This window comes from Streptomyces scopuliridis, assembly GCF_042790125.1.
Classification (GTDB): domain Bacteria; phylum Actinomycetota; class Actinomycetes; order Streptomycetales; family Streptomycetaceae; genus Streptomyces; species Streptomyces scopuliridis_A.
Window position 1 is genome coordinate 1 of record NZ_JBHTZS010000025.1, and the last position, 55,998, is coordinate 55,998.

General features: G+C 70.6%; 50 protein-coding genes, 1 tRNA gene and 1 pseudogene (1 of these 52 only partly in view). 27 read left to right on the top strand and 25 right to left on the bottom strand.

Annotation, left to right across the window (positions count from 1 at the left end; genetic code table 11):
- Positions 1 to 59 precede the first annotated feature (59 nt).
- Positions 60 to 1,094 (bottom strand): glycosyltransferase family 2 protein, encoded by a 1,035-nt coding sequence (locus ACFRKB_RS29200; RefSeq protein ID WP_383109547.1) that lies wholly within the window; start codon positions 1,092 to 1,094, stop codon positions 60 to 62.
- A gap of 161 nt (positions 1,095 to 1,255) precedes the next feature.
- Here ACFRKB_RS29200 and ACFRKB_RS29205 point away from each other — a divergent pair, with 161 nt between their 5' ends.
- The gene (locus ACFRKB_RS29205) at positions 1,256 to 2,833 is read left to right on the top strand and encodes an LCP family protein (RefSeq protein WP_463291765.1); all 1,578 of its coding nucleotides are present in this window, start codon (positions 1,256 to 1,258) and stop codon (positions 2,831 to 2,833) included.
- 28 nt (positions 2,834 to 2,861) lie between these two features.
- Here the strand turns inward: ACFRKB_RS29205 and ACFRKB_RS29210 are convergent, their stop codons facing one another.
- Positions 2,862 to 3,416, bottom strand: a complete 555-nt coding sequence (locus tag ACFRKB_RS29210) for an acyl-CoA thioesterase (protein ID WP_383109548.1) — start codon at positions 3,414 to 3,416, stop codon at positions 2,862 to 2,864.
- 140 nt (positions 3,417 to 3,556) lie between these two features.
- Between ACFRKB_RS29210 and ACFRKB_RS29215 the strand changes: the two genes are divergently transcribed.
- Entirely contained in the window at positions 3,557 to 4,813 is a 1,257-nt protein-coding gene (locus ACFRKB_RS29215) for an LCP family protein (RefSeq protein WP_383109549.1), read from the top strand.
- A 170-nt stretch (positions 4,814 to 4,983) separates the two neighbouring features.
- On the top strand, positions 4,984 to 6,570 hold the full coding sequence (locus ACFRKB_RS29220) for a hypothetical protein (RefSeq protein ID WP_383109551.1): 1,587 nt from the start codon (positions 4,984 to 4,986) through the stop codon (positions 6,568 to 6,570).
- 90 nt (positions 6,571 to 6,660) lie between these two features.
- On the opposite strand, the gene ACFRKB_RS29225 is transcribed toward ACFRKB_RS29220, so the two are convergent.
- Positions 6,661 to 7,254, bottom strand: a complete 594-nt coding sequence (locus ACFRKB_RS29225; RefSeq protein WP_383109552.1) for a DinB family protein — start codon at positions 7,252 to 7,254, stop codon at positions 6,661 to 6,663.
- Positions 7,255 to 7,397: 143 nt separating this feature from the next.
- Between ACFRKB_RS29225 and ACFRKB_RS29230 the strand changes: the two genes are divergently transcribed.
- Positions 7,398 to 8,087 (top strand): class I SAM-dependent methyltransferase, encoded by a 690-nt coding sequence (locus tag ACFRKB_RS29230; protein ID WP_383109553.1) that lies wholly within the window; start codon positions 7,398 to 7,400, stop codon positions 8,085 to 8,087.
- Between the two features lie 65 nt (positions 8,088 to 8,152).
- Here ACFRKB_RS29230 and ACFRKB_RS29235 read toward each other — a convergent pair whose 3' ends face one another.
- A complete protein-coding gene (locus ACFRKB_RS29235; RefSeq protein ID WP_383109554.1) occupies positions 8,153 to 9,325 on the bottom strand; it encodes an acyl-CoA dehydrogenase in 1,173 nt (390 codons plus the stop codon).
- 183 nt (positions 9,326 to 9,508) lie between these two features.
- On the opposite strand from ACFRKB_RS29235, the gene ACFRKB_RS29240 reads away from it, so the two are divergent.
- Complete coding sequence (locus ACFRKB_RS29240) at positions 9,509 to 10,852, top strand: UDP-glucose dehydrogenase family protein (protein ID WP_383109556.1); 1,344 nt, start codon at positions 9,509 to 9,511, stop codon at positions 10,850 to 10,852.
- 99 nt (positions 10,853 to 10,951) lie between these two features.
- Here the strand turns inward: ACFRKB_RS29240 and ACFRKB_RS29245 are convergent, their stop codons facing one another.
- Genes ACFRKB_RS29245 through ACFRKB_RS29255 form a run of 3 tightly spaced genes read right to left on the bottom strand, consistent with a single transcriptional unit; the run spans position 10,952 to position 13,844 of the window.
- Positions 10,952 to 12,145: a dipeptidase gene (locus ACFRKB_RS29245; protein WP_383109557.1), complete on the bottom strand. Its 1,194-nt coding sequence runs from the start codon at positions 12,143 to 12,145 to the stop codon at positions 10,952 to 10,954.
- Between the two features lie 23 nt (positions 12,146 to 12,168).
- Positions 12,169 to 12,696: a 5-(carboxyamino)imidazole ribonucleotide mutase gene (gene purE / locus ACFRKB_RS29250; protein WP_383109558.1), complete on the bottom strand. Its 528-nt coding sequence runs from the start codon at positions 12,694 to 12,696 to the stop codon at positions 12,169 to 12,171.
- On the bottom strand, positions 12,693 to 13,844 hold the full coding sequence (locus ACFRKB_RS29255) for a 5-(carboxyamino)imidazole ribonucleotide synthase (RefSeq protein ID WP_383109559.1): 1,152 nt from the start codon (positions 13,842 to 13,844) through the stop codon (positions 12,693 to 12,695). The genes purE and ACFRKB_RS29255 overlap by 4 nt, the downstream gene beginning before the upstream one ends.
- Before the next feature lie 191 nt (positions 13,845 to 14,035).
- Here ACFRKB_RS29255 and ACFRKB_RS29260 point away from each other — a divergent pair, with 191 nt between their 5' ends.
- Entirely contained in the window at positions 14,036 to 14,545 is a 510-nt protein-coding gene (locus ACFRKB_RS29260; RefSeq protein ID WP_365973892.1) for a GtrA family protein, read from the top strand.
- Between the two features lie 37 nt (positions 14,546 to 14,582).
- Here the strand turns inward: ACFRKB_RS29260 and ACFRKB_RS29265 are convergent, their stop codons facing one another.
- Entirely contained in the window at positions 14,583 to 15,857 is a 1,275-nt protein-coding gene (locus tag ACFRKB_RS29265; protein ID WP_383109561.1) for an ATP-binding protein, read from the bottom strand.
- Positions 15,858 to 15,863: 6 nt separating this feature from the next.
- A complete protein-coding gene (locus ACFRKB_RS29270) occupies positions 15,864 to 16,541 on the bottom strand; it encodes a response regulator transcription factor (protein ID WP_030351003.1) in 678 nt (225 codons plus the stop codon).
- 335 nt (positions 16,542 to 16,876) lie between these two features.
- Here ACFRKB_RS29270 and ACFRKB_RS29275 point away from each other — a divergent pair, with 335 nt between their 5' ends.
- On the top strand, positions 16,877 to 18,400 hold the full coding sequence (locus ACFRKB_RS29275; RefSeq protein WP_383109562.1) for a peptide MFS transporter: 1,524 nt from the start codon (positions 16,877 to 16,879) through the stop codon (positions 18,398 to 18,400).
- 86 nt (positions 18,401 to 18,486) lie between these two features.
- Here the strand turns inward: ACFRKB_RS29275 and ACFRKB_RS29280 are convergent, their stop codons facing one another.
- Together ACFRKB_RS29280 and ACFRKB_RS29285 are read right to left on the bottom strand one after the other, a co-directional pair.
- Positions 18,487 to 18,975: an ATP-binding protein gene (locus tag ACFRKB_RS29280; protein WP_383109563.1), complete on the bottom strand. Its 489-nt coding sequence runs from the start codon at positions 18,973 to 18,975 to the stop codon at positions 18,487 to 18,489.
- 202 nt (positions 18,976 to 19,177) lie between these two features.
- Positions 19,178 to 19,546: an STAS domain-containing protein gene (locus ACFRKB_RS29285; protein ID WP_383109565.1), complete on the bottom strand. Its 369-nt coding sequence runs from the start codon at positions 19,544 to 19,546 to the stop codon at positions 19,178 to 19,180.
- Positions 19,547 to 19,833: 287 nt separating this feature from the next.
- On the opposite strand from ACFRKB_RS29285, the gene ACFRKB_RS29290 reads away from it, so the two are divergent.
- The 3 genes and pseudogenes from ACFRKB_RS29290 (at position 19,834) to ACFRKB_RS29300 (ending at position 22,395) form a co-directional block, all read left to right on the top strand.
- A complete protein-coding gene (locus tag ACFRKB_RS29290; protein ID WP_383109566.1) occupies positions 19,834 to 20,751 on the top strand; it encodes an RNA polymerase sigma factor SigF in 918 nt (305 codons plus the stop codon).
- A gap of 90 nt (positions 20,752 to 20,841) precedes the next feature.
- Positions 20,842 to 21,003: pseudogene (locus tag ACFRKB_RS29295) on the top strand (DegT/DnrJ/EryC1/StrS family aminotransferase); the annotation flags it as partial.
- Positions 21,004 to 21,117: 114 nt separating this feature from the next.
- Complete coding sequence (locus ACFRKB_RS29300) at positions 21,118 to 22,395, top strand: cytochrome P450 family protein (RefSeq protein WP_383109567.1); 1,278 nt, start codon at positions 21,118 to 21,120, stop codon at positions 22,393 to 22,395.
- Positions 22,396 to 22,514: 119 nt separating this feature from the next.
- Here ACFRKB_RS29300 and ACFRKB_RS29305 read toward each other — a convergent pair whose 3' ends face one another.
- A complete protein-coding gene (locus tag ACFRKB_RS29305; RefSeq protein ID WP_030351010.1) occupies positions 22,515 to 22,847 on the bottom strand; it encodes a DUF6415 family natural product biosynthesis protein in 333 nt (110 codons plus the stop codon).
- A 187-nt stretch (positions 22,848 to 23,034) separates the two neighbouring features.
- Here ACFRKB_RS29305 and ACFRKB_RS29310 point away from each other — a divergent pair, with 187 nt between their 5' ends.
- On the top strand, positions 23,035 to 24,429 hold the full coding sequence (locus tag ACFRKB_RS29310) for a hypothetical protein (RefSeq protein ID WP_383109568.1): 1,395 nt from the start codon (positions 23,035 to 23,037) through the stop codon (positions 24,427 to 24,429).
- Between the two features lie 87 nt (positions 24,430 to 24,516).
- On the opposite strand, the gene hutI is transcribed toward ACFRKB_RS29310, so the two are convergent.
- From hutI to hutU, 4 genes are all read right to left on the bottom strand, one after another.
- Entirely contained in the window at positions 24,517 to 25,707 is a 1,191-nt protein-coding gene (hutI, locus tag ACFRKB_RS29315) for an imidazolonepropionase (RefSeq protein WP_383109569.1), read from the bottom strand.
- 35 nt (positions 25,708 to 25,742) lie between these two features.
- Entirely contained in the window at positions 25,743 to 27,137 is a 1,395-nt protein-coding gene (locus ACFRKB_RS29320) for a formimidoylglutamate deiminase (RefSeq protein WP_383109571.1), read from the bottom strand.
- Positions 27,134 to 28,342 carry an allantoate amidohydrolase gene (locus tag ACFRKB_RS29325; RefSeq protein ID WP_383109646.1) on the bottom strand — a complete coding sequence of 403 codons (1,209 nt, stop codon included), beginning with the start codon at positions 28,340 to 28,342 and terminating at the stop codon, positions 27,134 to 27,136. Before ACFRKB_RS29325 ends, ACFRKB_RS29320 begins: the two co-directional genes overlap by 4 nt.
- 98 nt (positions 28,343 to 28,440) lie before the next feature.
- Positions 28,441 to 30,099, bottom strand: coding sequence for a urocanate hydratase (gene hutU / locus ACFRKB_RS29330; RefSeq protein WP_383109572.1), 1,659 nt, complete (start codon positions 30,097 to 30,099; stop codon positions 28,441 to 28,443).
- A 137-nt stretch (positions 30,100 to 30,236) separates the two neighbouring features.
- Between hutU and ACFRKB_RS29335 the strand changes: the two genes are divergently transcribed.
- The 5 genes from ACFRKB_RS29335 to ACFRKB_RS29355 all read left to right on the top strand — a co-directional run bounded on the left by ACFRKB_RS29335 (position 30,237) and on the right by ACFRKB_RS29355 (position 34,098).
- Positions 30,237 to 31,733, top strand: coding sequence for a type III PLP-dependent enzyme domain-containing protein (locus ACFRKB_RS29335; protein WP_383109573.1), 1,497 nt, complete (start codon positions 30,237 to 30,239; stop codon positions 31,731 to 31,733).
- Between the two features lie 220 nt (positions 31,734 to 31,953).
- Positions 31,954 to 32,346, top strand: a complete 393-nt coding sequence (locus ACFRKB_RS29340) for a hypothetical protein (RefSeq protein WP_383109574.1) — start codon at positions 31,954 to 31,956, stop codon at positions 32,344 to 32,346.
- Positions 32,343 to 33,122, top strand: a complete 780-nt coding sequence (locus ACFRKB_RS29345) for a transcriptional regulator (RefSeq protein ID WP_383109575.1) — start codon at positions 32,343 to 32,345, stop codon at positions 33,120 to 33,122. The genes ACFRKB_RS29340 and ACFRKB_RS29345 overlap by 4 nt, the downstream gene beginning before the upstream one ends.
- A gap of 112 nt (positions 33,123 to 33,234) precedes the next feature.
- Positions 33,235 to 33,627, top strand: a complete 393-nt coding sequence (locus ACFRKB_RS29350) for a roadblock/LC7 domain-containing protein (RefSeq protein ID WP_376581915.1) — start codon at positions 33,235 to 33,237, stop codon at positions 33,625 to 33,627.
- A gap of 96 nt (positions 33,628 to 33,723) precedes the next feature.
- A complete protein-coding gene (locus ACFRKB_RS29355) occupies positions 33,724 to 34,098 on the top strand; it encodes a hypothetical protein (RefSeq protein WP_383109577.1) in 375 nt (124 codons plus the stop codon).
- A gap of 64 nt (positions 34,099 to 34,162) precedes the next feature.
- Here the strand turns inward: ACFRKB_RS29355 and ACFRKB_RS29360 are convergent, their stop codons facing one another.
- From ACFRKB_RS29360 to ACFRKB_RS29370, 3 genes are all read right to left on the bottom strand, one after another.
- Positions 34,163 to 34,729: a hypothetical protein gene (locus ACFRKB_RS29360; RefSeq protein WP_383109578.1), complete on the bottom strand. Its 567-nt coding sequence runs from the start codon at positions 34,727 to 34,729 to the stop codon at positions 34,163 to 34,165.
- Positions 34,730 to 34,928: 199 nt separating this feature from the next.
- Complete coding sequence (locus ACFRKB_RS29365) at positions 34,929 to 35,765, bottom strand: MurR/RpiR family transcriptional regulator (protein WP_383109579.1); 837 nt, start codon at positions 35,763 to 35,765, stop codon at positions 34,929 to 34,931.
- Positions 35,762 to 37,435: an aromatic amino acid ammonia-lyase gene (locus ACFRKB_RS29370; protein ID WP_383109648.1), complete on the bottom strand. Its 1,674-nt coding sequence runs from the start codon at positions 37,433 to 37,435 to the stop codon at positions 35,762 to 35,764. The genes ACFRKB_RS29365 and ACFRKB_RS29370 overlap by 4 nt, the downstream gene beginning before the upstream one ends.
- Before the next feature lie 154 nt (positions 37,436 to 37,589).
- Here ACFRKB_RS29370 and ACFRKB_RS29375 point away from each other — a divergent pair, with 154 nt between their 5' ends.
- The 5 genes from ACFRKB_RS29375 to ACFRKB_RS29395 all read left to right on the top strand — a co-directional run bounded on the left by ACFRKB_RS29375 (position 37,590) and on the right by ACFRKB_RS29395 (position 41,594).
- Positions 37,590 to 38,780: an ABC transporter ATP-binding protein gene (locus ACFRKB_RS29375; protein ID WP_383109580.1), complete on the top strand. Its 1,191-nt coding sequence runs from the start codon at positions 37,590 to 37,592 to the stop codon at positions 38,778 to 38,780.
- Positions 38,777 to 39,436: an ABC transporter permease gene (locus tag ACFRKB_RS29380; RefSeq protein WP_383109582.1), complete on the top strand. Its 660-nt coding sequence runs from the start codon at positions 38,777 to 38,779 to the stop codon at positions 39,434 to 39,436. The genes ACFRKB_RS29375 and ACFRKB_RS29380 overlap by 4 nt, the downstream gene beginning before the upstream one ends.
- 6 nt (positions 39,437 to 39,442) lie before the next feature.
- Positions 39,443 to 40,108: an ABC transporter permease gene (locus ACFRKB_RS29385; protein WP_383109583.1), complete on the top strand. Its 666-nt coding sequence runs from the start codon at positions 39,443 to 39,445 to the stop codon at positions 40,106 to 40,108.
- 67 nt (positions 40,109 to 40,175) lie between these two features.
- On the top strand, positions 40,176 to 41,129 hold the full coding sequence (locus tag ACFRKB_RS29390) for an ABC transporter substrate-binding protein (RefSeq protein WP_383109649.1): 954 nt from the start codon (positions 40,176 to 40,178) through the stop codon (positions 41,127 to 41,129).
- A gap of 42 nt (positions 41,130 to 41,171) precedes the next feature.
- Positions 41,172 to 41,594, top strand: a complete 423-nt coding sequence (locus ACFRKB_RS29395; protein ID WP_383109584.1) for a hypothetical protein — start codon at positions 41,172 to 41,174, stop codon at positions 41,592 to 41,594.
- 295 nt (positions 41,595 to 41,889) lie between these two features.
- Here ACFRKB_RS29395 and ACFRKB_RS29400 read toward each other — a convergent pair whose 3' ends face one another.
- Positions 41,890 to 43,284: a cystathionine beta-synthase gene (locus ACFRKB_RS29400; RefSeq protein WP_383109586.1), complete on the bottom strand. Its 1,395-nt coding sequence runs from the start codon at positions 43,282 to 43,284 to the stop codon at positions 41,890 to 41,892.
- A gap of 156 nt (positions 43,285 to 43,440) precedes the next feature.
- Here ACFRKB_RS29400 and ACFRKB_RS29405 point away from each other — a divergent pair, with 156 nt between their 5' ends.
- The 3 genes from ACFRKB_RS29405 (at position 43,441) to ACFRKB_RS29415 (ending at position 47,080) form a co-directional block, all read left to right on the top strand.
- Positions 43,441 to 44,523: an SGNH/GDSL hydrolase family protein gene (locus ACFRKB_RS29405; protein WP_383109650.1), complete on the top strand. Its 1,083-nt coding sequence runs from the start codon at positions 43,441 to 43,443 to the stop codon at positions 44,521 to 44,523.
- A 157-nt stretch (positions 44,524 to 44,680) separates the two neighbouring features.
- Positions 44,681 to 45,901 (top strand): acetyl-CoA C-acetyltransferase, encoded by a 1,221-nt coding sequence (locus tag ACFRKB_RS29410; protein ID WP_383109587.1) that lies wholly within the window; start codon positions 44,681 to 44,683, stop codon positions 45,899 to 45,901.
- Between the two features lie 321 nt (positions 45,902 to 46,222).
- Positions 46,223 to 47,080 carry a hypothetical protein gene (locus tag ACFRKB_RS29415; RefSeq protein ID WP_383109651.1) on the top strand — a complete coding sequence of 286 codons (858 nt, stop codon included), beginning with the start codon at positions 46,223 to 46,225 and terminating at the stop codon, positions 47,078 to 47,080.
- Positions 47,081 to 47,107: 27 nt separating this feature from the next.
- Here the strand turns inward: ACFRKB_RS29415 and ACFRKB_RS29420 are convergent, their stop codons facing one another.
- Positions 47,108 to 47,428 carry a hypothetical protein gene (locus ACFRKB_RS29420; protein ID WP_365973862.1) on the bottom strand — a complete coding sequence of 107 codons (321 nt, stop codon included), beginning with the start codon at positions 47,426 to 47,428 and terminating at the stop codon, positions 47,108 to 47,110.
- 111 nt (positions 47,429 to 47,539) lie between these two features.
- On the opposite strand from ACFRKB_RS29420, the gene ACFRKB_RS29425 reads away from it, so the two are divergent.
- Positions 47,540 to 47,770 (top strand): DUF4287 domain-containing protein, encoded by a 231-nt coding sequence (locus tag ACFRKB_RS29425; protein WP_365753322.1) that lies wholly within the window; start codon positions 47,540 to 47,542, stop codon positions 47,768 to 47,770.
- Between the two features lie 95 nt (positions 47,771 to 47,865).
- On the opposite strand, the gene ACFRKB_RS29430 is transcribed toward ACFRKB_RS29425, so the two are convergent.
- A complete protein-coding gene (locus tag ACFRKB_RS29430; protein WP_383109589.1) occupies positions 47,866 to 48,744 on the bottom strand; it encodes a Bax inhibitor-1/YccA family protein in 879 nt (292 codons plus the stop codon).
- A gap of 204 nt (positions 48,745 to 48,948) precedes the next feature.
- Positions 48,949 to 49,031 (bottom strand) — tRNA-Leu (locus tag ACFRKB_RS29435).
- A 409-nt stretch (positions 49,032 to 49,440) separates the two neighbouring features.
- On the opposite strand from ACFRKB_RS29435, the gene ACFRKB_RS29440 reads away from it, so the two are divergent.
- Both ACFRKB_RS29440 and ACFRKB_RS29445 read left to right on the top strand, forming a co-directional pair.
- The gene (locus tag ACFRKB_RS29440; protein WP_365973860.1) at positions 49,441 to 50,211 is read left to right on the top strand and encodes an ABC transporter ATP-binding protein; all 771 of its coding nucleotides are present in this window, start codon (positions 49,441 to 49,443) and stop codon (positions 50,209 to 50,211) included.
- Positions 50,212 to 50,478: 267 nt separating this feature from the next.
- Positions 50,479 to 53,022 (top strand): ABC transporter permease, encoded by a 2,544-nt coding sequence (locus ACFRKB_RS29445; RefSeq protein WP_383109590.1) that lies wholly within the window; start codon positions 50,479 to 50,481, stop codon positions 53,020 to 53,022.
- A 99-nt stretch (positions 53,023 to 53,121) separates the two neighbouring features.
- Here the strand turns inward: ACFRKB_RS29445 and ACFRKB_RS29450 are convergent, their stop codons facing one another.
- Both ACFRKB_RS29450 and ACFRKB_RS29455 read right to left on the bottom strand, forming a co-directional pair.
- Positions 53,122 to 54,501: a phospholipase D-like domain-containing protein gene (locus ACFRKB_RS29450; protein ID WP_383109591.1), complete on the bottom strand. Its 1,380-nt coding sequence runs from the start codon at positions 54,499 to 54,501 to the stop codon at positions 53,122 to 53,124.
- A 190-nt stretch (positions 54,502 to 54,691) separates the two neighbouring features.
- Positions 54,692 to 55,998, bottom strand: the 3' portion of a protein-coding gene (locus ACFRKB_RS29455) for a class I SAM-dependent methyltransferase (RefSeq protein WP_383109593.1). It continues 28 nt past the right edge of the window; only the last 1,307 of its 1,335 coding nucleotides appear in the window; its start codon lies off the right edge, out of view — the gene reads right to left on this strand; the stop codon is at positions 54,692 to 54,694.

The window sequence follows — 55,998 nt, forward strand, 5'->3', positions numbered from 1 at the left end:
GTCCGGTGGTTCACCGGACGGCGCTCGCGGTTCCGTCGGGGAGTGCGCGGGCCCGGGAGTTACGCCTCGACCGGCTGCGCCGCCGGACGGCGGCTCGCGATGACCTTCTTCGCCAGCGACCGCGGGCTGGTCAGGAAGCCATAGCCCCACGACATGTGCATGGTGGCCAGCGCCACCGGGATCTGGAGGCGCGCCTTCAGCGACAGTCCCTTGCCCGCCGGGACGGAGCCCGCGCCGATCGCGGCGAGATAGCCGGCCGGTACGACCAGGCCCCAGGGCGTCAGCACGGCGCCCGCCACGATGCCCGCGGCGATGGCGCAGACGGCCGTCGGCGGGGCGAGATAGCGGAGATTGATCGAGCCCGAGTGGTAGCGGGCGACGACATGGCGCCAGCGGCCGTAGTCCTTGTACTGCTTGGCGAGCGCCCGGACCGAGGGCCGCGGCCGGTACTGGACGCGCAGCTCGGGCGAGAACCAGATGGCGCCGCCCGACTCGCGGATACGGAAGTTCAGTTCCCAGTCCTGGGCGCGGATGAACTCCTCGTTGTAGCCGCCCTGGCGCTCCAGCGCCTCGCGCCGGAAGACACCCAGATACACGGTTTCGGCGGGCCCGGCCTCGCCTCCGGTGTGGAAGGCCGCGTTACCGACCCCGATCTTCGAGGTCATGGCGGCGGCGACCGCGTTCTCCCAGTCGTTCTCGCCCTCGGCGTGCATGATGCCGCCGACGTTCTGCGCGCCCGTCTCCTCCAGAAGGCGGACGGCGGTCGCGATGTAGTTCGGCGAGAGCATCCCGTGCCCGTCGACCCGTACCACGACCGGGTGCCTGGACGCCTTGATCGCGGCGTTCAGCGCGGCCGGGGTGCGGCCGGTCGGGTTGGGTACGGTCTTGACGCGGGCGCGCTCATGGGACGCGGTCTCCCGTACCAGCTCCGCGGCGATCTCGTCCGTACGGTCCGTGGACGGGCCGAGCGCGATCACCACCTCCATCTCGCCGTCGTACTCCTGCTCCAGGATGTGCCGGACGGAGTTCCTCAGATGGCGTTCCTCATTGAGCACCGGCATGATCACGGAGACCGCGGGCGGCAGGGCAGGCATGTGGTCCTTCATAGGTCCTTCGGCGGCGGTATGACCGCCCACGTTACCGCGAACGGGGGACAGCGACGCGCGCCGCCCGGTTGCGGCCCGGTGTCGCTGATCGTATGGGCCTACCGTGCACACGGTCCCCCACCACCCCTGATCACGCGGAGGTGTTTCCCGTGCCCACGCCGCCCCGCACCACCCGCCGTCCGGCCCCCTCCCGGCGGCCCGGGACGCCGCGACGGCCGCGCTGGGGGATGCGGGTGGCGACGACCCTCTCCGTGCTGGTGCTGGGGGCGGGCGGGATCGGCCACGCGGTGATGACCAGCCTCGACACCGGCATCGGCCGGGTCGATCCGTTCAAGGACATGAAGAACCGCCCCTCCGCGGGCCACGGTCTCAACCTCCTGCTCGTCGGCACGGACGGCCGCGACAAGATCACGGAGGAGGAGCGGCAGAAGTACCGGCTCGGCGGCGAGCCCTGCCACTGCACCGACACGATCATGCTGGTGCATCTCTCCGCGGACGGTGGGCGCGCGAGCGTCGTGAGCGTGCCGCGCGACAGTTACGCGGAGCTTCCCGAGCACACCGACGCGCTCACCGGCAGGCGCCATGAGCCGCACGCCGTGAAGCTCAACGCGGCGTACGCGGAGGGCGGGCCGCATCTGACGGTCAGCACCGTCGAACGCATGACGGGGGTGAAGATCAGCCACTATCTGGAGGTCGACTTCACCAGCTTCATGAAGACGGTGGACGCTCTGGGAGGCGTCGAGATCTGTACGCCCCGGGCGCTGAAGGACAGATACACCGGGCTCGATCTGGCCCCGGGCACGCACAGCATGAACGGCGGCCAGGCGCTCCAGTACGTACGGTCGCGGCATATCGACGGCGCGGCCGACCTCGGGCGGATGCAGCGCCAGCAGCGCTTTCTGGCCGCGCTGATCGACCGGGCCACCAGCAGCGGAGTCCTGCTGAACCCGGTGCGGTTCAAGGAGGTCTCCTCGACCTTGCTCGCGTCGGTACGGGCCGACGCGGGCTTCGGTACGGAGCAACTGCTCGCCCTCAACGAGGCGATGCGCGGCTTTTCACCCTCTTCGTCGGAGTTCACATCGGTGCCGCTGGCCGGTGACAGCGTCGCGGTCAAGGGGGTCGGTTCCACGGTGAAGTGGGATCCGGTGAAGTCGCGGGAGCTGTTCCGCGCGCTGCGCGAGGACAGACCGCTGACGGCGGCGCACGCGCCGGCGGACGCGAAGCCGGAGTCGACGCCCGGCCAGGAGCCCGAGCCCGGACCGGGACGGGAATCGGACTCGGGACACAAGCCGTCCGAGCACGGCGGGCCGGCCAAGGGGGGCGAGTCCGCCGAGCCGGTCGAGCCCGCCGAGTCCGCCGAGCCGGTCGATGTGAAGCCGCAGGACATCCGGGTGCAGGTCTACAACGGGACGCGTACGGACGGACTCGGCAAGCGGGTCGACGACGCGCTGCACGCCACCGGCTTCAACACGACCCGCACCCCGCTCAACTCCGACGGGCCCGACCTGCTGCGCACGGTCGTGATGTACGACCCGCGCTGGGACCTGTCGGCGAAGTCCCTGGCGGCGGCGCTGCCCGGCAGCGAACTGCGCGCGGTGAAGCGGCAGGGCGCGACGCTCAAGGTGATGGCGGGGGCGGACTTCACGGCGGTGACGCCGGTACGCGCGCAGGAGGCCCCCAAGGGCCGGTTCGGCGCGACGACCGGCGACCAGGTGGTGTGTCCGTAGGTCCGCTCCGGTCAGCGCTGGTCGTCGGTCAGCGCTGATCGTCGATGCCCTCCGCCGCGCGCTGCGCCCGTAGCTCCTTGATCGCCCGCCGCCGGGCCAGCCGGTGCGTACGCCGGATCTGCGCCTCCTGGTAGCGCCGCTTGTCCCGCTCCGACTCCGGGATCACCGGGGGTACGGCCCGGGGCCTGCCCTCCGCGTCCACGGCGGCGAAGACCAGATAGGCGCTGCCGACCTGGGTCGCCGGGGTGGACTCGTTCCAGCGCTCGGCCATGACCCGTACGCCGACCTCCATCGAGGACCGCCCGGTCCAGTTGACCTGGGCGCGGACATGGACGAGGTCCCCGACCCGTACCGGCACGAGGAAGACCATCTCGTCCATCGAGGCGGTGACCGCGGGGCCGCCGGAGTGGCGGCCGGCGACGGCGCCCGCCGCGTCGTCGACCAGTTTCATGATCACGCCGCCGTGCACCGTACCGAGGAGGTTGGTGTCGCTGACGGTCATGATGTGGCTGAGTGTGGTGCGTGAGGCGGAGGTGGGCTTACCCGGAATATCGCTTTCCGGGGGTGGGACCTGATCTGTCATGTCCTCCACCCTATGCGGGGGTCGCGCGGGGTCTCCCAGTGCTCCGGTGCGGTCCGCATTGCATCAGCTTGGCAACAGCACCGACCCGATTTCCCACCTCCCCTGTCTGGCGCACGGCCCTGCCCGGCACACTGGTCCGCATGAATGATTGGCCCGATGGATGGACCGGCAACCGCGGCGAGCGGGGCGACCGCTACGGGCGCGGCAGCGCGGGCGCGCAGCCCGACGGCGCGCGGGTGATGCCGCATGTGCAGCCCCGCGGTGTCCCCCAGCAGTCCCAGGGGTACGACCGGGGCTATGAGCCCGGGTACGACAGCGGGTACAACACGGGCCAGGTCTACGGCTCTCCCCCCGGCGGCGGCGGTCACGACGGCTACGGCGGCCCCCCGCCGGGCGCCCCCCGCGGGCCGGGACAGGCGCCCGACTGGCGCCGCCGTATCAAGGTCGGCGCGCTGGCGCTGGTCGTGGTGATCCTCGGCGTCTCCATCGGCACGTACTTCTGGGCGGACGGCAAGCTCAAGCGCGAGGTCGATCTCTCCAAGGTCATCGAGCGGCCGGCCGAGGGCGACGGCACGAACTATCTGATCGTCGGCTCGGACAGCCGTGAGGGCATGTCCGACGAGGACAAGAAGAAGCTCCACACCGGCTCCGCCGAGGGCAAGCGCACCGACTCGATGATGATCCTGCACGACGGGTCGAACGGTCCGACGCTGATCTCGCTGCCGCGCGACTCGAACGTGACGATCCCGTCGTTCCGCGGCTCCGAGTCCGGAAAGATGTTCCCGAACACGGGCCGGCAGACCAAGCTCAACGCGGCGTACGCGGAGGACGGCCCCGAACTGCTCGTCCGTACCGTCGAGTTCAACACCGGCCTGCGCATCGACCACTACGTCGAGATCGGCTTCGCGGGCTTCGCCAACATCGTGGACGCGATCGGCGGGGTGGAGCTGGACATCCCGAAGGCGTTCAAGGACAAGAAGTCCGGCGCCGACTTCCAGGCGGGCAAGCAGACCCTGGACGGCGAGCAGGCCCTCGCCTTCGTCCGGACGCGGTACGCCTTCGCCAACAGCGACCTGGACCGTACGAAGAACCAGCAGAAGTTCCTCGCGGCCCTGGCCTCGCAGACGGCGACGCCCGGCACGATCCTCAACCCGTTCGCGTTCTATCCGACGATGAGCGCGGGGCTGGACACGGTGATCGTGGACAAGGACATGTCGCTGTGGGCCCTGGGCCAGATGTTCTTCGCGATGAAGGGCGTCACGGGCGGCGACGGCACGTCCATGAACATGCCGATCTCGGGCAGCGTGGGCGGCAACCTGGTCTGGGACAAGGCCAAGGTCAAGGAGCTGGTGAACCAGCTGAACAACGACGAGAAGGTCACGGTCACCGGCAACTGATACCCGGCGCGGCCGGCGCCACCGCCGGCCGCGCCGTGACCGCCGCCACCGCCGGCCTCGTCGTCACCGGCGGACAATCGCGTACAACCTTCCTCCTGGCCGAGGCGTCGAATGTGCCGTAGATCAACGCGTGCATGTCCGATGGAGGACCTTTGAGAAGGATCATGGCCGTGGTGAGCACGGCCGTCGCGCTCTCCGCATCCACACTGGTCGCCTCGCCCACCGCGCAGGCGGCCGAGGTGAACCTCCGGTCGTTCGCGTGGAGCGCCGAGAAGGACGGCAAGATCCATGTGCTCTACGAGCACTGGGACCGCAACTCCCTTCCGTCCGATGTCACCGTCCGGGTCCGTGCGAAGGGCAGTGACGCGGTGCTCGCCACGCTCGGTCTCCATGACGCCGGGCGCTGCACCACCGCGAACGACTGCGAGGAGGAGCAGTTCTGGACCGACCCGGTCCAACTGCCCGCGCTGGGCGTCTACACCGTGGACCTCGTGGTCAGGGCCGGCACGGCGGGCGAGCTCGTCGACCGCGACAACGGTGAGCTCAACTACGGGCTCGCCCCGAAGCTGACCGCCACCGCGGACCGTCAGTCGGTGTCGTACGACCACCGCGTCGTCACGGTGAACGGCACGCTCGTCGCGCAGGACCCGAACACGGGCGAGGTCAAGCCGTTCGCGGGCGCCGGAGTCCACACCCGTTACCAGTCCCGGGACTTCGTGACGACGGCCGTCGACAAGGCGGGACGTTTCTCCGTGCCGTTCGACTTCAGCGGTTACGAGACCGGCGCGCGCATCGACGTCTGGTTCCAGGAGAACAGCACGTCGTTCCCGGTGGCGGTGCGCAGGCAGCCCCTGAAGCTGACGGTGGACACGCCCGCCCGCTCGGTCACGGCCCCGTACGGCAGCGATGTCCCCGCGCGCGGCAAGGTGACCCGTACGGCCGACGACGGCACCGAGAAGCCGGCGGGCGGCGTCGGCATCCGGGTCGACAGCCGGCACATCACCAGCACCAAGGCCGACGGCACCTTCTCCGGCGCCTTCCCGGCCACGAGGAACGGCACCACGCGCCTTGAGCTGGGCCAGGAACCGTGGTTCGAGAACGCGGCGTCCCCGTCGTCCCCGTACGACTTCCAGGTCAAGACGGCCGCGACGAGCACCTTCTCGGCGATCGAGGCCGCGGTGGACAAGTACCGGAAGGTCACGTTCAGCGGCAAGCTCGGCGTCACCTCGGGCTCGTACCCGGCCGGCACGACGGGGCGCGTCTCCATCGACCACTCCACGGACGGGCAGAACTGGTCCAGCGTCGGCCAGTTCACGGCCACGTACGGAGCCGCGTTCAAACAGACCGCCCCGCTGAAGGGCACGAGCGGCAGCTACTGGCGTCTGCGCCACCTGGCCGCCCCGGGTGTGGAGAGCCGCGTCCACAAGCTCGGCCGCACGTACACCGAGATCCGGAGCGACGACGTCACGCCCGAGGGCGTACGCAAGGGCACGAAGCTCACGGCCAAGGGCACGCTGATGCAGAAGTCCGGCTCCACCTGGAAGGCGTACGCCGGCCAGAAGGTCCGCGTCTACTTCAAGCCCGCCACGCGCGGTGCCGTCTGGAAGGACCTGGGCAGCGCCACGACCCTCACCAACGGCACGTTCAGCAAGCAGTTCACGGCGCAGCAGGACGGCACCTGGCAGATGCGCTACGTCGACACCGTGAAGACGCACTACGCGTCCAGCGGCCGTGAGGACTACGTCGACGTCCGCTGATTCCCCCCTGACCGAGGCGGACGAACGGCCCCCGGCACGCGACGAGTTCGCTGCCGGGGGCCGCGGCCTCTCCCGGCCTCCGGGGAGGGATCAGCCGCGACCGGCTTCCCGCGCCACGCGCTCCAGCCGGCTCCGGTAGTCCTCCCACCACGACGGGTCACCCGGCGGCATGTTGTCGTTGCCCTCCGCCATCCCCACGGCCCCGTCGATGAGTTCCCGGACGATATCCGCGTGGCCCGCGTGCCGTTGCGTATCGGCGATCACATGGACCAGCACGCGGTGCAGCGTCACCTCTCGCCGTTCCTCCGGCCACCACGGGACCTGACCGAGCGCGTCGAGCGACAGCGCGGCGACCGTGGCGTCCGCGTGCTTCCACGCCTCCCGGTACAGCCCGGTGATCTGTTCGCGGGACTCGTCCGCGGTGGCCCACATGTCCGCGCCCGGTTCCGCGCCCTCCCTGTACCAGGACGGCGGCTCGTCGAAATACGGCCGCCCGAACGTGTCACCGAAGTACCCCAGTTCAACACCGGTGGTGTGCTTGACCAGTCCCAGGAGATTCGTGCCGGTCGGCGTCAGCGGACGACGAATGTCGTACTCCGAGAGGCCGTCGAGCTTCCACAGCAGGGCGTCGCGGGCGGCTTGCAGGTAGCGGAGAAGGTCCGTTGTCGCTGTCGCTTCGATCATGCCGGGCAGTCTCGCACCCGGCACTGACAGTCGGCCTCGTTCAGGTGATCGTGCCGGTCGGCCGGAGGAACCGGGGGGCGATGCGGGTAGAGCAGGAGCGTCGGTCGGCCGCGGCCGGACAAAGCCCGGAGAGGCGAGGGATCATGGGGCAGACACAGGACAGCGGTTCCGAGGACATCGTCGTGCTGGCGCCGCAGGCAGCGAAGATGGCGGCTTTCTTCGACTCGCTGGGGCTGGGGTACCAGCAGGCGTTCGAGGGCAGGAAGACCTCCCAGATCCAGGCGGCCGAGCGTCTGATGGGCCGGCTGGATCCTGGTGCCCGGGTGCTGGATGTGGGGTGCGGCACCGGTCTGCCCACGGCCGGGCAGCTGAGCGAGGGAGGCATGGACGTCACCGGGATCGACGTCTCCGAGGGCCTGCTCGCCCACGCACGGCGCCAGGTTCCGGGGGCGCGCTTCGCCAGGGCCGATCTCTTCGACAGGGAACTGGACATCGGGCCCTTCGACGCCGTCGTGAGCTTCTACTCCCTCGTCGACCTGACGGCGGACATGTTCATCGCCGCGCTGGAGAGACTGCGGGATCTCACGGTCACGGGCGGCACGGTGCTGGTCGCTGTTTCGGAGCGGCGCACCGACGACGAGGTGCGGTTCATGGACACGAGCTACCGCCCTGCCCTGTGCCGACGTGAGGATCTCGGCGACTGGGCCCGCCAAGCGGGGCTGTGGGTGGACGAGTTGAACATCTGCCCCGAGCAGGGAGCCGAGGGACAGCCCGAGACCGGTCTCTACCTCTGGGCCAGACGCTTCCGCGACAGCCACCCGTCCCGTTCGTGACGGGAATGCCCCACGCCGGTTCCGCATCCGCGCGGGGCATTCCTCTCAGCACGTACGTGGCGGCGCTACGGCAGGTTCCTCGCCATGACGATCCGCTGGACCTGGTTCGTGCCCTCGTAGATCTGGGTGATCTTGGCGTCGCGCATCATCCGTTCGACCGGGTAGTCGCGCGTGTAGCCGTAACCGCCGAGGAGTTGCACCGCGTCCGTGGTGATCTCCATGGCCGCGTCGGAGGCGTAGCACTTGGCCGCCGCGCCGAAGAAGGTGAGGTCTTCCTTGGCGCTGCCCGCGGAGACGCGCTCCGACCTGGCGGCGGCGGAGTAGGTGAGCTGGCGGGCCGCCTCCAGTTTCATGGCCATGTCGGCCAGCATGAACTGCACGCCCTGGAAGTCGCCGATCGGCTTGCCGAACTGCTTGCGCTCCTGGACATAGCCCTTGGCGTAGTCGAGCGCGCCCTGCGCGATGCCGAGCGCCTGGGCCGCGATCGTGATGCGGGTGTGGTCCAGGGTCTTCATCGCGGTGGCGAAGCCCGTACCCTCCTCGCCGATCAGCCGGTCCGCGGGGATCCGGACGTTGTCGAGGTAGACCTCGCGCGTCGGGGAGCCCTTGATGCCGAGCTTCTTCTCCGGGGCGCCGAAGGAGACGCCCTCGTCGCCCTTCTCGACCACGAACGCGCTGATGCCCTTGGTGCGCTTGTCCGGGTCGGTGACGGCCATGACCGTGTAGTACTCGGAGACGCCCGCGTTGGTGATCCAGCGCTTCACGCCGTTGAGGACGTAGTGGTCGCCGTCCCGTACCGCCCTGGTCTTCATGCCGCCCGCGTCGGAGCCCGCGTCCGGCTCGGAGAGGCAGTACGAGAACATCGCGTCGCCCTTGGCGAGCGGGCCCAGGTATGTCTTCTTCAGGTTCTCGGAGCCGGAGAGGATCACCGGCAGCGAGCCGAGCTTGTTCACGGCCGGGATCAGCGAGGACGAGGCGCAGACGCGCGCGATCTCCTCGATGACGATCACGGTGGCGAGGGCATCGGCGCCGGCGCCGCCGTACTCCTCCGGGACATGGACCGCGTGCAGATCGGAGGCGACCAGTGCGTCCAGGGCCTCCTGCGGGAAGCGCGCCTCCTCGTCGACCGCCGCGGCGAACGGGGCGATCTTCGCCTCCGCGAGCGCGCGCACGGTGTCGCGGAGCATGTCGTGCTCTTCGGACGGGCGGTACAGGTCGAAATCAGCCGATCCGGCCACGGTCTTTCACTCCCCAGGATGCTAACTACCGTTAAGTAACACAATTTTAGGGGGCCGAGGCACCGCAGGCATAGGTGAGTTTGCCGACAGCCACTCCCTACGGGGAGAAGTGCCCCTGCGGAACCCTCGCTACGCGCGGCTATGCTCGGGCCCGCACCCGCCCGCGTCCCCCTGGAGCACTCAATGGCCCTCAAGATCACCGTGATCGGCACCGGCTATCTCGGCGCCACGCATGCCGCGGCCATGGCGGAACTGGGCTTCGAGGTCCTCGGCCTCGATGTGGTGCCCGAGAAGATCGAGATGCTCTCCGCGGGCCGGGTCCCGATGTACGAGCCCGGCCTCGAAGAGCTGCTGCGCAAACATGTCGCCGGGATCGAGGGATCGAGCGGGCGGCTGCGGTTCACCATGGACTGGGCGGAGATCGCGGAGTTCGGCGATGTGCACTTCGTCTGTGTGAACACCCCGCAGAAGCACGGCGAGTACGCCTGCGACATGTCGTACGTCGACTCCGCGGTCGAGAGCCTCGCCAAACATCTGGGCAGGCCCGCGCTGGTCGTCGGCAAGTCGACGGTGCCCGTGGGCAGCGCGGAGCGGCTCGCGGCCCGCATCGTCGAGCTGGCGCCCGCGGGCGGCGAGGTGGAGCTCGCCTGGAACCCCGAGTTCCTGCGCGAGGGCTTCGCCGTACAGGACACGCTGCACCCCGACCGGATCGTGGTGGGCGTACGGAGCGAGCACGCCGAGCGGGTGCTGCGCGAGGTGTACGCGACGCCGGTGAGCGAGGGGTCACCGTTCGTGGTGACGGACTTCCCGACCGCCGAGCTGGTGAAGACCTCCGCGAACTCCTTCCTGGCCACGAAGATCTCGTTCATCAACGCGATGGCGGAGGTCTGCGAGGCGGCCGGCGGCGATGTGGTGCGGCTGGCGGAGGCGCTCGGCTACGACGAGCGGATCGGGAAGAAGTTCCTGCGCGCCGGGATCGGCTTCGGCGGCGGCTGTCTGCCGAAGGACATCCGGGCCTTCATGGCGCGGGCGGGCGAGCTGGGCGCGGACCAGGCGCTGACGTTCCTGCGCGAGGTCGACTCGATCAATATGCGGCGCCGCGGACACATGGTGGAGCTGGCGCGGGAGGCCGTGGGCGGCTCGTCGTTCCTGGGCAAGCGCGTCGCGGTGCTGGGCGCGACGTTCAAGCCGGACTCGGACGATGTACGGGACTCCCCCGCGCTCAATGTCGCGGGGCAGATCCATCTCCAGGGCGGCCAGGTGACGGTGTACGACCCGAAGGGCATGGAGAACGCCAAGCGGCTCTTCCCGACGCTGGGGTACGCGCCGTCCGCGCTGGACGCGGTGCGCGGCGCCGATGTCGTACTGCATCTGACCGAGTGGCGCGAGTTCCGTGAGCTGGACCCGGCGGCCCTGGGCGAGGCGGCGTCGCGGCGGCTGATCCTGGACGGCCGCAACGCGCTGGACCCGGAGCGGTGGCGCGCGGCGGGCTGGACGTACCGCGCGATGGGGCGCCCGCGCGCCTGAGCCGCGGCGCGCCCCGATGATCGTGGAGGTGGAACGCGCCCCCGCGCCCCCGCGCGGACTCACGGATGCGCGTCCGCGCGTCCGTGAGTCAGGGCGTCGTCAGCCGTCCAGTTCCCCGATCGTCGCCAGCGACGGACCCCGCTCGTCCCGCAGGCCCCGCGCCACGTCCTCCGCCGCGCGCAGCACCCGTACGGCGTTCTGCCACGTCAGCTTCGCCAGGTCCTCGGTGGACCACTTACGGGCGAGCAGTTCCGCGATCAGGTTCGGGTAGCCCGCGACGTCGTCCAGGCCGGCCGGAGTGAAGGCCGTGCCGTCGAAGTCGCCGCCGATGCCGATGTGGTCGATGCCGGCGGTCTCGCGCATATGGTCCAGATGGTCCGCGACCGTCGCCGCCGTGGCGTTCGGGCGCGGGTGGGACGCCTCGAAGGCCTGGTGGATCTCCATCGCGCGCGCGGTGGTGTCGAGATGGTGGAGACCGTGGGCCCGCATGTTCTCGTCCGCCGCCTGTGTCCAGGCCACCGCCGCGGGGAGGATGAACTTCGGTACGAACGTGGCCATGGCCACGCCGCCGTTCGCGGGCAGCTTCTCCAGCACGTCGTCCGGGATATTGCGCGGGTGGTCGCAGATCGCCCGTGCCGACGAGTGCGAGAAGATCACCGGCGCCGCGGTGGCGGCGAGTGCGTCGCGCATCGTCGTGGCGGCCACATGCGAGAGGTCGACCAGCATGCCGGTGCGGTTCATCTCGCGGACCACCTCGCGGCCGAAGGCCGAGAGCCCGCCCACGCCCGGGTCGTCCGTCGCCGAGTCCGCCCAGGCGAGATTGTCGTTATGGGTGAGCGTCATATAGCGGACACCCAGGGTATGGAGGGCCCGCAGCGTGGCGAGGGAGTTGTTGATGGAGTGGCCGCCCTCGGCGCCCATCAGGGAGGCGATCCTGCCGTGCTGCCGCGCGGTCTCCATGTCGTCCGCCGTCAGGGCGCGGGACAGCTCGCCCGGGTAGCGGTCCAGCAGCCGGCCGACCACGTCGATCTGCTCCAGCGTCGCGCTGACCGCGTCGTCCCCGGCCATGTCGGACCGTACGTACACGGACCAGAACTGCCCGCCGACGCCGCCTCGCCGCAGCCGGGGGATGTCCGTGTGCAGCTTGCCCGACAGATCGCCGGCGATGTCGAGCCGGTCCAGGTCGTAGCGCACGTGCTCGCGCAGCGCCCAGGGCAGGTCGTTGTGTCCGTCGACCACGGGGAAGTCGGCCAGCAGGGCACGGGCCTCGTCGAGGTAGGGCGTGGAGTCCATGGCCGTGTCCGTCACTTTCCCCGTCACTTTCCGAATCCGAAGTGGTCCGCGCCTTCGGCCTTCGCGCGCAGCCGCTTGCCCTTCGTCGTCGCCTGGTCGTTCAGCTCCTGCTGGAACTCCCGCATCCTGCCCTGGAGTTCGGGGTCGTGGGCGGCGAGCATACGGGCGGCCAGCAGCCCCGCGTTACGGGCGCCGCCGACCGAGACCGTGGCGACCGGCACACCGGCCGGCATCTGGACGATGGACAGCAGCGAGTCCATGCCGTCGAGGTACTTCAGCGGTACGGGGACGCCGATCACCGGCAGCGGGGTCACCGACGCGAGCATGCCCGGCAGGTGCGCCGCGCCGCCCGCGCCCGCGATGACCGCCTTGAGTCCGCGCCCGGCGGCCTCCTCGCCGTACGCGATCATCTCGCGCGGCATCCGGTGCGCGGAGAGGACATCCACCTCGTACGGGATCTCGAACTCGTGGAGGGCCTTCGCGGCGGCCTCCATGACGGGCCAGTCGGAGTCCGAGCCCATGACGACGCCGACCAGGGGAGCAACTGTCATTCGGTGATCGTTCCTCGGAGATAGCCGGCGGCGTGGCGGGCGCGCTCCAGCACGTCGTCCAGGTCGTCGCCGTAGGTGTTGACATGCCCCACCTTGCGGCCGGGCTTCACGTCCTTGCCATACATATGGATCTTCAGCTGCGGGTCCCGGGCCATGCAGTGCAGATAGGCCGCATACATATCGGGATAGTCGCCGCCCAGCACATTGCACATAACGGTCCAGGGCGCACGCGGGCGCGGATCGCCGAGCGGCAGATCGAGTACGGCGCGCACATGGTTGGCGAACTGCGAGGTGATCGCGCCGTCCTGGGTCCAGTGCCCGGAGTTGTGCGGGCGCATCGCCAGCTCGTTGACGAGAATGCCCGGAGTCCCGTCGTCGGAACGGGTCTCGAAGAGCTCCACCGCGAGATGGCCCACGACCCCCAGTTCGGCGGCTATCCGCAGGGCGAGCAGCTGGGCCTCGCCCGCCAGCTCGTCCGGCAGACCGGGCGCGGGGGCGATGACGGTGTCACAGACGCCGTCGACCTGCCGGGACTCGACCACGGGGTACGCGACGGCCTGGCCGTGCGGGGAGCGGACGATGTTCGCGGCCAGCTCGCGTACGAAGTCGACCTTCTCCTCGGCGAGCACGGGAACCCCGGCCCGGAAGGGCTCCTCCGCCTCTTCTTCGGACCGTACGACCCAGACACCCTTGCCGTCGTAGCCACCGCGCACCGTCTTGAGGATGACCGGGAAGCCGCCCGTCTCGGTGGCGAAGGCCGCCACGTCGGCCGGTCCCGCGACGATGCGGTGGCGCGGGCAGGGCACGCCCAGCTCGGTCAGCCTGGCCCGCATCACGCCCTTGTCCTGCGCGTGCACCAGCGCGTCCGGGCCCGGCCTGACGGGGATTCCGTCCGCCTCCAGGGCTCGCAGATGCTCGATCGGCACATGCTCGTGATCGAACGTGATCACATCGCAGCCGCGCGCGAAGTCACGCAGCGTGTCCAGGTCGCGATAGTCGCCGATGACGACATCGTTCACCACCTGGGCCGCCGAGTCCTGCGGGGTGTCACTGAGGAGCTTGAATCTGAGGCCGAGGGGGATGCCCGCCTCGTGGGTCATACGGGCGAGCTGACCGCCGCCGACCATGCCGACTACCGGGAACGTCACGCCCCCAGAGTATCCGCCGCCCGCCGGGCCCGGCCCCCGCGTACGGGCCCGGTCCCGTCCCGTACGGGTGTCCCCCGTACGGCCGCCACCCACCGTGACCGAGGGTGACGTACGGTCCCCCAGGCGGCGGAAGGGACCGCTGGTTAGCATGGTTCGGAACTGACGCCGACCGGACGGGGCTGAACGGGCATATGAGCGAACGGGGCGCACTCCGCGTGCGACTGGACCGGCTCGTCCGCGAGGTGGTCAAGTTCGGCGCGGTGGGCGGCGCGGGGCTGCTGGTCAACCTGCTGGTCTTCAATCTCGTACGGCACCTCACCACGCTCCCCGTGGTGCGGGCCAGCATCCTGGCCACCGTCGTCGCGATCGCCTTCAACTACGTGGGCTTCCGTTACTTCACCTACCGGGACCGGGACAAGAGCCGCCGCACGAAGGAGCTGACGCTCTTCCTGCTGTTCAGCGTGGTCGGCCTGGTCATCGAGAACGGGGTGCTCTACGCGGCGACATACGGCTTCGGCTGGGACAGCCCGCTCCAGAGCAATGTGTTCAAGTTCCTCGGCATCGGGATCGCGACGCTCTTCCGCTTCTGGTCGTACCGCACCTGGGTGTTCCGTGCCCGGCCCGCCGCGGCGGGCGCGGAACTGCCGGACGAATCGTTCCTGGAACGGGAGCCCCCGCGGCCCGACCGCGTCCGCGGCTGAAAGGCCATACCTCCAACAGCCCCAAGGGCCCTGGCGATCAGCGGACCGGGCGCTCCGGCGACTTCGGTGTCTTGCGGTTGCGGGCCTCCCGGCTGAGGAAGAGCGCGAAGACCGGCGGCTGCTGCTGGAGCAGCTCCAGCCGGCCGCCGTCCGCCTCGGCCAGGTCGCGGGCCACGGCGAGGCCGATCCCGGTGGAGTTGCGGCCGCTGATGGTGCGCTCGAAGATCCGCGCCCCGAGGTCCGCCGGAACGCCGGGGCCCTCGTCGGTCACCTCGATGACGGCCTGGTTGCCGGTGACGCGGGTGCGCAGCGCGACCGTACCGCCGCCGTGCATGAGTGAGTTCTCGATCAGCGCGGCCAGCACCTGGGCGACCGCGCCCGGGGTGCCGACGGCCCGCATCCCCTGCCGGCCCGAGCAGACGACGGCCCGCCCGGCGCTGCGGTAGGCCGGGCGCCACTCCTCGATCTGCTGTTTGACGACCTCGTCGAGATCGAAGGCGACGGCGGAGCCGGTACGCGGGTCGCGCGCGTTGGTGAGCAGCCGCTCCACCACATCGGTCAGCCGCTCGACCTGCGCCAGCGCGACCATCGCCTCCTCCTTCACCGACTCCAGGTCGTCCGTGGCGGAGATCTCCTCCAGCCGCATGGACAGGGCGGTCAGCGGCGTACGCAGCTGATGCGAGGCGTCCGCGGCGAGCCGCCGCTCGGCGGTGAGCATCCGGGCGATGCGCTCGGCGCTGGAGTCGAGGACATCCGCGACCCGGTCCAGCTCGGGCACCCCGTACCGCTTGTGCCGGGGGCGCGGGTCGCCGGAGCCGAGGCGCTCCGCCGTCTCCGCGAGATCGGTGAGCGGGGAGGCCAGCTTGTTGGCCTGGCGCACGGCGAGCAGTACGGCGGCGATGACCGCGAGCAGCGCCACCGCGCCGATGATCAGGAGGGTGCGGCCGACCTCGCGGGTCACGGAGGAGCGGGGCTCCTCGACGATGACGGTCTCGCCCTCCTCGCCCTTCGCCTTGGCCCGGATAACGCTGCCGGTCGGCCGCTCGCCGAGCTGGACGACGGGCCGGCCCGGGATCTCGATCCGCGCGTACCGCGTCTGGTCGATCTGCTCGGACAGCACCTTGGCGGTGACGTTGTCTCCGCCGAGGAGGCGGCTGTCGACGATGCTCACCAGCCGTACCGCCTCGGAGTCCACGCTCTCCTGGGCGCTGCTGCTGATCGTGCGGGTCTCGACGATGACGAGCGAGACCCCGAAGACGGCGATGACGACCAGCACCACGGCGAGCGTGGAATTGATCAGACGGCGGCGCAAGGTGTCTTAGCTCTTCTCGAACCGGAAGCCGACGCCGCGCACGGTGGCGATGTAGCGCGGGTTGGCGGCATCGTCACCGAGCTTCTTGCGCAGCCAGGAGATATGCATGTCGAGCGTCTTGGTCGACGACCACCAGGTGGTGTCCCAGACCTCGCGCATCAGCTGGTCACGGGTGACGACCCGGCCCGCGTCCCGGACGAGGACCCGCAGCAGGTCGAACTCCTTGGCGGTGAGCTGGAGTTCCTCGTCGCCCATCCAGGCGCGGTGCGACTCGACATCGATCCGTACGCCATGGGTGGCGGGGGCGGGCACGGGGTCCGAGGCGCCGCGCCGGAGCAGCGCCCGTACCCGCGCCAGCAGCTCCGCGAGCCGGAAGGGCTTGGTCACATAGTCGTCGGCGCCGGCGTCCAGGCCGACCACGGTGTCCACCTCGTCGGCGCGCGCGGTCAGCACCAGGATCGGCACGGCGTGGCCCTCGGCGCGCAGCCGGCGGGCGACTTCGAGGCCGTCCATCCCGGGCAGGCCCAGGTCGAGTACGACCAGGTCGACACCGCCCTGGAGTCCGGCGTCCAGCGCGGTCGGACCGTCTTCGCGGACCTCGACCTCGTAACCCTCCCGTCGCAGGGCGCGGGCCAGCGGCTCCGAGATGGAAGCGTCGTCCTCGGCGAGCAGTACACGGGTCATGTGGTGATGGTAGACCGCACGGGGCGGCGCTTGGGCCCTGCTGGGCGATGCCTTCGGGTTCGCATGCGATCTGATGATCTACCTTCGAATATAAGAGTGTGGTTCCATCAAATCCTGTGATCCATCTCTCAAGTCCTTCCATATGCGACTCTGTCATGTCGTATGGTGGCGAGACGCCTGTAGTACCACTAGGAGACCTTTGGCCTGCTGAGTGCCAAGGGTCTCCTCTCTGCGTCTCCGCGCCGGGGGCGGCACGTACCGCCCCGGCCCGCCCCCCACACCGGGCGCGTCACCGCTGACCAAGCGCCGCGTCCCGAGCAAGCAAGGATCGACCCATGGCGTCCAGCATGACCAAGGACTCGCCCAGCGCCCCCGCCGGACCCGAGAAGACCTTCTTCGGCCACCCCCGCGGCCTGGCCACGCTCTTCATGACCGAGATGTGGGAGCGCTTCAGCTTCTACGGCATGAGGGCCCTGCTCACCATCTATCTGATCTCCGGTGGTCCCGACGCCTCGAAGGGGCTTCAGGGCGGCGGGCTCGGGATGGATCTGGCCACCACCACGGCCATCTACTCCATCTACCTGTCCATGGTCTATCTGCTGGCGATGCCCGGCGGCTGGCTGGGCGACCGGCTCTGGGGCCCGCGCAAGACCGTCACGATCGCGGCGTGCACGATCATGCTGGGCCATCTCACCCTGGCCCTGCCGGGCACGGGAAGCTTCTTCGCCGGGCTGGCGCTGGTGGCGCTCGGCTCGGGTCTGCTGAAGGCCAATATCTCCACGATGGTCGGCCATCTCTATGACGGCCCCAACGACCCGCGCCGGGACGGCGGCTTCACCATCTTCTACATGGGCATCAACATCGGTGCCTTCTTCGCCCCGCTGGTCATCGGCACCGTCGGCGAGACCTACAGCTGGCATCTGGGCTTCGCCCTGGCCGCGGTCGGCATGGGCATCGGCCTGATCATGTTCCTGCTCGGTACGAAGCATCTGAGCCCGGAGAGCAGCCGCGTCCCGACCCCGCTCTCCCGCGAGGAGCGGGCCACCTGGCTGCGCAAGGGCATGACCTGGCTGCTGATCGCCGCCGTCTTCTACGGCGTCGTCGGTCTCAGCGGCAACTTCACCCTCAACTGGGCGATGGTCCCGCTGACGCTCGCGGGCATCGCGATCCCGGCCGCCGTGCTGATCCGGATCAAGCGCGACAAGGAGCTGTCGGCGACCGAGCAGACCAAGATGTCCGGGTACATCTGGTTCTTCGTGGCCGCGGCCGTGTTCTGGATGATCTACGACCAGGGCGGCTCCACGGTCCAGGCGTTCGGTACGACGAAGGCCGCCGGCGAACTGTTCGGGCTGGGCTTCCCGTCCTCCTGGTACCAGTCACTGAACCCGGTGTTCATCATGGCGCTGGCGCCGGTCTTCGCCTGGTTCTGGCTCTGGCTGAGCCGCCGGGGCCAGGAGCCGAGCACGGTCGTGAAGTTCGCCGCCGGGCTGTTCTTCATCGGCGTCTCGTTCTTCTTCTTCCTGATCCCGCTGGCGATGGCGGCGGACGGCACGCTGGTCAGCCCGATGTGGCTGGTGGGCATCTATCTGATCCAGACCGTGGGCGAGCTGTGCGTCTCCCCGGTGGGTCTGTCGGTGACGACGAAGATGGCGCCGGCGAAGTACGCGAGCCAGATGATGGGGGTCTGGTTCCTGGCGGTCACCGCGGGCGACTCCGTGACCGGTCTGCTCTCGATCGGCGGGGTCGATCTGGGGAAGACGGGCGTGGTGGCGCTGGAGGCGCTGCTGGCGACCCTCGCCGGCTTCGCGATCTTCATGTACCGCAAGAAGGTACGGGCGCTGATGGGCGACATCCACTAGTTCGCACCAGGACGGGTCATATGTGACGGAAAGGGCCGCCGCACCGGGCATGGGTGCGGCGGCCCTTTTCGTGTGAGCTACGCGCGTTACGACGGGGCGGCGAGCTCCGCCCAGACCGTTTTCCCGGCCGCGCCGGGCGTGCGTACGACACCCCAGTCGAGGCAGAGCCGCTGGACGATGAACATGCCGTGGCCGCCGGGGCGTCCCGCGCGGTGCGGGGTACGGGGGGCCGGCTGGCCCGTACCGCGGTCCGTGACCTCCAGCCGCAGCACCTTGGCGGTGTGCGCGACCCGCAGCCCCTCGGGGCCCTCGGCGTGCAGACACGCGTTGGTGACCAGCTCGGAGACGACCAGCAGCACATCCTCCGCCGCCGCCCGCTGGTCCGCGGTCGAGGCGGGGAGCCAGCCCCAGTCGTAGAGCGCCTGGCGGGTGAAGTCGCGCGCGAGCGGTACGACGCCACTGGCGCCGGCCAGGACAAGCGACCGTACCCGCGCGTCGGACGTCGCGGCAGCGGTTCCCGCCCCGTCCGGCTCGGGGCCGAGATCGCCCGGCGGAGGCTGCCGGGTGGTGCTCATCAGCGCTTCACCTCACCGATTCACCAATTAGCCAGTTCTTGTGTACACAGCGTGCGGGGTCCCGCTGGGGCCGCCGGGGGTCTTCTGCCCCTCCGAATCGTGACAACACCCACTTCACCGGTCGGGAAATGGTGAGGAGTGCAACACGACAGGGCGGGGCGGGGATCCGATGCGGATCCCGGGGTGCAGAGTAGCGCCGGAGTCAGTCGGCCAGGGCCTCTTCGAGGGAGTCATGGACGGTGAAGACCGCGTCCGCGCCCGTGATCTCGAAGACCCGCGCCACCACGGGCAGCATCGCCGCGAGATGGACCCCGCCGCCGGCGGCATCCGCCTTGAGGCGGGCGCCCAGCAGGACGTTGAGTCCGGTGGAGTCGCAGAATTCCAGTTGCGAACACTCGATCACCAGGCGTGACCTGCCCTGTTCGAGCGCTTCGTCCAGAGGTGTCCGCAACAGGTCGGCCGTGTGGTGATCCAGCTCACCGGCCACCGTCACTACCTCGCTCCGGCCCTCGGTCCGAACCTCGACCCGAAGCCGGCCCCGGTTCGTGCTGCCGACCGTCTGGCGGTCCATGCCGATCCCTCTTCGCCGTGTCGTGCGCCGTCGTCAGATGGTGTCGCCCCGTCGTCATCTCAACCCGATGACGTCCGTCGAACATTACGCCTTTCACACGCCGACCGGTACCCAAAGTCCCCCACAATAAGGACATATGAAACAATTAACACTTGCAACTGTCCGTACCTAGCGGGTAGGGCTTGTAGGGAACACATCCGACCACGGCCGGCTTTGGAGGCGCCGCACACCGCAGCAGCGCGTATTGGCATCGGCAGCCATATGCCGAGAACGTATGGAGGAGACCCATGTCACCCCGGCTCGACAGCACGCGTACCCCACACGCGGCGTCGGCAACTCCGCCCGCACCTTCCGAGACCGACATCACACCGCCGGCCGGCATCGAGGGCCTGACCGAGGGCCTTGAGGACCTGCCCGAGATCCCGCCCTTCGACGAGGTGGGCGCGGTGGATGCCCGAGCCCTGTCGAAGACGCTCTTCGCCCGGCTGGAAGCCCTTGAAGAGGGCACGCACGAGTACGCGTACGTCCGCAACACCCTGGTCGAGCTGAATCTCGCCCTGGTGAAGTTCGCGGCCGCCCGGTTCCGCTCCCGCAGCGAACCGATGGAGGACATCGTGCAGGTCGGCACCATCGGCCTGATCAAGGCCATCGACCGCTTCGAGCTGAGCCGCGGCGTCGAGTTCCCCACCTTCGCGATGCCGACCATCGTCGGCGAGATCAAGCGCTTCTTCCGCGACACGTCGTGGTCGGTGCGCGTACCGCGCAGGCTCCAGGAGCTCCGCCTCGACCTCGCCAAGGCGGGCGACGAACTGGCCCAGCAGTACGACCGGGCGCCCACCGTCGGTGAACTCGCCCACCGCCTCGGCATCACCAACGAGGAAGTCGTCGAGGGCATGGCGGCGAGCAACGCGTACACCGCCAGCTCGCTGGACGCCCAGCCCGAGGACGACGACACCGAGGGCGCGCTCGCGGACCGGATCGGCTACGAGGACCACGGGCTCGAAGGCATCGAGTACGTCGAGTCCCTGAAGCCGCTGATCGCGAGCCTGCCGTCGCGGGACCGCAAGATCCTCTCCCTGCGCTTCGTCGCCAATATGACGCAGTCGGAGATCGGCGAGGAGCTCAATATCTCGCAGATGCATGTGTCCAGACTGCTCTCCCGCACCCTCAAGAGGCTCAGAAAGGGCCTGACTCTGGAGGAGTGACGGGCGCTGTCCCCGCCTCGGCGGCCTTATTGACGGCCCGTCCGTTATGGGCCACATTGAGCCGGGGCAGGGGGAGCGTGGGGAGACGCGATGGCTCGTGGGGAGGGCTGCCCGGCGGAGGACTCCGCGTACGCGGCGCTGGAGACGCTGATGCGCCGTCGCCTCGGCAGGAAGTGTCTGTATGTGCCGTCGTGCCGGCGCGGGCTGTATGTGGCGCTGCGCCACTGGTGCCGGCCCGGCGGGCGAACGGTCCGTAACAGGCCGGAACACGCCGAAAGAGGCCGGAACAGCTCCTGTGCCGGGCCACCTGATGGCTCATAGGATCGGGGGCGGCCCTGTACCAGGCTTGCCGGGAGGGAGAGTCCAGTGACCGCGTCATATGCGCCCCGCCGGCTGGACCCGTCCGGCGGCTGCCCGCACGCCTCCAACGCCGCGCTGCTGGCGAAGGGGGCCGCTGCCGAGGTCCTGCTCCCCGGGGACGTACCGGCCGCGGTGGTGCTCGGGCACGAGGCGCTCAAGGAATTCATCGGCCATCCGGATGTCGCCAAGAACGCCCGGCACTTCACCGCGCTGCGTGAGGGGCGCATTCCGGACGGCTGGCCGCTGCGGACCTTCGCGACCGTGCAGGGCATGGTCACCTCGGACGGCGACGATCACCGGCGGCTGCGGGCGCTGGTGAGCAAGGCGTTCACGGCCCGGCGCGTGGAGGCGCTGCGGCCCGGCATCGAGCGGCTGACCGACGAGCTTCTGGACGGTGTGGAGGCAGCGGCGGCCGAAGCGGCCGGCGGTGCGGGTGACGGCGCGCGCGTGGGAGCGCGTGAGGGCGCGGTGGATCTGCGGGCGCTGTTCGCGCTGCCACTGCCCATGCGTGTCATCAGTGAACTGCTCGGCGTCGACGATCAGTTCCGGGACCGGCTGCATGAGCTGTCGAACCTGGTGGTGGCGACCGACATCGCGCCCGAGGACGCGGTGGCCGCGAACCGGGAGATGGTGGCGGTGCTGACCGCCGTGGCGGCCTCCCGTAAGGACCGTCCGGGCGAGGACCTGACCAGCGCCCTGATCGCCGCGCGCGAGGAGGGCGGCGACCGGCTCGGCGAGGCCGAACTCATCGGCACGATGATCGTGATGATCATCGCCGGCCATGAGACCACGCTCAATCTGATCACCAACGCGGTGCGTGCGCTCTGCGCCCACCGGGACCAGTTGGAGCTGATCCGGGCCGGTGGCGCCGACTGGGCGGACGCGGTCGAGGAGACGCTGCGCTGGGACAGTCCGGTCAGTTACTTCCCGTTCCGTTATCCGACCCGGGATCTGACGGTGGACGGCACGCTGATCCCGGCGGGCACTCCTGTGCTGGCGGGCTTCTCCGCCGCCGGCCGTGATCCCGCCGCTCACGGCCCGGACGCGGACCGCTTCGACATCACGCGACGTACGCGCTCCACCACGCGCCATCTCTCTCTGGGCCATGGTGCGCACTACTGTCTGGGCGCACCGCTGGCGAGGATGGAGACGACGATCGCGCTGCGGCGGTTGTTCGGGCGCTTCCCGGACCTGCGGGTCGCGGTCCCGGAGGACGAACTTCCGCGCCACCGAAGCTTTGTGGGCAACAGTGTGCGGGAACTGCCGGTGGTGCTGGGTGGTTGAGGCCCGCCGCAGCTGATCCGCGGGGCGGTCCTACAGGCGCAGCCCGACGGCCAGGGCGATGGTGAGCCCCAGCGTGCAGACCGCGACCACGAACCACGCCTGATGCTTCGCTTCCGGAGTCATGTCCGGTGCCGCCCTTCACGTTCGTGCAGGTAGTCCATGAACGTGCGGCACATCCGGGCCAGGGCCCGCATGTGGACCCAGTTCGCCATGGCGCCGGCGCCGGGCCCGCTGCCGGTCAGGTCGTACCAGTCCTTCAGCGCGCCCTTCGCCCGGACCGTGTGCTCCGTCTCGGGAATCCGCTCCACGAACCCGACGAGCAACGCCCCATGGTCGATCAGCCGGTTGGTGAGATCGGCGATCTCCACCGGCGGCGGCATCAGACGATGCGGGGCGAGTGCGCGGTCGATGTTCAGGGCTATGACATCGAAGGCGATATCGTCATATGCCAATGCCTTCCTGTGTGCGTTTTCCTCTGTGCCTCCGGCTCTGCGGTCTGTCACTGTGGTCACCTTGGCCCCCCGCTCTCTTCGTTGTTCGGCGTCTACTTGAAGAGAAAACCGCGTTATTACCCTCCCCGGGTACCGTGGAGGGCAGGTCCGAGAATGAAAGCCATGAACGCTTGGGGGAGTTGAAGGCATGGCGAGTAACTCACGTCACTCACGCACACCCAATGCCGGGTTGGCCTCTCTGCTTGAGCAGGCGAAATGGTCCCGTGCGCAGTTCGCACAGATCATCAATCGCATCGGCGCGGAAGCCGGGCTCCAGCTGCACTACGACCAGTCCGCAGTCTCCCACTGGGTCGCGGGCACCACCCCGAAGGAGCAGGTCAGACCACTGATCGTGGAGGCGTTCGCGCGCAAGCTCCGCCGTCCGGTCACGCATGCGGAAGCCGGCCTGCCGGCCGCGTCCTCCGCGCACGCCCCGGCGGGCTCCGGCGTACCCGGCTCCTCCGTCACTTCCGGCGTCAACACGTTCGAAGAACTGGTCGACATGGGAAGGGCCGATATGGACCCGTCGCGTCGCAGTTTGATCGCCGCAGGACTGTTCTCGGCCGCGATGGTGGTACCGCTTTTCCCGGATCTGGCCCAGGCCGCCACCCCGACGACCGCGCCACCGGGCAAACGGACGGCCCGGATCGGCGCGCCGCAAGTACAGGCCGTACGTACGATGACCGATCGAATAGCGGACATTCTCGATGAACTCGGCGGAGGGCACGCGCGCCCGATGGCCGCCGCGTTTCTGGTCAACACGGTCATGCCCTGGCTCAAGGCCGAGGCTCCGGAGGGTGTACGGAGCGACATGCTGTCGGCGGCGTCCGACCTGGTCTATCTGACCGGGTGGATGGCGATGTACGAGCGGGCGCACGGGCTCGGGCAGCGGTACTACCTGAGGGCCCTGGAGCTGGCGGGCGCCGCAGAGGACCACACGACGTACTGCCGCACACTGCGCGGCATGTCCCTCCAGGCGTCCAATCTCGGCTACGGCAAGCGCGCGCTGGAGCTCGCCGACTCGGCCGCCGAGGCGTCCCCGCAGGCCGGGCCGCGGCTGCGGGCCTTCCTCTCCGGTCAGCAGGCCCACTCCGCGGCGATGGTCGGCGACAAGCGGCAGGCGTTCAGCCGGCTCCGGGAGACCGAGACGGCGCTGACGAAGGCGGACAACCGGCGTGAGTCGGTGGGCGGTTACGACGCGACGGCGTATCTCTTCCACACGTCCCATGTGCTGTACGAGTTCAAGGATCTGCCGGGGTCGATATCCGCGCTCCAGCAGTCCCTGAAGGCGCAGCAGAAGAACGAACGGCAGGGCAGGGTCCACTTCCTCGCGGTGCTGGCGCAGCGTCAGCTGGAGCTGGGGCATCTGGAGGCGGCGTGCGGGAGCTGGTGGCAGTTCCTGGAGGACTACGAGCATGTGTCGTCGGCGCGGGGTGACGAGCACTTCGAGACGATGCAGCGCAGGCTGAAGCCGTACGCGAAGACGCAGGCGGTACGGAGGCTGCGGGCCAAGATCGACGAGGTCGCCGTGCTGAAGGGGTGAGGGCGCGCCCGGCCGCCGGGCGCGCGGCGCGCCGGGCGGCCGGGATGCTGGGCGGCCGGGATGCTGGGCGGCCCGGCGGCGAGGGGGTCAGTGGACCCGCTCGCCGGCCCGCCAGACCGCCGTGACCAGGGGCACCCCCGGGCGGTAGGCCAGGTGCACATGGCTCGGGGCGTCGAGGAGGGCGAGGTCGGCGCGGGCGCCCGGGGTGAGGCGGCCGATGTCCTGGCGGCGCAGGGCGGCGGCACCCCCCGCCGTGGCCGACCAGACCGCCTCGTCCGGGGTCATGCCCATGTCGCGTACGGCGAGCGCGATGCAGAACGGCATGGACGAGGTGAAGGACGAGCCGGGGTTGCAGTCGGTGGAGAGCGCGACGGTCGCGCCCGCGTCGAGGAGGCGGCGCGCGTCCGGCCAGGCGGCGCGGGTGGAGAACTCCGCGCCGGGGAGCAGCGTGGCCACGGTCGCGCTGTGGGCGAGGGCGTCCACGTCCGCGTCGGTCAGATGCGTGCAGTGGTCGGCGGACGCGGCGTCGAGTTCGACGGCGAGCTGGACGCCGGGGCCGTACGAGAGCTGGTTGGCGTGGACGCGCGGGTGCAGGCCCTTCGCGGCTCCGGCGGTGAGGATCGCGCGGGCCTGGTCGCCGTCGAAGGCGCCCTTCTCGCAGAAGACATCGACCCAACGGGCGTACGGGGCACAGGCGTCGAGCATCTCGCCGGTGACGAGCGCGACATACGCGGCGGGGTCGTCGGCGTGGTCGGGCGGGACGATGTGGGCGCCGAGGTAGGTGACCTCGTCGGTGTGTTCACGGGCGATGCGCAGGGCGCGGGACTCGTCCTCGACGGTCAGGCCGTAACCGGACTTGGTCTCCTGGGTGGTGGTGCCCTGGCGGAGCGCCTCGGCCAGATAGCGCGCGACGTTGGCGCTCAGCTCGGCGTCGGTGGCGGCGCGGGTGGCGGCGACGGTGGTGCGGATGCCGCCGGCGGAGTAGGCGCGGCCGGACATCCGGGCGTTGAACTCCTGGGTGCGGTCGCCCGCGAAGACCAGATGGGAGTGGGAGTCCACGAAGCCCGGGATCACGGCCCGGCCACCGGCGTCGACGGCATTGTCAGTGGCGGGTGCTTTGCTTGATTCACCGACCCAGACCACGCGGTCGCCGTCGATGACGACGGCCGCGTCCTGGATCAGACCGATGGGGGTTCCGTCACCGAGGGAGGGGTCGTTGGTGACCAGACTGGCGATGTTGGTGAGGGCGGTGGTGCCCGCCGTGGTGGGGGTCGTCATCGTGACGCTGTTCTCCTTCGGCGGTGTCCGCGGCGTCAGCCGCGCAGGGCTGCGATCGACTCGGCGAGGGCCTTGGGCACGTCGGGGACGAGGGTGTGGACACCGTCCCGGACGATCTGGCGGCCCCCGACCACGGTGTGGCGCACATCCGCCGCGGAGGCGGCGAATACGGCGGTCTCCGCTCCGAGCCGGGTGAGCGTGCCCGCTGTTCTGACCGAGTCCAGGGCGATGGTGGCGAGATCGGCGAGCGCGCCGCGCTCGATCCTGCCCGCCTCGTGCCAGCCGAGGGCCGCGTGGCCGTCCGTGGTCGCGGCGTGCAGCAGGGCGGCGGCCGTCCAGTGACCGCGGCGGCGGGTGCGCAGCCGTTCGTCGAGTTCCATCGCGCGGGCCTCTTCGAGGATGTCGATGACGGCGTGGCTGTCGCTGCCGAGCGACAGCGGGGAGCCCGCGCGCTGGAGCCGGGCGGCGGGGCCGATGCCGTCGGCCAGATCGCGTTCCGTGGTGGGGCACATACAGGTGCCGGTGCGGGCGGCGCCCAGCAGGGCGATGTCCTCGTCGGTGAGGTGGGTGTTGTGCACGCCGGTGGTACGGGCGCCGAGTACGCCGTGGTCGGCAAGCAGTCGCGTGGGGGTACGGCCGTGCGCGTCGAGGCAGGCGTCGTTCTCCGCGGTCTGCTCGGAGAGATGCACATGCAGCGGGGCCCCGTGGGCGTCGGCCCAGTCGGCGACGGTGGAGAGCTGTTCGGCGGGTACGGCGCGTACGGAGTGGATGGCGGCGCCGATCCGGGCGTGGGCGCTGTCCTTGTGGGCCGAGACGAGATCGGAGGCGCGCTCGGCCCAGGCGGTGGCGGTGCCGTCGGAGAAGCGGAGCTGGTGGCGCTCGGGGGGTGCGCCGCCGCGCCGCTTGGTGATCCCGGAGGAGAGATAGGCGGTGTCCAGGAGCGTGATCCGGATCCCGGCCTCGGCCGCCGCCGCGATCAGCGCCTCCCCCATCGCGTTCGGCCGGTCGTACGGAGCGCCGTCGGGGGTGTGGTGGAGGTAGTGGAACTCCCCGACGGCGGTGATGCCGGCGAGCGCCATCTCGGCGTACACGGCGCGGGCGAGCGCGTAATACGAGTCGGGGGTGAGCTTCGCGGCGATTCCGTACATGATCTCGCGCCAGGTCCAGAAGGTGCCGGAGCCGACCTGGACGGTGCTGCGCAGGGCGCGGTGGAAGGCGTGGGAGTGGGCGTTGGCCAGCCCGGGGAGGGTCAGTCCGCGCAGGGCCGTGGCTCCGGGCGGCGGGGTCATGACGCCGGTACGGACGTCGGTGATCCGGCCGTCCGTCACGCCGACGGCGACCCCCGGCTCGACATGGGTGCCGAGCCAGGCGTGCTCCAGCCAGTAGACGAGGCCGGCGGGCGCGTCCGGTGCCGCTGTGGGGTGCGTCATGCGCACGCGAGTCCTTCCAGTACGTCGGCGAGTGCCAGGACCCCGGCCACGCAGTCGTCCTCGGCGGCGGATTCGGCCGGGGAGTGCGAGACCCCGGTGGGGTTCCGTACGAACAGCATGGCGGTGGGGATGGAGCCGGACAGAATACCCGCGTCGTGCCCGGCGCCGGTGCCGAGGACGGGTACGGGACCGGCACCGCCTGGGCGCTGTCCGAGGATCTTGCCCAGCTCGTCCCGCAGGGCGTGCTCGAACTCGACCACGGGGGTGAAGGACTCCCGTACGACCGACAGTTCGATACCGGCCCGGTCCGCGCACGCGCGGGCGGCGGCCTCGATACCGGCGACCACGGTGTCCAGGGCGGACTGGTCGGCGGCGCGGGAATCCAGCCAGCCACGGACGAGGGAGGGGATGGCGTTGACGCCGTTGGGTTCGACGGAGATCTTGCCGAAGGTGGCGAGGGCTCCGGCGAGTTCGGCCTCGCGGCGGGCGGCGAGCACGGTCTCCGCGTAGGTCAGCATCGGGTCGCGGCGGTCGGCGAGCCGGGTGGTGCCCGCGTGGTTGGCCTCTCCCCGGAAGTCGAAGCGCCAGCGGCCGTGCGGCCAGATCGCCGAGGCGATCCCGACCGGATCGCCGGAGAGGTCGAGGGCGCGGCCCTGCTCGACATGCAGCTCGATGAACGCGCCGATCCGTGCGAGGCGTTCGGGATCGGGGCCGAGGGCGGACGGGTCGTAGCCGGCGGCCTCCATCGCCCGGGGCAGCGTGATGCCGTCCCCGTCGCGCAGCTCCTGGGCCTGTTCGGCGGTGAGCTGTCCGGCGGTGAGCCGGGAGCCGACGCAGGCGAGACCGAAGCGGGCGCCTTCCTCGTCCCCGAAGTTGGTGAGGGCCAGGGGTCTGCTGAACCGCGCGCCCCTGCGGCGGAGTTCATCGAGTGCGGCGAAGGAGGAGACGACACCGAGCGGCCCGTCGAAGGCGCCGCCGTCGGGTACGGAGTCCAGATGCGACCCCGTCACGACGGCGTCCCCGGCGAGCGGATCGCCGAGCCAGGCCCACTGGTTGCCGTTGCGGTCGAGCTCGTAGGCCAGCCCCCGGGACTCGGCCTGCGCGCGGAACCAGGCGCGGCAGTCGGCGTCGGCGGCGGTCCAGGCGTACCGCCGGTAGCCGCCGCTGCCGGAGTCGCGCCCGAGCGGCGCGAGCTCGCGCCACATCTCCTGGAAGGAGGGCGGCCGGCGGCCGGCCCCCGGGGCGGCCCCGGCATGCCCCGGGGCGCCGTCGGCGCGCCCCGGCCCGGGTGGGAGTGACGCGGTCACTCGCCCTCCCGCATCGGGACGCGGACGCCGCGCTCGTCGGCGACCTCTTCCGCGAGGTCGTAGCCCGCGTCGACATGGCGGATGACGCCCATGCCCGGGTCGTTGGTCAGGACGCGGCGGATCTTCTCGCCCGCGAGCTTCGTGCCGTCGGCCACCGAGACCTGGCCGGCGTGGATGGAGCGGCCCATGCCGACACCGCCACCGTGATGAATCGAGACCCAGGAGGCGCCGGAGGCGACATTGACCATGGCGTTGAGGAGCGGCCAGTCGGCGATGGCGTCGGAGCCGTCGAGCATGGCCTCGGTCTCGCGGTACGGGGAGGCGACCGACCCGCAGTCCAGATGGTCGCGCCCGATGACCAGCGGGGCGGCGAGCTCACCGGAGGCGACCATGTCGTTGAAGCGCTCGCCCGCCTTGTCGCGCTCGCCGTAGCCGAGCCAGCAGATCCGGGCCGGCAGCCCCTGGAAGTGGACGCGCTCACCGGCCATCTTGATCCAGCGGTGCAGCGATTCGTTCTCGGGGAAGAGGTCGAGGATCGCCTTGTCCGTCTTGTGGATGTCGGACGCCTCGCCGGAGAGCGCGGCCCAGCGGAACGGGCCCTTGCCCTCGCAGAACAGCGGCCGGATATAGGCGGGCACGAAGCCGGGGAAGGCGAAGGCCCGGTCGTATCCGGCCAGTTGGGCCTCGCCCCGGATGGAGTTGCCGTAGTCGAAGACCTCGGCGCCCGCGTCCATGAAGCCGACCATCGCCTCGACGTGCCGGGCCATGGACTCCCGGGCGCGCTGGGTGAAGTCGGCGGGCTTCTCGGCGGCGTACGAGGCCATCTCGTCGAAGTCGACACCGAGCGGCAGATAGGCCAGCGGGTCATGGGCGGAGGTCTGGTCCGTGACGATATCGATGGGGGCGCCCTCGGCCAGCATCCGGGGCAGCAGCTCCGCCGCGTTGCCGAGCAGGCCGATGGAGAGCGGACGGCGCGCGTCGCGTGCGTCGGTCGCCAGCTGGAGCGCGTGCTCCAGGCTGTCGGCCCGTACATCGAGATAGCGGTGCTCGATCCGGCGCTCGATGGCGCGCGGGTCGCAGTCGATACAGATCGCGACGCCGTCGTTCATGGTGACGGCCAGCGGCTGGGCGCCGCCCATGCCGCCCAGACCGGCGGTGAGGGTGATGGTCCCGGCGAGCGTCCCGCCAAACTTCTTCGCGGCGACGGCGGCGAACGTCTCGTACGTGCCCTGGAGGATGCCCTGCGTGCCGATATAGATCCAGGATCCGGCCGTCATCTGCCCGTACATGGTGAGCCCGAGGGCCTCCAGGCGCCGGAACTCCTCCCAGTTCGCCCAGTCGCCGACCAGATTGGAGTTGGCGAGCAGCACGCGCGGCGCCCACTCGTGGGTCTGCATCACGCCGACCGGGCGGCCGGACTGGACGAGCATCGTCTCGTCCTGCTTGAGGGTGCGGAGCGTACGGACCATCGCGTCGAAGGAGCGCCAGTCGCGGGCCGCCTTGCCGGTGCCGCCGTAGACGACCAGCTTGTCCGGGTGTTCGGCGACCTCGGGGTCCAGGTTGTTCTGGAGCATGCGGAGGGCGGCTTCCTGCTGCCATCCCAGGGCGCTCAGTTCCGTACCGCGCGGAGCCCGTACGGGCCGGGGTCCTGACATGGCGATGCCTCCTCCGTGGTGAATCCGCCGGGTGAATCCGCCGACCGATCTGTTGGTCAATCTATTCACATCCTTGCTGGATGAATAGTTATAGTCAACAGCTGCGTGACCGGTCCACGGATGATTGGCTGGCACGCATGGCTTCGGTTCAGCACAACGGACGCGATACCCCGCACGGCACGGGCGGCTCCGCGGACGGCGGTACGGGCCCGGCACCCGGCGCCGCCGCCCGCCGGGACCTCGCCGTACGGGCCGCCGTGGCACAGGGTCTGATCAGCGAGGCCGAGCCCGTCGTCGCCCTGCTCGATGTGGCCGGAATCCGCTCCTCCGCCGCCGCGCTCCGTACCGCCTTCGAGGAGGTCACCGCCCCCGGCACCGCCGTCCTGCACGCCTTCGCGGTGAAGGCCGCGCCCCTGGTGGCCGTGGTGCGGCTGCTCGGCGAGGAGGGCATCGGCGCCGAGGTGGCCAGCCCTGGCGAACTGGCCCTTGCCCGCGCGGCGGGCGTACGCCCCGAGCACACCGTCCTCGACTCCCCCGCCAAGACCACCGCCGAGCTGCGCGAAGCCCTCGCGCTCGGCATCGCGGTCAACGCGGACAACCCCCAGGAGCTGGCGCGGATCGACGCCCTTGTCGAATCCGGAACTGGCTCCGGAACCGGCCCAGGCCCAGGCCCCGGCACCGGATCCGGCCCCGGACCGGCCCCGGGCGCCGTCGCCTCCCCGCTCGGGCTGCGGATCAACGCGCAGGTCGGCGGCGGATCCATCGGCGCCCTGTCCACCGCGACCGCCACCTCCAAGTTCGGGATCGCGCTGCGCGACGAGGGCGCCCGCGCCTGGGTTGTCCAGGCGTATCTGGACCGCCCCTGGCTGACCCGGCTGCACACCCACTCCGGCTCGCAGGGCGTCCCGCTGGAGCGCATGGCCGAGGGCGTACGGACGGTGTACGAACTGGCCGAGGAGATCAACACGGCCGCCGGCCGCCGGCAGATCGACACCCTCGACATCGGCGGCGGCCTCCCGGTCAACTTCACCTCGGACGAGGAGACACCGACGTACGCGGAGTACGCCCGGCTGCTGAGGGAGACCGTCCCCGGACTGCTGGACGGCCGCTACGGACTGGTCACCGAATTCGGCCGTTCTCTGCTCGCCAAGCACGGCACGGTCCTCACGCGCGTCGAATACGCCAAGTCCGCCGGTGGCCGCCCGATCGCGGTGACCCACGCGGGCGCGCAGGTCGCCACCCGTACCGTCTACGACCCCGCCTCCTGGCCGCTGCGCATCGTCGCGTACGACGCCGGGGGACGGCCCAGGACGGGCCCCGCCGTGGCCCAGGACATCGCGGGCCCGGCCTGCTTCGCGGGCGATCTGCTCGCCGAGAACCGGCCCGTGCCGCTGCTGGAGCAGGGCGATCTGGTGGCCGCGCTCGACACCGGCGCGTACTACTTCTCCCACCACTACGCGTACAACAGCCTGGCCAGGCCCGGTGTCTTCGGCTTCATGGCGGCTCCCGGCGCGGCCGGCGGCGGGGTGCGCTTCGCAACCGTACGGGCCGCGCAGACGGTCGCCGAGATCGTCACCGAGTCGGGCGGCGGATACGCCGACGCGCTCCTGCCGGACACTGACCCGGACGACTGACGACGGCCGAAGCCGACGGAAGACGGCCGGGGACGACGCGGAACCCGCGCACGACGCGGCCGGCGCCGGGACGGCCGGAAGTAGCCGGTCCTTTACAGTCCCGCGCGCATGTTCCGATGGAAAATGACAGAACCTCCTCGCCCCGCACGAACGTTGCGTAATCTCACGGTCACTGCCGCACAGCAGTACGCCCGCACGCCCGGCTGGGAGGGGAGTCCGCGTGCCCGGAATCGACGCGTGCCTACAGGAGGCCATGAACCTGCCGGGAGCGCGCGGAGCGGCGATCGTGGACTGGACGAGCGGTCTCGCCCTCGGCACGGCGGGCGAATCGCCCAACGGCGACCATGAGGCGACCGCCGCCGAAACGGCCGAACTGGCCAGAGCCGCCGCGGAGTACACGGCGTTCGCACCCGCCGCCGCGGCCGGCCACAAGGGCCCGCCCGTCGAGGACCTCATCGTCACCACCCGTACCGGCTACCACCTCCTGGCCTTCGTCGAGACGACCTTCGACAGCAGCGTCTTCCTCCATCTCTGGCTCGACCGCGACACCGGAAACCTCGCCCTGGCCCGGTTACGGCTGGGACAGCTCGCGGAACGGCTGGTGCTGGGATGACGACGGCGCCCGCGCACTCCACGGTCTCCCCGATGCTCGTCCGGCTGGCCGGCGAGCGCGCCACCGGAGCGCTCCTGCGCGACCACGGCACGCTCTATCTCGCCGACGGCCGCGTCGTGCACGCGGAGAGCCCCGCCGCCCCCGGCATCGACGTCCTGCTCACCACCGGAGGCCGGCTGCCGCGCGCCGGCTGGGAGGAGGCGGTCGACCGGGCGGGCGCCCGCCGCGAGGTCGGCCGGTTCCTGGTCGACAGCGGCCGGCTCGGCGGCGGCGAGCTGGAGATCTGTCATCTGGGCGCGCTGTTCGACGCCGCCTACTTCGCGCTCGCCCCCGGCAGCGGGCCCACCCGCTTCCGCTACGGCGTCGCGCACTGGATCGGCCCCGTACGGCCCGTCTCCGCGTCCGCCGTCGAGCGCGAGACGCGACGCAGACGCGAACTCCTCGACCAGGTCTGGCCGTACGCGGCCGTGGACACCGCGCCCGTGCGGACGCGCGAACCGGCGCCGGGCCAGACGGTCACCCGCCGCCAGCGCGCGCTGCTGGAACTGGCGGACGGCGTACGGACACCGCCGGCCATCGCCTGGGCGCTGGGCAGGCCCGCGTTCCACACCCTGCTGGACATCCGCCGGCTGGCCGCGGCCGGGCTGGTCGAGACGCCCGCGGAACCAGTGGCGGCCACGCCCTCGGCGGTCCCCTCCTGGGTCGCGACGGTCTCCGCCGATCCGGACATCGCCCTGTTACGCCGGCTCCGCGACGCCCTGGAGGCAAGCCTGTGAGTCCCCGTTCCATCCACCGGGCCCGGACAGGACCTGCCGTGTCCGACGTGCCGGACCGCGCCACGCCGTCATGAGGCGCGCGCTGCGGGCACGTGCCGAGAGGAGACAGCTGATGACGGCGGAAGCCGAGGTACTGGGCGAGCTGAGGCGCCTGCGGGCCCGCCTCCCGCAGCTCACCGGCGCGCTCGCGGCCAGTACGGACGGTCTGGTGCTGGCCCAGGACACGGCCGAGGTGGAGGCGGAGGGGGTGGCCGCGCTCACCGCCGCCGCGCTGGGCGTCGCGCAGCGCCTCACGGACACCACCGGCCAGGGCGGCTTCCGGGAGCTGCTGATCCGGGGCGAGCTGGGGTACGTCGCGACGTACGCGGCGGGCGCCTCGGCGGTGCTGACGCTCCTGGCGGAGCCCCGGATCAATGTGGGCCGGCTCCATCTGGAGGCCCGGCGGTCCAGCACCCGGATCGGTGAACTGGTCGACGGGGCCCTGGAACGGCTGGAGAACGCCTGACCCATGACAGCCCCCCACATACGCGGAACACGCACCACCCGGGCCCCGGGAACCCCCCGGACCGCCCGCACCGGACGGAAAGGAAGTGCGACATCCATGGCCAACACCGAAGCCGCCCTCAAGCAGGCCACCACCGTCATCGACGGTGCCCTGGGGGCCGCCCTCGTCGACTACTCCAGCGGCATGGCCCTCGGCACGGTCGGCGGCGGCAAGGACCTCGATCTGACGGTGGCCGCGGCGGGCAACACCGATGTGGTCCGGGCCAAGGTCCGCACCATGGAAATGCTCGGCCTGAAGGACGAGATCGAGGACATCCTGATCACCCTCGGCGGCCAGTACCACCTGATACGGCTGCTCAAGGGGCGCGGTAACAACGGTCTGTTCCTCTATCTGGCGCTGGACAAGTCACGGGCGAATCTGGCGATGGCCCGTCACCAGCTGATGAGAATCGAAGCCGAACTGGAGGTCTGAGCGACCCGCGCGCGGCGCACACGGCCCGCGCGCGGCGCGTGCCCTCGGCCGTTCAGCCGGCCGCTCAGCGAGGGCGCCGTGCCCCGCCGGGCACGGCGTCCCCGGCCGCGGTCCCCGTGGTCCGGTAGCCCTTGACCTTCTTGCCCACGGGGCTCCCGGTGCCGGCCCAGTCGGTACGTACCCACAGCAGCGCGTCGTCCCGGCGCTCCCGGCGCCCCAGCCAGGCCGCCTTGAGCCACAGCCCGACACCCACACCCGCCAGGGCGGGCCCCCCGGCGCCGGGCAGCGCGAACGAACTCCCCACCGCGACGAGGAAGGCGGCCAGCAGCCACCAGCGGTGCGCCCGGCGCCAGTTCCGCAACGTCACGGCGCGGTCCTGGAGGAAGTCGGACTTCCCCGCCCGCGCGGCGCGGTCCGCCCACTCGGTGTACTTGCGCCGGCGCACGAGCGCGACCACCACGGCGCACACCACGAACAGCGCCGCTCCGGTGTAGCCACCGACCCTGCGCCCGGTCAGCCCGGGGAGCAGCACACCGACCCCGGTGGCAAGAACCCCCAGCCACCACAACGGCACCGCACCGGCCCGCACGATCACGGCCACCCGTGCCAGAGACTGCCCTCCGCGCCCCACGATCCGCCTCCTCAAGCCTGTGTTGTGGCGCGCAGACTAATGACACTCTCTGAACATTTCCTGAGAACAGACGATCTCGGGGCAGCAGCCACCAGGTCGGGACCGAGGGGTAGTCGGGGTGACCCGGAGGGTTCGATGGCGGGTGGGGGCCGCACCACCCCACTCCACTCCCGCGCACCCCCCAACCGACCGCGCACCGCTACTCCACGAACAGCCCCCGCGTCGCCGCCCGTGCGTCGAAGTCCTCCAGCCGCGCCTGCGCGTCCGGCAGGGCGTCGCACATTGCCTCCAGCAGCACCCGCCCCAGCAGCATCGGCGCGCACGCCGTGTCGAAGGCGAGCCCCGTGCCGACCGCCGCCGGGATCAGCAGGTCGCTGTGTTTGGCGACCGGCGCGAACGCCGAGTCGGCGACCGTCACCACCGTCAGTCCGGTCGACCGCGCGTACGCCAGCGCGTCCACGACCTCCTTCGGATGCCGCGGCAGCGCGAAGCAGAGCAGCGCGCTCGCGCCCGCGGTGCCGGCCGCGTCGATCCGGTCGGCGAGCATCGTGCCGCCCTCGTCCAGCAGCCGTACGTCCGGATGGACCTTGGTCGCGAAGTAGGCGAAGCCGCGAGCCTGTGAGGAGGCGGCGCGCAGGCCGAGGACGGGCAGTGGGCGCGAGGCGGCGAGCAGCCGTCCCGCCTGCTCCACCGGGCCGGGATCGGCGAGCAGTTCGGCGAGCTGGCGCAGGTTCTCGATCTCGCCGCGTACGGCCTGCTGGTACTCGTTGTACGTGGACTCGCCCTCCTCCGGGCCGGCCGGCGCGACATCGCGCAGATGTCTGCGCAGCGCCGGATAGCCGTCGAAGCCCAGCGCGACCGCGAAGCGGGTGACGGACGGCTGGCTGACCCCCGCCAGCTCCGCCAGCTCGACGCTCGACAGGAAGGGCGCGTCCGCCGGCCGCCGCACCATGCTGTGCGCGATGCGCCGCTGAGTGGGGGTCAGCCGGTGGCCCTCGAAGAGCTGCTGGAGTCGGGCGGCAGGACTGTCGCTCATGCGATCCCCCTTGTCGGTTCGGTCGGTTCGGTCGGTTCCGTCGAGTCGGTCGAGTCGGTCGAGTCGGTCGGGCCAGCCAAGGTCCCGCCGGCCGCGGCCGGTTCGTTCACCGGATGCGCCACCGTATGCCCCACCGGACGCCTCACCAGCTCCGTCACCAGATCCGTGAACCGGTCGAGCAGCGCGGCGGCTGCTGTCACATCATCGGTCAACGGCCGGTCGGCGGCCTCGCCCTGGAGTACGGTCTCGGCCAGTTCGAAGGCCCTGCCGACCGGAAGCCCCGGATCCGGCCGCAGTCCGCGCTGCCGCAAGGCCCGTACGGCCGCGACCAGTTCGCAGCCGACGACCAGCCGGTACGCGCCCCCCAGGCGCAGCGTCTGGCGGGCGGCGAGCGAGGCGAAGCTCGCCTGCTCCTCCACGCCACGGGACAGTACCGCGTGCCCGAGCGAGGCCGGCGCGGAGAACGCCCGCAGATCGCCGAGGGCCGCCCCGGCCGCGTACTCCAGGATCATCACCCCGGAGCTCGCGGGCTCGGCGTCGGCGAGGAAGGGCCGCAGCCGCGTGAAGGCGGGCTCGTTGAGCGCGGAGAGCCGGGAGGTGGAGAGCCGCGCCGTCTGCACCAGCGAGAGCCTGAAGTGGTCGAGCGCCAGCGCGATCTGGGCCAGATAGAAGCCGCCGTGGTGGTACGCGGCGGGGACCGGGTCCTCCTCCGTGCCGGGGCGGATCAGCGGGTTCTCGGCGGCGGCGTTGATCTCGACGGCGAGGGCGTTCTCCAGCGCGTCGGCGGCGTCGCGCGCCGGGCCGTGGATCTGCGGGACACAGCGGAAGCCGTACGGGTCCTGGATCCGGCCGAGGGGCGGTCCCGGCCGCTCGGGGGCGCCGAGAATCGCCCGCATGTCGGCGGCGACGGCGTACGAGCCGGGGTGCGGGCGCGCGGCGTGCACGGGCTCCGCGTACGCCTCGTACGAGCCGTCGACGGCCAGCAGCGAGAGCGCGGCGACCAGTTCGGTGGCGAGCGACAGCCGGCGCAGTTCGTGCAGGGCGAGCGCGGACTGCCCGAGGGTGAGGGCGTTGCTGCTGATCAGGGCGAGGGCGTCATTGTTGTCGAGGGGCTGCGCCTCCGGCGCCCGGCCGCCCTGCCAGGGGTGTTCACCGGCGAGGGCCAGCCCCATCTGGGCCAGGGCCGCGATGTCGCCCGTACCGACCGAGCCGAACTCGTTCACCACGGGGTACGCGCCGGCCTCCAGCGCCTCGCAGAGCGCGGTGACGACGGTCGGCCGCAGTCCGGCGCCGCCCGCGAGGAGCTGGTTGGCCCGTATGGCGAGCATGGCGCGGACCTCGCGGGCGGGCAGCGGGTCGCCGATGGCGCCGGCGTGGCTGCGCAGCAGCCGCAGCCCGTGGTCGGCGGCGGCCTCGGTGGGCACGGCCTCGGTACGGTTGGCGCCGACGCCGGTGGAGCGCCCGTACACCCGGCCGGAGGCGGCCAGCTCGCGCGCGAGGTTCCAGCTCTGTTCGACACGCTTCATCGCGTCGGTTCCGGGTACCGGACGAGCGGCGCCGTCGGCCAGCCGTACGACATCGGTCACCGGGAGGCTCTGTCCGTCCAGTACGACGATGGCCGTGCTCGGGGTGGTGCGCGCAGCCGGGGAGTCCATCATGTGGGACGACATCATGCGCGAACGCCTCCTTATCGGACGCTATGTCTTGCCCTGCGGCCATCCGTAACGAGTGATTTACCCGGGGGCATTGACAATCTATTCAGTCAACGAGAACTCTGCATGACTATATGCAGCCGGGCAAGGGACGCGGGGCAAGGGACAACTGATGATCAAATTCGACGCGGTGAACAAACGCTTCCCCAACGGCACCACGGCGGTTCACGACCTCACACTGGAGATGCCGGAGGGCGGGATCACCGTCCTGGTCGGCTCCTCGGGCTGCGGCAAGACCACCACCCTCCGCATGATCAACCGGATGGTCGACCCGACGTCCGGGACCATCCGGCTCGGCGGCCGGGACGTGCTCGAACAGGACGCCGCCGAGCTGCGGCGCGGTATCGGCTATGTGATCCAGCAGTCGGGCCTCTTTCCTCACCGTACGGTCCTCGACAACATCGCGACCGTGCCGCTGCTGCTGGGCTGGGGCCGCAAGAAGGCCCGTGCGCGGGCCGCGGAGCTGCTGGAGACGGTCGGGCTGACCGCCGAGGCGGGCAAGCGCTACCCGCACCAGCTCTCGGGCGGCCAGCAGCAGCGCGTCGGGGTGGCCAGGGCGCTGGCGGCCGATCCGCCGGTGCTGCTGATGGACGAGCCGTTCGGCGCGGTCGACCCGGTCGTGAGGACCCAGCTCCAGGACGAGCTGATCCGGCTCCAGCGCGAGCTGAACAAGACCATCGCGTTCGTCACCCACGACATCGACGAGGCGGTACGGCTCGGTGACCGGATCGCCGTCTTCCGTACCGGCGGCCATCTCGTGCAGTGCGCCGCCCCCGCCGAGCTGCTGGCCCGCCCGGCGGACGACTTCGTCGCGGACTTCCTCGGCGCGGAGCGCGAGCTGAAGCTGCTCTCGCTGACGACGCTCGCCGAGGTGCCGCTCCAGCGGGCCACGACGGTACGGGAGGACGAGCCGGCTCCCCCGGCGGGCTCGGGACCGCGGCTGGTCGTCTCCGCGCGGAACGAGCCGCTGGGCTGGCTGGACCCGGACGGTACGCACGCCGCCCCGCTCACGCCCGTACGGCCGCTGCGCGACACCGACACCCTGCTCGCCGCGCTGAACGAGTCGATCGCCTCCCCGGCCGGTCAGATAGCCCGGGTGGACGCCGACGGCGTGCTGACCGGGGTCACCTCGCGCGAGGCCATCCACGAGCACGCGGGCCGCAGGCACCAGGAGGCGGCGCGGGCGGCCGTGAGCATCGCCGAAGCCGAAGCCGGAGCCGACACCGCCGACACCGCCGAAGCCGGAGCCGCCGAGGCCGCGCCCCCCGCGCCCCTGTCGAAGACCCCGGGCGGGACCGTATGACCATCGAGTGGGCGTGGATATCCGACCACGCGGGCGATCTCACCACCCTCACGCTCTCCCATCTCCAGGCCGCCCTGACCGCCGTGCTCCTCGGGCTGCTGATCTCGCTCCCGCTGGCCGTGCTCGCGCATCGCGTCCGGCCGCTGCGCGGCTTCCTGCTCGGGCTCTCCAACGTCCTGTTCACGATCCCGTCCATCGCGGTCTTCGTGCTGCTGCTGCCCGTCTCCGGGCTGACCAGGACGACCACGGTCATCGGCCTGACGATCTACACACTGGTCGTCCTGCTGCGGAACACCGTCGAGGGACTGGACTCCGTCCCGGCCAAGGCGCGCGAGGCCGCGATCGCCATAGGCACGCGCCCGCTGCGTACGCTCCTCACCGTCGAGCTGCCCCTCGCGCTCCCCGTGATCATGGCGGGCGTACGGATCGCCACCGTCATGTCGATCTCGCTGGTCAGCGTCGCGACCTATATCGGCGACGGCGGCCTCGGCCAGCTCTTCACCGACGGCTTCCAGCGCAACTTCCCCACCCCGGTGGTCGTCGGCGTCGTCCTGACCCTGCTGCTCGCGCTGGTCGCCGACGCGCTGCTGGTGGCCGTGCAGTACGTGCTCACCCCCTGGACGAGGCAGCAGCACCCGAAGAGCGGGAAGGCCTGACCTGACATGTACGAACTCTTCAAGAACCTCGGCTCCTGGCTGGTGTCGAGCGAGCAGTGGTCCGGCCCGGACGGCATCGGGCACCGCCTCGCCGAGCATCTCCAGTACTCGCTGATCGCGACCGTCATCGCCGCGCTGATCGCGCTGCCCCTCGGGCTGCTCATCGGGCACACCGGCCGGGGCGCGTTCCTCGCCATCAACCTCGCCTCGTTCGGCCGGGCCCTGCCCACGGTCGGGCTCGTCGTGCTGGTCTTCCTGGCCAGCGGGCTGTCCATGACCCCGGTGTACGTGGCGCTGGTGGCCCTCGCCATCCCGTCCATCGTGACCAATACGTACGCGGGGATGACCGCGGTCGACCCGGAGGTGAAGGACGCGGCCAGGGGCCAGGGCATGCGCGGCCGTCAGGTGCTCCTCCAGGTCGAACTCCCGCTCGCGCTGCCGCTGATCATGACCGGGCTGCGGCTCGCGCTGATCCAGGTGGTGGCGACGGCGACCATCGCCGCGTACGTCAGTTTCGGCGGGCTCGGCCGGTACGTCTTCGACGGCCTGGCCCAGCGCGACCTGGTCCAGGTACTGGGCGGAGCCGTGCTGGTCGCGGTCGTCGCCGTGGTCCTCGATCTGGCGCTGTCAGGGCTTCAGCGCGTCCTCTTCCGCCACCGCACCGCCGCCTAGGGAGACCACTCCAGTGACCTCGAACTCGCCCAAGAACTCGGCCAGGAACTCGGCCATGAATTCGCCCATGAACCGGCGCAGACTGCTCGGCGGGCTGTTCGCCGCGGCCTCCGTCCCCGCGCTCGCCGCGTGCAGCAGCGGGATCACCTCCCTCGACGGCCAGGGCAGCGCCGGCGGTGGCGGCGGCTCCAGCGCGGACGGCATCACCATCGGCACCGCCAACTTCACCGAGAACCAGATCCTCGGCTATCTCTACGCGGCCGTGCTCGGCGCCGCCGGGGTGAAGACGAAGGTCCGCCCCAACCTCGGCACCCGCGAGATCCTCATCCCGGCGCTCAAGGGCGGCGACATCGATCTGCTCCCCGAGTACCAGGGCGCGCTGCTGCACTACCTCGACCCCAAGGCGACGGCCACGGAGGAGGGCGAGATGCAGAACGCCCTCGCCGTCGTCCTCCCCGCGGGCCTCCAGATCCTCCCGTACGGCAAGGCGGAGGACTCCGACGCCTTCGCCGTCACCCGCGAGACCGCCGACAGGTTCGGCCTCAGAACGCTGGCGGATCTGAAGAAGCAGAACGGCAAGCTCGTCATCGGCGCGGCGCCCGAGGTGAAGAAGCGGGTCGTGGGCGTCGTCGGGCTCAAGGAGGTGTACGGCGTGGACTTCAAGGAGTTCAAGTCGCTCGACTCCTCGGGACCGCTGGTCAAGGGCGCGCTGAAGAAGGGCGATGTGGATGTCGCCAATCTCTTCACCACGGACACCGACATCGCCGCCGAGGGCTGGGTGGTCCTCACCGACCCCAAGAACCTCATCCCCGGCCAGCACATCGTCCCCCTGATCGCCGACCGCAAGGCCGACTCCACGGTGCGCAAGGCGCTGGCCCGGCTGGGCAACGCCCTGACGACCGAGGCCCTGACGGAGCTCAACCGCCAGGTGGACAAGGACAAGAAGGACCCGGAGGACGTCGCGAACGCCTGGGCGGCGGACCATGGGCTGAGGAAGTCCGCAGGGAAAAACGGGGGCTAGCCCCCATGCGCGGAGGACGTCCCGCTTCGTACCGTGGCCGTTATGGAAGCCCGCGACCCTGAGCTCAAGAAGGAGCTCGACGCCACCCTTCAGGCCCGTAACGAGCTGGGGGCGGACTACGAGCCCGCACTGATCGAATCGTTCCTCGAAAAGGTGGAGCAGCGCATGGACGGGATGACCGACCGTCATGTCCGGCGGCGGCTCGCCGAGCAGCAGATGGTGGCCGCCCGTGGCGGCGGCCCGCGTCCGGCCGGCGCCGGGGCGGGGTTCGGCGAGCGCTTCGGGTTCGGCGTCGTCTCGCTGGTCCTCGCCATTCCGCTGACCGCGATAGCCGCGGTGAACACCGGCTTCAAGGGGCTGGTCGTCTGCTGGCTGGGCATCGTCGCGGTGAACGCGGTGCATGCCGCCCGCGGCTGGCCCTGGCCCGAGCGGAAGCGGCGTGAGACCTCCGACTGGGAGGAATGACGGGGGCGGTCCCCGCCGGGCGGAGTACCACGCGAAAGAAGTAGTCGCGGGGACCGCCGCACCCCCGTTGCCGGGGGGCGGGACGACGACGGTCCCCGCGAGGGACACGGTCCGGGTCAGGGCCGGTCTCGTGTCCAGGCGTCCATGGAGGTCCGGGAGCCGCTCCGGAGGTCCTTGACGCCGACAACGACCAATGTGCCGGACACGTGTTAAGCCGGTGCTGCGCTGACGTGTCGCGCTCGTACCACTTTCGCGAACCCACGCCTTCGCGGCTCCGGCCGGCCGCTCCCCGGCGTTACTTCACGTCCTTCGAGAGGTACGCCAGCAGATCCTGCCTGCTCACGACGCCTGTCGGCTTGCCCTCCACCAGCACGATCGCGGCGTCGGAGCCGTTCGAGCCGCTCAGCGCGGCCATCAGATCGGCCACCGGCTCGCCGGAGCCCACCTGCGGCAGCGGGGAGGACATGTGCTTCTCCAGCGGGTCACCGAGCGAGGCGCGCCGGGTGAACAGCGCGTCCAGCAGCTCCCGCTCCACGACCGAACCGATGACCTCCGCGGCCATCACGTCCGGGTGGCCGGCGCCCGGCTTCACGATCGGCATCTGCGAGACGCCGTACTCCCGCAGGACCTCGATGGCCTCGCCGACGGTCTCCTCCGGGTGCATGTGGACGAGCGTCGGGATGGCGCCCTCCTTGTGCCGCAGGACGTCACCGACGCTCGCCGCGTCGCCGCCCTGCTCCAGGAAGCCGTAGTCGTTCATCCACTCGTCGTTGAAGATCTTGCTCAGATAGCCCCGGCCGCTGTCCGGCAGCAGAACGACCACGACATCGTCCGGGCCGAGTCCCTCGGCGACCTTCAGCGCGGCCACGACCGCCATGCCGCAGGAGCCGCCGACGAGCAGGCCCTCCTCCTTGGCGAGGCGCCGGGTCATCTGGAAGGAGTCCTTGTCGGACACCGCGATGATCTCGTCCGTGACCGTACGGTCGTACGCCGACGGCCAGAAGTCCTCACCGACGCCCTCGACCAGATAGGGCCGCCCGGAACCGCCCGAGTAGACCGATCCCTCCGGGTCCGCGCCCACGATCCGTACGCGCCCGCCGCTGGCCTCCTTGAGGAAGCGGCCGGTCCCGGAGATCGTGCCGCCCGTGCCGACGCCCGCGACGAAATGGGTGATCTTCCCGTCCGTCTGCTTCCACAGCTCGGGACCGGTCGTCTCGTAGTGCGAGCGCGGGTTGTTCGGGTTGCTGTACTGGTCCGGCTTCCAGGCCCCGGGCGTCTCGCGGACCAGCCGGTCGGAGACGTTGTAGTACGAGTCGGGGTGATCGGGATCGACGGCCGTCGGGCAGACGACGACCTCGGCGCCGTAGGCCCGGAGCACATTGATCTTGTCCGTGGAGACCTTGTCAGGGCAGACGAAGACGCACTTGTAGCCCTTTCGCTGAGCCACGATGGCGAGGCCGACGCCGGTGTTGCCGCTCGTCGGTTCGACGATCGTGCCGCCGGGCTTGAGCTCCCCGCTCTCCTCGGCGGCCTCGATCATGCGCAGGGCGATCCGGTCCTTCACCGAACCGCCGGGGTTGAAGTATTCGACCTTGGCCAGGACTGTCGCCTGAATGCCTTCGGTCACGCTGGTCAGCTTCAGCAGCGGGGTATTGCCAACCAGACTGATCATCGAGTCGTGGAATTGCACCGTTGTCTCCGGGGTCTCCGTGATGGTGCGGCCAGGGTATGCGCACACGAGCGAGATTGGGTGACAGTCCTTACGGGGCAGTTAGCTGTTGTACGCACACGTACTCGTGCGTACGGCGGCCTGGAGGAGGTGGCTCGGACTGTGTCGAGGGCGAGGGTGGCGCGGCGGATCGCCGCGGGTGCGGCCTACGGCGGCGGCAGTATCGGCCTGCTGGGAGCGGCGGGCGTCGGAGTGCTGCTGGCGGAGGTCCAGCTGGCGAAGCGGTCGGTGGGCGGCGGGATCGCCCCCGTACCGCCCAGCGGCGACGGATGGTACGGACTGGCCTACGGGCACACGGAGCCGCTGCGCATGGGCATGCTCGGCGACTCCACCGCGGCGGGACAGGGCGTACGGCGGGCGGGGCAGACCCCGGGGGCGCTGCTCGCCTCGGGGCTCGCCGCGGTCGCCGAGCGCCCCGTGGATCTGTGGAATGTGGCGCTGCCGGGAGCCAGGTCGGACGATCTGGACCGGCAGGTGACCCTGCTGCTGTCGGACACGGCCCGGGTCCCGGACGTCTGCGTGATCATGATCGGCGCGAATGACGTCACGCACCGGCTGCCCGCGACCCAGTCGGTGCGGTGTCTGGCGGCGGCGGTACGGCGGCTGCGCACGGCCGGGGCGGAGGTGGTCGTCGGCACCTGCCCGGATCTCGGCACGATCGAGCCGGTGTACCAGCCGCTGCGCTGGCTGGCGCGCCGGGTGAGCCGGCAGCTGGCCGCCGCGCAGACGATCGTGGCGGTCGAGCAGGGGGCCCGTACGGTCTCGCTGGGCGATCTGCTGGGCCCGGAGTTCGCGGCGAACCCGCGGGAGCTGTTCGGCCCGGACAACTACCACCCGTCGGCCGAGGGGTACGCGACGGCCGCGATGGCCGTTCTGCCCACGCTGTGCGCCGTGCTCAATCTGTGGCCGGAGACGGACCGCCTCGACGCGACCCGCGACGAGGACATGCTGCCGGTGGCGAAGGCCGCCTCGGCGGCGGCGGCCCAGGCGGGCACCGAGGTCACCGGCGCCCGTGCCCCGTGGGCCCTGCTGAAGCACCGTCGCCGCCGCCGTCTGCCGACAACGGCCGAAGCGACGCCGGCGGGGGCCGTCCCGCCGGGAGCGGTCTCCGCGGACGTACCTCCGGCCGTACCCCCGGCCGTCCCCCCGGAGGTGCCTCCGGACGTCGAGGAGACCCCACAGGTGGGCCGGGAGGCCTGAACGCCGCGCGCCGCCGCCGCGCCGCCACCGCGTGAGCAAGCGCTTAGAAAAGAGGTCCGCATCACATGTCCCGCCCGGTGCCCGCGGCAGTACGTACGGGTAACTTCCCAGACAGATCTGTGCCTCACCCTCAACCCTCAGTCCCCATGGAGCCGTGATGCCCGAAGCCGTGATCGTCTCTGCCGCCCGTTCCCCCATCGGCCGGGCCTTCAAGGGCTCGCTCAAGGAACTGCGCCCCGACGACCTGACCGCCGTGATCATCGAGGCCGCGCTCGCCAAGGTCCCCGAGCTCGACCCCCGGGACATCGACGACCTGATGCTCGGCTGCGGCCTGCCCGGCGGCGAGCAGGGCCACAACCTCGGCCGGATCGTCGCCGTACAGCTGGGCATGGACCACCTCCCCGGCTGCACCATCACCCGCTACTGCTCCTCGTCCCTCCAGACTTCCCGCATGGCGCTGCACGCCATCAAGGCGGGCGAGGGCGATGTCTTCATCTCCGCCGGGGTCGAGATGGTCTCGCGCTCGGTGAACGGCTCCTCGGACGGCATGCCGGGCACGCACAACCCGCTCTTCGCGGACGCCGAGGCCCGCACCGCCGAGGTCGCGCAGAGCACGGGCGCCGAGTGGCACGACCCGCGCGAGGACGGCCTGGTCCCGGACCCCTACATCGCGATGGGCCAGACCGCCGAGAACCTGGCCCGCCTCAAGGGCGTCACCCGCCAGGACATGGACGAGTTCGGCGTACGGTCCCAGAACCTCGCCGAGGAGGCCATCAAGAACGGCTTCTGGGAGCGCGAGATCACGCCCGTGACGACCCCGGACGGCACGGTCGTGGCGAAGGACGACGGACCGCGCGCGGGCGTCACGATGGAGGGCGTCCAGGGCCTGAAGCCCGTCTTCCGGCCCGACGGTCTGGTGACGGCCGGCAACTGCTGCCCGCTCAACGACGGCGCGGCGGCGCTCGTGATCATGTCCGACACCAAGGCGCGCGAGCTGGGTCTGACCCCGCTGGCGCGGATCGTCTCCACCGGCGTCACCGGCCTGTCGCCGGAGATCATGGGATACGGCCCGGTCGAGGCGTCCCGCCAGGCCCTCTCCCGCGCCGGGCTGACCATCGACGACATCGATCTGGTCGAGATCAACGAGGCGTTCGCCGCCCAGGTCATCCCGTCCTACCGGGACCTGGGCATCCCGCTGGAGAAGCTGAACGTCAACGGCGGCGCCATCGCCGTCGGCCACCCCTTCGGCATGACCGGCGCGCGGATCACCGGCACGCTGATCAACAGCCTCCAGTTCCACGACAAGCAGTTCGGTCTGGAGACGATGTGCGTGGGCGGCGGCCAGGGCATGGCCATGGTCATCGAGCGCCTGAGCTGAACCGCGCGCCCGAGCCGAACCGGGCCGGGCCGAACCCGGCCGGGCCGAACCGGGCCGATTCTTAGCGGAGAGTAGTCGCGCGAGTCGGATAAGCGCACCTCAACCCCGTCGATCCCCAGTTGTGACTGAATCTCCCCCAGGATGTGACCTACCCCCGGGGGAGATTCCTTTGCCCAGGTCAGAGCCGTATTAACGGTAAACATAAGGCCCAAAGACCTGTCCAATTCGTGACGTAATGCACTGACGAGCGGTGCTCGCCTTCGACAAGCTGAGGTAGGAAGTCGGGGGTATCGATCGGAATCGGGAGTGTCAGTGAGCGCCATGTCTCTTGCCCTGCTGCTGACCACAGCCACCGCCACGGCCGTGGGCGTCGCCGCCCTGCACGCCGCCCACGGGCTGCGCCGGCAGGTCAGCGCGCTGCGCGGTGAACTGGCCGCGTCGGCCCCGGGCGACTTCACCGCTGCCGTACCGCAGGCCAGAAGCGCCACCCATGCCGACGACATACGGACCGCCGTCGCCGAGGCCCTCGCCGAGGAGCGTGAGCGCGAGCTGGCCGAGGCGCGCGCCTTCTGGGCCGCCCAGGAGGCCCGTGACGCCGCCGACACCCCGTCGCTGCTGGGCGGCCTGCCCGGCTTCGGCGCCGAGGAGAGCCCGTACTACGTGCCCCGCCAGGTGGACTTCGCCGGGCTGGAGGCGCTGGATCTCGACGCCGCCGACGCGCTCGACGACTTCGCCGACTACCCGGAGCTGACCGAGGTCAGCGAGGTGAGCGGGGTGGGTGAGGCTGGTGAGTTCGCCGAGGACTCCGCCGAGCTGGCCGCCGCCCGTCGCCGGCACCCCTCGCACCCGGACTTCGTGCCGCTGCAGACCCCCGTCGTCACCGACCACGAGCGCACGGTGTCGCGGCTCGACGAGCTCGCCGAGACCGGTACGGCGCTCGCGGACGTCCGTCCCGGCCCGCTGGGCACCCTCGACGTCTATGTCTTCGCCGACGGCACGACGCTCTGCATGACCCCGGGCCACCGCGAGACCGCCGAGCGGCTCGCCGAGGCGCTGCGGGAGGGCGAGGCCCCGTTCCTGCTGGGCGGCTCCGGAGTCTCCGGCGCGTACGCCCTGACCTTCTCGTGCGGCGGTGAGCACGTCTACATCCTCGCGGACCGCGTCATCGCGTCCTTCTAGGCCCCGATCGCGGGGCAGGCCGCCGCCTCAGAGCGCGGCTCGCGCCGCCGCCCGCTCCACCGACCTCACGGCCTCGTCCAGCTCCACCACGGACGGGGCCGTTCGCAATGCCTCCGCCAGATCCCCGGCCGCGACCGTCAGCTGGTCCGCGACCACGAAGACGCCGGAGTCCGGCATGATCCGGGGCTCCTCGCCGGGGGCGTCGAGCCGCTGGGCCCGTACGGACAGTTCCCTGGCCAGCGCCAGTGCCTCGGCGGCGGCTCCGCGCTGGAGGCGGCTCTGCGGGGCTGCCCGCAGCCGGTCGGCGAATCGGTTCACTGCGGCCGTCAGCGGCGTCGTATCAAGCACGCCGTGACCTTACGCGACCGGACAGGGCGCCTACGGGACTGTTGCCAACAGGCCAACGCTCAGGCACCGTGGCGTGAAGGACCAGTACGCGTAAAGCGTCCGGAGGCGCCGATGTCCCTTGTCTTCTCCGAAGAGACCCACCGCAACATGCTCTCCCGTATCCCTCATTGCACCGGCAGAGAGATCTCCGACTGGCTTCGCACGGTCGAGGAAGGTCCGGCCCTCATCCGCTTCGAGGAGAAGGTCAGCTGGCTGAGGGGCGAGCACAACCTCGCGTACGGACACGCGAAGGCGATCATCCACGAATACGACCTGCGACGGGCGGCCCGCCGCCTGCTCTGAGCCGGCCTGACGGTCCGGCACGCGGAAGGGGTCCGCGGGCACTGTGCCCGCGGACCCCTTCATGCTGCTCGGCCGTGCTGCTCGGCCGTGCCGCGTCAGTCGTTGCCTTGGAGGATCGACAGCAGCCGCAGCATCTCCAGGTAGATCCACACCAGCGTCAGCGTGAGACCGAAGGCCGCGAGCCAGGACTCCTCGCGCGGAGCGCCGTACGCGACGCCGTCCTCGACCTGCTTGAAGTCGAGCGCGAGGAAGCACGCGCCGAGGATGATCCCGACGATGCCGAAGATGATGCCCAGACCGCCGCTGCGGAAGCCGAGGCCGTCACCGCCGCCGAAGACGCTGAAGAGCAGGTTGGCGACCATCAGGAGCACGAAGCCCATGGCGGCGGCCATCACGAAACCGTAGAAGCGCCGGGTCACCCGGATCCAGCGCATCTTGTAGGCGAACAGCACACCGGCGAAGACCGCCATCGTGCCCATGACCGCCTGGACGACCACACCGGGCGAGAGGTACGTACTCACCGCGGAGCTGATCACACCGAGGAAGACACCCTCGAAGGCGGCGTACGCCAGGATCAGCGCAGGCGTCGGCTTGCGCTTGAAGGACTGGATCAGCGAGAGGACCATCGCCACCAGCGCGGCACCGATCGCGATGCCGTACGACTTGCCGAGGTTGGCGGGGTCCACCGGCAGCAGGACCCACGACAGGACGGCGGCGAGCACGACCGTGCCCAGCGTCATGCCGGTACGGCTCACGACGTCGTCGATCGTCATGACGTCGGGGCGCGCGGGCGCCTGCGGGCCGCCGAGCTGGGTGCCCTGCTGCGGGGCGTAGGGGTTGGTGGCGTACGGGTTGGTCGCGTACGGGTTGGTTCCAACAGCGGGGCCCCCGGCCTGCGGCGCCGCGTTGAAGCCCGCGTGGCCGTTGTCGCGGCTGAAGCCCCGTCGCGAGAAGACCGGGTTACTGCTCCTCATCTCACTCCTCCATGGCCGCCCTGCGCGGCCTTGCGACAAGAGTAATGGGAGCGCAAAGCGTACGCCCTAGTGCTCGGGGAGGATCTTTCCAGGATCGTGACGTCCGGCGGGTGCGTCTCATCACACCGGAACGCCCTCGTCACACCGGAACGCCCCCGGACCGGCGCGTCCACCGGGCCGGCCGGCCGGCATGCGTCAGTGATGTGCCCGGAGCCGGACTTGAACCGGCACGCCCCCGAGGGGCAGCGAGGTTTAAGCTCGCCGTGTCTGCATTCCACCATCCGGGCAAGGCGCGCGACGCCGCGTTGGCACAGGAGCCTATCGGGGCACGCCACTCGAACAGCCGAGCGGCTACCCGATGTTGTCTTATTTTATTGACGTCTGAGGGTGCGTCAGGGCACGTAACGAGCCATCCGCACATGCCGGGCGCGGGTGGTCATCTCCGACCGAGGCACACAGGAATGACGAAAAGTCGCCGCCCGGTTACGCATTCGGCACCGTCACCGCGTACACGCGGCCCGGGGACGACTCACGGCGGACCCGGCTCAGGGGTCGAGTCATCCCCGAGGAGGAGGTGGCGGCCCGGCGGTCAGACCACAGGGGGCCCCGGGAACGGTTACCGCGGCGGACGACTCGCGCGCCCCCCGCCGTGAGGATGGAGGAGTCCTCACAGCGCACCGACAGGAGAGTCCTCCCGTGACCACCACCTCGCTCGCCCACCGCGCAACCGCCGTGGCCGCCCGCGCCTCCGATCTGTCGAAGGTCTACGGACTGGGCGAGACCCAGGTGGTCGCCCTCGACCGGGTCTCGGTGGACTTCCGGCAGGGAGAGTTCACCGCGATCATGGGCCCGTCCGGCTCCGGCAAGTCCACGCTGATGCACTGCGTGGCCGGCCTCGACAGCTTCAGCAGCGGCTCCGTACGGCTCGGTGAGACCGAGCTGTCGACCCTCAAGGACAAGCAGCTCACGCAGTTGCGCCGGGACAAGATCGGCTTCATCTTCCAGGCGTTCAACCTGCTGCCGACCCTGACCGCCCTGGAGAACATCACGCTCCCGATGGACATCGCGGGCCGCAAGCCCGACAAGCAGTGGCTGGACCAGGTGATCTCGATGATCGGGCTCGCCGACCGGCTCGGCCACCGGCCCACCCAGCTCTCCGGCGGCCAGCAGCAGCGCGTGGCCGTCGCCCGCGCGCTGGCCTCCCAGCCCGAGATCATCTTCGGTGACGAGCCGACCGGAAACCTGGACTCGCGCTCCGGTGCCGAGGTGCTGGGCTTCCTGCGCAACTCCGTACGCGAACTGGGCCAGACCGTCGTGATGGTGACGCACGATCCGGTCGCCGCCTCCTACGCGGACCGCGTCATCTTCCTCGCCGACGGCCGGATCGTCGACGAGATGCTGCACCCGAGCGCCGACGGGGTGCTCGACCGGATGAAGGCCTTCGACGCCAAGGGCCGTACGAGCTGACGCTCCGCCGGCTCCGCTCCACCCGTACGCGGCCGTACGCGGCTCCCGGCCCATCACCCGTACGGACCCGTACGACCCGTCCGAGCCGTACGTGACCGTTAACCCGTACGTGGTGCTCCACCCGTACGCGCTCCTTGACCCGTACGCGGCCCACTCGCGCTGACGCTCCGGCAGTCGGCCCCGCTGCCGCCTCCCCCGGTCCGGTCCGTCGTGCCGGCCCGCCCCTCCGGCCTGCCCTCTCCGCCCACCCTCACCAGGACTTCCACCATGTTCCGTACCGCCTTGCGCACCGTGCTCGCGCACAAGGCCAGGCTGCTGATGACCGTCCTCGCCGTCATGCTCGGCGTCGCCTTCGTCTCCGGCACCCTGGTCTTCACCGACACCCTCGGCAACGCCTTCCAGAACCAGTCGGCCAAGAGCTACAAGGACGTCGCCGTCGGCGTCACCTCGTACGACACCCGCGACTCCGGCGAAGGCGACGCCGGCAAGGCGTCCTACGGGGTCAGCCAGGAGACCGTCGGCAAGATCGAGGGCCTGGACGGGGTCGCCTCCGTCACCGGCCGGGTCAACGGCTTCGCCGGGGTCGCCGACCCCGACGGCAAGCTGATCGGCAACGGCTGGGCCAACACCGGCTCCAACTTCGCGCCGGACAAGGACGGCAAGGACGCCTCCTACACCTTCACCCAGGGCTCGGGGCCCACCAAGGACGGTGAGATCGCGCTCGACAAGGCGACGGCGGTCAAGGGGAAGTACACGGTCGGCGAGCCGGTACGGGTCGCCACCAACGGGCCGGTGAAGGAGTACACCCTCACCGGTGTCTTCACCACCGACGACGGACAGGTCAACGCGGGCGGCAGTCTGGTCCTCTTCGACACCGCCGTCGCGCAGAAGCTCTATCTGGAGCCCGGCTACTACAGCGATCTCACGATCACCGCCGCGGCCGGTGCCTCCGACAGCCGGATCCTGGACCAGGTCAAGCCCCTGCTGCCGGAGAACGCCGAAGCGCAGACCGGCACGCGGCTCGCCGCCGACCAGGCGGCCCAGATCAAGAAGGGCCTGGAGAGCCTCAACCAGATGCTGCTGGCCTTCGCCGCCATCGCGCTCTTCGTCGGCGTCTTCCTGATCTCCAACACCTTCACCATGCTGGTCGCCCAGCGCACCAGGGAACTGGCGCTGCTGCGCGCGGTCGGCGCCTCCCGCCGCCAGGTCAAGCGCTCGGTGCTGGCCGAGGCCGCGGTGGTCGGCGCGATCGCCTCCACGATCGGCTTCGTCCTCGGTGTCGGCCTCGCCGTCGCGCTGCGCTCGCTGATGGGCCTGACCGGCGCGAAGGTGCCCGCGGGCGCGCTGGTGATCTCGCCGACCGCGGTCGGCGCGGCCTTCGGTGTCGGGGTGCTGATCACGCTGCTCGCCGCCTGGCTGCCCGCCCGCCGGGCCGCGAAGATCCCGCCCGTGGCCGCGATGAACAGCGTGCACGGCGTGGCCACCACCAAGTCGCTCGTCGTACGCAACTCCATCGGCGGCGCGCTGGCCCTGCTCGGCTCCGCCGGGATCGTCGCGGGCGCCGCGGCCGGTTCCGACGGCCGGATGCTCATCGGTGCCGGCGCGTTCCTGACGATGGTCGGCATCATCGTGCTGATCCCGCTGCTGTCGCGTCCGGTCATCGCGCTGGTACGGCCGCTGATGCGCGGGGTCTTCGGGGTGTCCGGCAAGCTGGCCGGGCTGAACGCCGTCCGCAATCCGCGGCGTACCGGAGCCACCGCCTCCGCGCTGGCCATCGGGCTCACGCTGGTCACCGGGCTGACGGTGCTCGGTGTCACCATCGGCCAGGCCGTGGACAAGGCGACCACGGACAACATCAAGGCCGACTACATGGTGCGGATGGCGGGCGCGGGCGATCTGGACAAGAGCGCGGTGACCGCGCTGGAGAAGGCGCCCGGCGTGAGCGCGGTCTCTCCGCAGCAGGCCGCCTCGCTGGAGATCAAGGGCGACTTCCACTCCGCCTCCGCGGTCACCCCCGGGGACATCGAGAAGGTCATCACCGTCGCCTCGGTCTCCGGCTCGATGGACACGCTCGCCCAGGGCGGGATCGCGGTGGCCGAGGACACCGCGAAGTCCAACGGCTGGAAGGTCGGTGACACGGTGCCGGTCACCTTCAGCGACCAGAAGAAGGGCGAGCTGAAGGTCGGTGCCACCTACAAGGGGAACGAGTTCCTGTCGCCGGTGCTGATGTCGACCGAGCTGGCCGGCGCACACGAGGCCAAGCCGTTCATCCCCGAGGTGTGGGTGAAGATGGACGGCGGCGCGAGCGCCGCGAACGAGCAGGCGCTGGTGGACTCGCTGGGCAAGAACCCGGCGATCACCGTGATGGACCATCAGGACATCAGGAACGAGTTCGGCGGCATGATCAACACCCTGCTGAACATCATGTACGGCCTGCTGGCGATGGCCCTGGTCATCGCGATCCTGGGGGTCGTCAACACGCTGGCGATGTCCGTCTTCGAGCGTCAGCAGGAGATCGGCATGCTGCGGGCCATCGGCCTGGACCGGCGCAAGGTCAAGCGGATGATCCGGCTGGAGGCCGTCGTCATCTCGGTCTTCGGCGCGGTGATCGGCGTGGGGCTCGGGTCGTTCGTGGCCTGGGCGATCGGGGAGACCATCAAGGACCAGATCCCTGGTTACGCGCTGGTCATCCCGTGGGACCGGATCGGGCTCTTCCTGGTGCTGGCCGGTCTGGTGGGTGTCCTGGCCGCGCTGTGGCCGGCGCGCAGCGCCGCGAAGCTGAACATGCTGACGGCCATCAAGACCGAGTAGCACGGGACCGGGCGGCGAACGGGAGAGGGCGGTACCCCCAGGGCGGGGGGCCGCCCTCTCCCGCGTGCTCACGTACTCATGTGCTCACGTACTCACTGCTCACGTACCGGCGCAGTACCGCATCAGATGATCGTGGTTGGCCCTGTACTGGTCGTGGATCGCGGCGTTGTCGATCTTCAGGAGCGTCTCGTCGTTCGAACGCAGCGCCTGCCACGAGTAGTTGTGGCTGCCGGTCCAGACGATCTTCTTGTTGGCCACGCCGTCGTACGTACCCCTCACCAGCAGGTACTTGGAGTGCAGCCCGATCTTCGGCGCCCCGCTCGTGGGAGGGTTCTCCCAGCACTCCACGCGCTGCGTGAGCTTGCCGGAGACGATGGAGGTGACGGTCCTCCCCAGCGACGGTACGCCGACGCCGCCGCCGTTCGGATTGCCGTCGCCCGCGAGATACACCAGGCAGCCCGCGTTCTTCATGGCCACGAGCTTGCTCGCGATCTGGTCGCGGTAGAACAGGTTCGCCGCCATCCGCACCTCGGAGCGCCGGGTGGACGAGCAGGCGACCTTGTCGAGGATGAGTTTGACCGTGTCGGTGGCCGGGTCCTTCCGGTAGTCCGTGCCGGAGGTCTCCCGGCGCGGGAAGAAGTACGTCTTGTACGCGGGGTCGGTCGCGCTGGACGGCGTCCGGTAGTACGTCGCGAGACCCGAGCCGGAGGCGCCGTACCTCAGCTGGTCGGAGAAGTACGCCGCGTAGTTGTCGTAGAGACCGGGGTCGGCGATCGTCACGGCGTTGTTGAACAGATCGGTCCGCTGGGTGCCGGTCATGTTGGCCGAGGTCTGCACGACGACGTTCGCCACGCCGCCCGTGCGGGAGAAGAGGAAGAACTTGTTGTGGTTGATCGCGCGGCTGCCGATCGCGCGGTTGCCGACGCACGAGCGGTTCGACGGGCAGGACATCACCCAGGACGGCCGGGCGCGGTCGGTGCCGAGGCCGGCCGCCAGGTTCTCGTACTCACCACCGGCGGTCACCGCCTCGTGGGACTTGTAGTCCAGGATCGCCCGGACGGCGACGCCGCGTTCCTTGGCGGCGATCAGGGCCTTGCGGACCGTGTCGTCGGTGAAGGTGTAGAGGGACACGGTGATCGAGCTGCCCGCGGCGGAGCCGTCGACCAGCGAGACGACATGGTCCCTGATCCTGTCCCGCTGGGCGGGGGTGCCCGCGGGGTCGTTGAAGATCGCGCCGGTGGTGACCGGGGCTCCGGGGGCCCCGGCCGGTAACCGGAACGGCGACGGGGATTCGGCTTCGGACGAGGATTCGGTTTCGGACGAGGAACCCGCCTCGGACGGGAATTCCGCCTCGGACGGGGCATGGAACTCGGACCCGTCGTCCCCGTCGGCCCACGCGGCGGCGGGGAAGGCCACGACGGACATCAGGGCGACAGTCAGGCCCAACAGCCGGGTTCTGCGGTGGCGATGGCGGTGCACACCGGCCTCCTGTTCGGTTTCGGCTCAGGGAGCGCGTATCGGGAACACATACCGGGAGCACGGAAAACGGAGCCGCCGGGCAGGGGTATGCCCAGCGGCTCCGTCATCCGGTCCCGGACGGCAGAACGTACCAACTCGCCCTCACCGTCCGGGCGCACATTCACCTCATGTCACCCGTACGACTTTCGCGTCAGCCGCCCCATACGCGCGCTCGCGCCGGCATCCCGGAGGCACCGCTCTCCGGGGTCTTCACCGCCAGGATCTGGTTGACGCCGATCTTGTTCCGCTCGAAGGAGACCGCGGACGCCGCCATGTAGAGGCGCCAGACGCGGGCGCGTCCGGCGGAGGTGCCGCGTACGGCCTCGGCCCAGTGGTTCTCCAGGTTGGCCACCCAGCGGCGCAGGGTCAGTGCGTAGTGCTCCCGGAGCGACTCGACGTCGCGGGTCTCGAAGCCCGCCTCCTCCAGCGTGGCGACCGTCCTGCCGAGCGGCGCCAGCTCGCCGTCCGGGAAGACGTACGCGTCGATGAACTCGTCGACGCGGTAGCTGCTCTCGTCCTTCTCGGGGCGGCGGGCGATCTGGTGGTTGAGCAGCCGGCCGCCGGGCTTGAGCAGGGCGTACAGATCGTCGGCGTATTCGCGGTACTTGACCGAGCCCACGTGCTCGGCCATCCCGATGGACGAGATCGCGCCGTACGGCCCGTCCCTGACGTCCCGGTAGTCCTGGACCCGCAGCTCGATCCGGTCGGTGAGGCCCTCCTCCGCGACCCGCTTGCGCGCGTAGGCGGCCTGCTCCCGGGAGAGGGTGACGCCGGTGACGCGGGCGCCGTACTCGCGGGCGGCGTGGATGGCCATCGAGCCCCAGCCGCAGCCGACATCGAGCAGCCGGTCGCCCTCCTTGAGGCCGAGCTTGCGGCAGATCAGATCGAGCTTGTCGCGCTGTGCGTCCTCAAGGGTGAATCCGTCCCCTTGGCCGTCCCCGTGGCCCTCTCCAACGCCGTCTCCGTCGCCCCAGTAGGCGCACGAGTAGACCATGGAGGGGCCGAGCACCAGCTCGTAGAAGTCATTGCCCACGTCGTAGTGGTGGCTGATCGCCGCCCGGTCGCGGCGCTTGGTGTGCAGCGCGCCGTGCCGCCGCCGGATCTCCTCGGCGGGCGGGGCGGGCGGCGGCCAGGGTCCCGCGATCTGTACGAGCCCCCGCGCGGCGGCGCGCATACGGGGGTCGAGCGCGGGGTGAATCTCGTCGTGGGTGTCGGCGCCGCGCTCCCAGATGAGCCCGGCGAGAAGTCCCAGGGTCTCGTAGAGATCGCCCTCCACATCGATCTCACCGGCCACCCAGGCGCGCGCGAGCCCCAGTTCGCCGGGTTTCCAGAGGAGGCGCCGCAGGGCACGGCGGTTACGGATGATCAGGGCCGGGGCGTCGGGGGGACCCGACTCACTGCCGTCCCAGGCACGGATACGGACCGGGAGCGGGGCCCCCAGCAACTCTTCGGCAAGAG

What these genes read in the sequence shown, in the direction of transcription:
- ACFRKB_RS29200 (WP_383109547.1), bottom strand. Translation starts at nt 1,094, where the DNA reads ATGCCTGCCCTGCCGCCCGCGGTCTCCGTGATCATGCCGGTGCTCAAT.
- ACFRKB_RS29210 (WP_383109548.1), bottom strand. Translation starts at nt 3,416, where the DNA reads ATGACAGATCAGGTCCCACCCCCGGAAAGCGATATTCCGGGTAAGCCC.
- ACFRKB_RS29215 (WP_383109549.1), top strand. Translation starts at nt 3,557, where the DNA reads ATGAATGATTGGCCCGATGGATGGACCGGCAACCGCGGCGAGCGGGGC.
- ACFRKB_RS29225 (WP_383109552.1), bottom strand. Translation starts at nt 7,254, where the DNA reads ATGATCGAAGCGACAGCGACAACGGACCTTCTCCGCTACCTGCAAGCC.
- ACFRKB_RS29230 (WP_383109553.1), top strand. Translation starts at nt 7,398, where the DNA reads ATGGGGCAGACACAGGACAGCGGTTCCGAGGACATCGTCGTGCTGGCG.
- ACFRKB_RS29240 (WP_383109556.1), top strand. Translation starts at nt 9,509, where the DNA reads ATGGCCCTCAAGATCACCGTGATCGGCACCGGCTATCTCGGCGCCACG.
- ACFRKB_RS29245 (WP_383109557.1), bottom strand. Translation starts at nt 12,145, where the DNA reads ATGGACTCCACGCCCTACCTCGACGAGGCCCGTGCCCTGCTGGCCGAC.
- purE (WP_383109558.1), bottom strand. Translation starts at nt 12,696, where the DNA reads ATGACAGTTGCTCCCCTGGTCGGCGTCGTCATGGGCTCGGACTCCGAC.
- ACFRKB_RS29260 (WP_365973892.1), top strand. Translation starts at nt 14,036, where the DNA reads ATGAGCGAACGGGGCGCACTCCGCGTGCGACTGGACCGGCTCGTCCGC.
- ACFRKB_RS29270 (WP_030351003.1), bottom strand. Translation starts at nt 16,541, where the DNA reads ATGACCCGTGTACTGCTCGCCGAGGACGACGCTTCCATCTCGGAGCCG.
- ACFRKB_RS29275 (WP_383109562.1), top strand. Translation starts at nt 16,877, where the DNA reads ATGGCGTCCAGCATGACCAAGGACTCGCCCAGCGCCCCCGCCGGACCC.
- ACFRKB_RS29280 (WP_383109563.1), bottom strand. Translation starts at nt 18,975, where the DNA reads ATGAGCACCACCCGGCAGCCTCCGCCGGGCGATCTCGGCCCCGAGCCG.
- ACFRKB_RS29285 (WP_383109565.1), bottom strand. Translation starts at nt 19,546, where the DNA reads ATGGACCGCCAGACGGTCGGCAGCACGAACCGGGGCCGGCTTCGGGTC.
- ACFRKB_RS29290 (WP_383109566.1), top strand. Translation starts at nt 19,834, where the DNA reads ATGTCACCCCGGCTCGACAGCACGCGTACCCCACACGCGGCGTCGGCA.
- ACFRKB_RS29310 (WP_383109568.1), top strand. Translation starts at nt 23,035, where the DNA reads ATGGCGAGTAACTCACGTCACTCACGCACACCCAATGCCGGGTTGGCC.
- hutI (WP_383109569.1), bottom strand. Translation starts at nt 25,707, where the DNA reads ATGACGACCCCCACCACGGCGGGCACCACCGCCCTCACCAACATCGCC.
- ACFRKB_RS29320 (WP_383109571.1), bottom strand. Translation starts at nt 27,137, where the DNA reads ATGACGCACCCCACAGCGGCACCGGACGCGCCCGCCGGCCTCGTCTAC.
- ACFRKB_RS29325 (WP_383109646.1), bottom strand. Translation starts at nt 28,342, where the DNA reads ATGTGGCGCGAGCTCGCGCCGCTCGGGCGCGACTCCGGCAGCGGCGGC.
- hutU (WP_383109572.1), bottom strand. Translation starts at nt 30,099, where the DNA reads ATGTCAGGACCCCGGCCCGTACGGGCTCCGCGCGGTACGGAACTGAGC.
- ACFRKB_RS29335 (WP_383109573.1), top strand. Translation starts at nt 30,237, where the DNA reads ATGGCTTCGGTTCAGCACAACGGACGCGATACCCCGCACGGCACGGGC.
- ACFRKB_RS29345 (WP_383109575.1), top strand. Translation starts at nt 32,343, where the DNA reads ATGACGACGGCGCCCGCGCACTCCACGGTCTCCCCGATGCTCGTCCGG.
- ACFRKB_RS29350 (WP_376581915.1), top strand. Translation starts at nt 33,235, where the DNA reads ATGACGGCGGAAGCCGAGGTACTGGGCGAGCTGAGGCGCCTGCGGGCC.
- ACFRKB_RS29355 (WP_383109577.1), top strand. Translation starts at nt 33,724, where the DNA reads ATGGCCAACACCGAAGCCGCCCTCAAGCAGGCCACCACCGTCATCGAC.
- ACFRKB_RS29365 (WP_383109579.1), bottom strand. Translation starts at nt 35,765, where the DNA reads ATGAGCGACAGTCCTGCCGCCCGACTCCAGCAGCTCTTCGAGGGCCAC.
- ACFRKB_RS29370 (WP_383109648.1), bottom strand. Translation starts at nt 37,435, where the DNA reads ATGTCGTCCCACATGATGGACTCCCCGGCTGCGCGCACCACCCCGAGC.
- ACFRKB_RS29375 (WP_383109580.1), top strand. Translation starts at nt 37,590, where the DNA reads ATGATCAAATTCGACGCGGTGAACAAACGCTTCCCCAACGGCACCACG.
- ACFRKB_RS29380 (WP_383109582.1), top strand. Translation starts at nt 38,777, where the DNA reads ATGACCATCGAGTGGGCGTGGATATCCGACCACGCGGGCGATCTCACC.
- ACFRKB_RS29385 (WP_383109583.1), top strand. Translation starts at nt 39,443, where the DNA reads ATGTACGAACTCTTCAAGAACCTCGGCTCCTGGCTGGTGTCGAGCGAG.
- ACFRKB_RS29390 (WP_383109649.1), top strand. Translation starts at nt 40,176, where the DNA reads ATGAACCGGCGCAGACTGCTCGGCGGGCTGTTCGCCGCGGCCTCCGTC.
- ACFRKB_RS29395 (WP_383109584.1), top strand. Translation starts at nt 41,172, where the DNA reads ATGGAAGCCCGCGACCCTGAGCTCAAGAAGGAGCTCGACGCCACCCTT.
- ACFRKB_RS29410 (WP_383109587.1), top strand. Translation starts at nt 44,681, where the DNA reads ATGCCCGAAGCCGTGATCGTCTCTGCCGCCCGTTCCCCCATCGGCCGG.
- ACFRKB_RS29415 (WP_383109651.1), top strand. Translation starts at nt 46,223, where the DNA reads ATGTCTCTTGCCCTGCTGCTGACCACAGCCACCGCCACGGCCGTGGGC.
- ACFRKB_RS29425 (WP_365753322.1), top strand. Translation starts at nt 47,540, where the DNA reads ATGTCCCTTGTCTTCTCCGAAGAGACCCACCGCAACATGCTCTCCCGT.
- ACFRKB_RS29430 (WP_383109589.1), bottom strand. Translation starts at nt 48,744, where the DNA reads ATGAGGAGCAGTAACCCGGTCTTCTCGCGACGGGGCTTCAGCCGCGAC.
- ACFRKB_RS29445 (WP_383109590.1), top strand. Translation starts at nt 50,479, where the DNA reads ATGTTCCGTACCGCCTTGCGCACCGTGCTCGCGCACAAGGCCAGGCTG.